At 72.1% G+C, this 42,473-nt stretch carries 41 protein-coding genes; 17 read left to right on the top strand and 24 right to left on the bottom strand.

What is annotated here, in order from left to right; translation table 11 throughout:
• From DMB66_RS27555 to rimP, 4 genes are all read right to left on the bottom strand, one after another.
• Positions 1–1,861 (bottom strand): translation initiation factor IF-2 N-terminal domain-containing protein (locus DMB66_RS27555; RefSeq protein ID WP_125807024.1); only part of this gene is annotated, 1,861 nt, incomplete at its 3' end.
• A gap of 91 nt (positions 1,862–1,952) precedes the next feature.
• Complete coding sequence (locus DMB66_RS27550) at positions 1,953–2,354, bottom strand: YlxR family protein (RefSeq protein WP_125807015.1); 402 nt, start codon at positions 2,352–2,354, stop codon at positions 1,953–1,955.
• Complete coding sequence (gene nusA, locus DMB66_RS27545) at positions 2,332–3,351, bottom strand: transcription termination factor NusA (RefSeq protein ID WP_125807014.1); 1,020 nt, start codon at positions 3,349–3,351, stop codon at positions 2,332–2,334. Before nusA ends, DMB66_RS27550 begins: the two co-directional genes overlap by 23 nt.
• A complete protein-coding gene (gene rimP / locus DMB66_RS27540; protein ID WP_125807013.1) occupies positions 3,348–4,019 on the bottom strand; it encodes a ribosome maturation factor RimP in 672 nt (223 codons plus the stop codon). Before rimP ends, nusA begins: the two co-directional genes overlap by 4 nt.
• 377 nt (positions 4,020–4,396) lie before the next feature.
• On the opposite strand from rimP, the gene DMB66_RS27535 reads away from it, so the two are divergent.
• From DMB66_RS27535 to DMB66_RS27525, 3 genes are all read left to right on the top strand, one after another.
• The gene (locus tag DMB66_RS27535; protein WP_199752651.1) at positions 4,397–4,852 is read left to right on the top strand and encodes a hypothetical protein; all 456 of its coding nucleotides are present in this window, start codon (positions 4,397–4,399) and stop codon (positions 4,850–4,852) included.
• A 40-nt stretch (positions 4,853–4,892) separates the two neighbouring features.
• On the top strand, positions 4,893–5,315 hold the full coding sequence (locus DMB66_RS27530) for a DUF4439 domain-containing protein (RefSeq protein WP_125807012.1): 423 nt from the start codon (positions 4,893–4,895) through the stop codon (positions 5,313–5,315).
• 63 nt (positions 5,316–5,378) lie between these two features.
• The gene (locus DMB66_RS27525; RefSeq protein ID WP_125807011.1) at positions 5,379–6,107 is read left to right on the top strand and encodes a nucleotidyltransferase domain-containing protein; all 729 of its coding nucleotides are present in this window, start codon (positions 5,379–5,381) and stop codon (positions 6,105–6,107) included.
• 19 nt (positions 6,108–6,126) lie between these two features.
• On the opposite strand, the gene DMB66_RS27520 is transcribed toward DMB66_RS27525, so the two are convergent.
• Positions 6,127–6,819 (bottom strand): VIT1/CCC1 transporter family protein, encoded by a 693-nt coding sequence (locus DMB66_RS27520; RefSeq protein ID WP_255440945.1) that lies wholly within the window; start codon positions 6,817–6,819, stop codon positions 6,127–6,129.
• Positions 6,816–7,673 (bottom strand): type I methionyl aminopeptidase, encoded by an 858-nt coding sequence (gene map / locus DMB66_RS27515; RefSeq protein WP_125807010.1) that lies wholly within the window; start codon positions 7,671–7,673, stop codon positions 6,816–6,818. Before map ends, DMB66_RS27520 begins: the two co-directional genes overlap by 4 nt.
• Positions 7,674–7,743: 70 nt before the next feature.
• Between map and DMB66_RS27510 the strand changes: the two genes are divergently transcribed.
• Entirely contained in the window at positions 7,744–8,067 is a 324-nt protein-coding gene (locus DMB66_RS27510; protein ID WP_125807009.1) for an STAS domain-containing protein, read from the top strand.
• Between the two features lie 3 nt (positions 8,068–8,070).
• Here DMB66_RS27510 and DMB66_RS27505 read toward each other — a convergent pair whose 3' ends face one another.
• Complete coding sequence (locus DMB66_RS27505) at positions 8,071–11,712, bottom strand: SpoIIE family protein phosphatase (protein ID WP_125807008.1); 3,642 nt, start codon at positions 11,710–11,712, stop codon at positions 8,071–8,073.
• A gap of 89 nt (positions 11,713–11,801) precedes the next feature.
• Here DMB66_RS27505 and DMB66_RS27500 point away from each other — a divergent pair, with 89 nt between their 5' ends.
• Entirely contained in the window at positions 11,802–12,374 is a 573-nt protein-coding gene (locus DMB66_RS27500) for an HD domain-containing protein (RefSeq protein ID WP_125807007.1), read from the top strand.
• 6 nt (positions 12,375–12,380) lie between these two features.
• Here the strand turns inward: DMB66_RS27500 and DMB66_RS27495 are convergent, their stop codons facing one another.
• From DMB66_RS27495 to DMB66_RS27470, 6 genes are all read right to left on the bottom strand, one after another.
• Entirely contained in the window at positions 12,381–13,130 is a 750-nt protein-coding gene (locus tag DMB66_RS27495) for a gamma-glutamyl-gamma-aminobutyrate hydrolase family protein (RefSeq protein ID WP_125807006.1), read from the bottom strand.
• 57 nt (positions 13,131–13,187) lie between these two features.
• Entirely contained in the window at positions 13,188–13,874 is a 687-nt protein-coding gene (locus DMB66_RS27490) for a gamma-glutamyl-gamma-aminobutyrate hydrolase family protein (protein ID WP_125807005.1), read from the bottom strand.
• Positions 13,875–14,126: 252 nt separating this feature from the next.
• A complete protein-coding gene (locus tag DMB66_RS27485) occupies positions 14,127–14,936 on the bottom strand; it encodes a 3-oxoacyl-ACP reductase (RefSeq protein WP_199752650.1) in 810 nt (269 codons plus the stop codon).
• Positions 14,902–16,248 (bottom strand): aldehyde dehydrogenase, encoded by a 1,347-nt coding sequence (locus tag DMB66_RS27480; protein WP_370319298.1) that lies wholly within the window; start codon positions 16,246–16,248, stop codon positions 14,902–14,904. Before DMB66_RS27480 ends, DMB66_RS27485 begins: the two co-directional genes overlap by 35 nt.
• Positions 16,249–16,291: 43 nt before the next feature.
• Positions 16,292–17,638 (bottom strand): glutamine synthetase family protein, encoded by a 1,347-nt coding sequence (locus DMB66_RS27475; RefSeq protein ID WP_125807002.1) that lies wholly within the window; start codon positions 17,636–17,638, stop codon positions 16,292–16,294.
• A gap of 57 nt (positions 17,639–17,695) precedes the next feature.
• Positions 17,696–19,222, bottom strand: coding sequence for an amino acid permease (locus DMB66_RS27470; protein ID WP_125807001.1), 1,527 nt, complete (start codon positions 19,220–19,222; stop codon positions 17,696–17,698).
• A 682-nt stretch (positions 19,223–19,904) separates the two neighbouring features.
• Here DMB66_RS27470 and DMB66_RS27465 point away from each other — a divergent pair.
• Positions 19,905–20,303 (top strand): MerR family transcriptional regulator, encoded by a 399-nt coding sequence (locus tag DMB66_RS27465; RefSeq protein WP_125807000.1) that lies wholly within the window; start codon positions 19,905–19,907, stop codon positions 20,301–20,303.
• On the opposite strand, the gene DMB66_RS27460 is transcribed toward DMB66_RS27465, so the two are convergent.
• Positions 20,261–21,109: an SDR family NAD(P)-dependent oxidoreductase gene (locus DMB66_RS27460; RefSeq protein WP_199752649.1), complete on the bottom strand. Its 849-nt coding sequence runs from the start codon at positions 21,107–21,109 to the stop codon at positions 20,261–20,263. The genes DMB66_RS27465 and DMB66_RS27460 overlap by 43 nt on opposite strands.
• 46 nt (positions 21,110–21,155) lie before the next feature.
• Between DMB66_RS27460 and DMB66_RS27455 the strand changes: the two genes are divergently transcribed.
• From DMB66_RS27455 to DMB66_RS27430, 6 genes are all read left to right on the top strand, one after another.
• Positions 21,156–21,818, top strand: coding sequence for a DUF998 domain-containing protein (locus tag DMB66_RS27455; protein ID WP_158647382.1), 663 nt, complete (start codon positions 21,156–21,158; stop codon positions 21,816–21,818).
• Positions 21,815–23,080: a sensor histidine kinase gene (locus DMB66_RS27450; protein WP_125806998.1), complete on the top strand. Its 1,266-nt coding sequence runs from the start codon at positions 21,815–21,817 to the stop codon at positions 23,078–23,080. The genes DMB66_RS27455 and DMB66_RS27450 overlap by 4 nt, the downstream gene beginning before the upstream one ends.
• Positions 23,077–23,733: a response regulator transcription factor gene (locus DMB66_RS27445; RefSeq protein WP_125806997.1), complete on the top strand. Its 657-nt coding sequence runs from the start codon at positions 23,077–23,079 to the stop codon at positions 23,731–23,733. The genes DMB66_RS27450 and DMB66_RS27445 overlap by 4 nt, the downstream gene beginning before the upstream one ends.
• A gap of 79 nt (positions 23,734–23,812) precedes the next feature.
• Entirely contained in the window at positions 23,813–24,706 is an 894-nt protein-coding gene (locus DMB66_RS27440) for an ABC transporter ATP-binding protein (RefSeq protein ID WP_125806996.1), read from the top strand.
• Entirely contained in the window at positions 24,703–25,770 is a 1,068-nt protein-coding gene (locus DMB66_RS27435; RefSeq protein ID WP_125806995.1) for an ABC transporter permease, read from the top strand. The genes DMB66_RS27440 and DMB66_RS27435 overlap by 4 nt, the downstream gene beginning before the upstream one ends.
• A gap of 77 nt (positions 25,771–25,847) precedes the next feature.
• Positions 25,848–26,813, top strand: a complete 966-nt coding sequence (locus tag DMB66_RS27430) for an LLM class F420-dependent oxidoreductase (RefSeq protein WP_125807020.1) — start codon at positions 25,848–25,850, stop codon at positions 26,811–26,813.
• Here the strand turns inward: DMB66_RS27430 and DMB66_RS27425 are convergent.
• From DMB66_RS27425 to DMB66_RS27415, 3 genes are read right to left on the bottom strand one after another with little or no spacing between them, the layout of a single operon-like run.
• Positions 26,810–27,100, bottom strand: coding sequence for a hypothetical protein (locus tag DMB66_RS27425; RefSeq protein ID WP_125806994.1), 291 nt, complete (start codon positions 27,098–27,100; stop codon positions 26,810–26,812). The two genes, DMB66_RS27430 and DMB66_RS27425, sit on opposite strands and share 4 nt — an antisense overlap.
• Positions 27,100–27,405, bottom strand: a complete 306-nt coding sequence (locus tag DMB66_RS27420; protein ID WP_125806993.1) for an AbrB/MazE/SpoVT family DNA-binding domain-containing protein — start codon at positions 27,403–27,405, stop codon at positions 27,100–27,102. Before DMB66_RS27420 ends, DMB66_RS27425 begins: the two co-directional genes overlap by 1 nt.
• Positions 27,406–27,450: 45 nt before the next feature.
• A complete protein-coding gene (locus DMB66_RS27415; protein ID WP_125806992.1) occupies positions 27,451–28,290 on the bottom strand; it encodes a DUF4081 domain-containing GNAT family N-acetyltransferase in 840 nt (279 codons plus the stop codon).
• Between the two features lie 124 nt (positions 28,291–28,414).
• On the opposite strand from DMB66_RS27415, the gene DMB66_RS27410 reads away from it, so the two are divergent.
• Positions 28,415–29,035 carry a PadR family transcriptional regulator gene (locus DMB66_RS27410; protein ID WP_233624870.1) on the top strand — a complete coding sequence of 207 codons (621 nt, stop codon included), beginning with the start codon at positions 28,415–28,417 and terminating at the stop codon, positions 29,033–29,035.
• 328 nt (positions 29,036–29,363) lie between these two features.
• On the opposite strand, the gene DMB66_RS27405 is transcribed toward DMB66_RS27410, so the two are convergent.
• Positions 29,364–30,002, bottom strand: a complete 639-nt coding sequence (locus DMB66_RS27405; protein WP_125806991.1) for a class I SAM-dependent methyltransferase — start codon at positions 30,000–30,002, stop codon at positions 29,364–29,366.
• Positions 30,003–30,128: 126 nt separating this feature from the next.
• Between DMB66_RS27405 and DMB66_RS27400 the strand changes: the two genes are divergently transcribed.
• Positions 30,129–31,034 carry an AraC family transcriptional regulator gene (locus DMB66_RS27400; protein WP_125806990.1) on the top strand — a complete coding sequence of 302 codons (906 nt, stop codon included), beginning with the start codon at positions 30,129–30,131 and terminating at the stop codon, positions 31,032–31,034.
• On the opposite strand, the gene ispG is transcribed toward DMB66_RS27400, so the two are convergent.
• The 4 genes from ispG to DMB66_RS27380 are packed head-to-tail and all read right to left on the bottom strand — an operon-like array spanning position 31,021 to position 35,243.
• Positions 31,021–32,193, bottom strand: coding sequence for a flavodoxin-dependent (E)-4-hydroxy-3-methylbut-2-enyl-diphosphate synthase (gene ispG / locus DMB66_RS27395; RefSeq protein WP_125806989.1), 1,173 nt, complete (start codon positions 32,191–32,193; stop codon positions 31,021–31,023). The genes DMB66_RS27400 and ispG overlap by 14 nt on opposite strands.
• A 10-nt stretch (positions 32,194–32,203) precedes the next feature.
• A complete protein-coding gene (locus DMB66_RS27390; RefSeq protein ID WP_125806988.1) occupies positions 32,204–33,460 on the bottom strand; it encodes an RIP metalloprotease in 1,257 nt (418 codons plus the stop codon).
• Complete coding sequence (dxr, locus tag DMB66_RS27385) at positions 33,460–34,671, bottom strand: 1-deoxy-D-xylulose-5-phosphate reductoisomerase (protein WP_125807018.1); 1,212 nt, start codon at positions 34,669–34,671, stop codon at positions 33,460–33,462. Before dxr ends, DMB66_RS27390 begins: the two co-directional genes overlap by 1 nt.
• A gap of 14 nt (positions 34,672–34,685) precedes the next feature.
• Positions 34,686–35,243 (bottom strand): YcxB family protein, encoded by a 558-nt coding sequence (locus DMB66_RS27380; RefSeq protein ID WP_125806987.1) that lies wholly within the window; start codon positions 35,241–35,243, stop codon positions 34,686–34,688.
• Between the two features lie 54 nt (positions 35,244–35,297).
• On the opposite strand from DMB66_RS27380, the gene DMB66_RS27375 reads away from it, so the two are divergent.
• Positions 35,298–36,224: a YhjD/YihY/BrkB family envelope integrity protein gene (locus DMB66_RS27375; RefSeq protein ID WP_125806986.1), complete on the top strand. Its 927-nt coding sequence runs from the start codon at positions 35,298–35,300 to the stop codon at positions 36,222–36,224.
• Here the strand turns inward: DMB66_RS27375 and DMB66_RS27370 are convergent.
• Positions 36,221–38,374 (bottom strand): MMPL family transporter, encoded by a 2,154-nt coding sequence (locus tag DMB66_RS27370; RefSeq protein WP_233624869.1) that lies wholly within the window; start codon positions 38,372–38,374, stop codon positions 36,221–36,223. The two genes, DMB66_RS27375 and DMB66_RS27370, sit on opposite strands and share 4 nt — an antisense overlap.
• Positions 38,375–38,468: 94 nt before the next feature.
• On the opposite strand from DMB66_RS27370, the gene DMB66_RS27365 reads away from it, so the two are divergent.
• Together DMB66_RS27365 and DMB66_RS27360 are read left to right on the top strand one after the other, a co-directional pair.
• Positions 38,469–39,176 (top strand): TetR/AcrR family transcriptional regulator, encoded by a 708-nt coding sequence (locus DMB66_RS27365; RefSeq protein WP_125806985.1) that lies wholly within the window; start codon positions 38,469–38,471, stop codon positions 39,174–39,176.
• Positions 39,177–39,187: 11 nt separating this feature from the next.
• Entirely contained in the window at positions 39,188–40,774 is a 1,587-nt protein-coding gene (locus tag DMB66_RS27360) for an NAD(P)/FAD-dependent oxidoreductase (protein WP_125806984.1), read from the top strand.
• Here DMB66_RS27360 and DMB66_RS27355 read toward each other — a convergent pair.
• The gene (locus DMB66_RS27355) at positions 40,771–42,312 is read right to left on the bottom strand and encodes a Rieske 2Fe-2S domain-containing protein (protein WP_125807016.1); all 1,542 of its coding nucleotides are present in this window, start codon (positions 42,310–42,312) and stop codon (positions 40,771–40,773) included. The genes DMB66_RS27360 and DMB66_RS27355 overlap by 4 nt on opposite strands.
• Positions 42,313–42,473 lie beyond the last annotated feature (161 nt).

Raw genomic sequence — 42,473 nt, 5'->3', positions numbered from 1 at the left:
CTTCTGCCGCCTTGGCGTGGTTCAACGCCTCGACCGTCTGCGGCATGACGCCGTCGTCGGCCGCGACCACGAGGATCACGATGTCCGTCACCTGGGCACCACGGGCACGCATGGCGGTGAACGCCTCGTGGCCCGGAGTGTCGATGAAGGTGATCGCGCGCTCTTCGCCCTGGTGCGGGACGACGACCTGGTAGGCGCCGATGTGCTGGGTGATGCCACCCGCCTCGCCGGCGACCACGTTGGTCTTGCGGATCGCGTCCAGCAGCTTCGTCTTACCGTGGTCGACGTGACCCATGACGGTCACGACCGGCGGCCGGGTGACGAGCCTGTCCTCGGCGATCTCGGCGTCGAGGTCGATGTTGAACCGCGACAGCAGCTCGCGATCCTCGTCCTCGGGGCTGACGATCTGCACGTCGAAGCCGAGGTGCTCGCCGAGCAGCAGCAGCGTCTCGTCGGAGCACGACTGCGTCGCCGTCACCATCTCGCCCAGGTTGAACATCTCCTGGACCAGCGAGCCGGGGTTGGCGTTGATCTTGTCGGCGAAGTCGGAGAGCGACGCACCACGCGACAGCCGGACCTCCTGGCCCGAGCCGCGGGGCGCACCCGACGACATCTGCGGAGCCGACAGGTTGTCGAACTCCTGACGCCGCTGCTTCTTCGACTTGCGGCCACGCGTGGGCCGGCCACCGGGACGCCCGAAGGCACCCGCGGCACCGCCGCCACGACCGCGACCGCCACCACCCGGACGACCGGGGGCACCGCCGACGGGACCGCCGCCACCGGGGCGGAAACCGCCACCGGCACCAGCACCGCCGCCGCCACCGGGACCACCGCGGTAGCCACCGCCACCGCCGGCACCGGCACCGCCACCGCGGTAACCGCCACCACCGGCACCGGCACCGCCGCCGGGACGGAAACCGCCACCCGCGCCGCCACCGGGACCGCCGGGACGACCAGCGCCGCCGCCACCGGGGCGACCAGCGCCGCCGCCGGGACCGCCGCGACCGCCGCCGGGACCGGCGGGGCGCTGCGCGGGCATGGACGCGGGGCTGGGCCGCGGCGGCATCGAGGCAGGGCTCGGCCGCGGGGGCATGCCCGGCTGGTTGGGCCGGGGCATCGCCGACGGGTTCGGCCGCTGGCCGCCGCCGGAGACGCCGAACGGGTTGTTACCGGGACCGCGGGGCGCCGGGCGCGGCGAGCCGCCCGGGCCGGGACGGCCGGTAGAGGGCGCGCCCGGGGCTCCGGGACGCGTTGCGGCGGGTGAGCCGGGACGCGGCGGCACCGTGCCGGGGCCCGGGGGCCGCGGCCGGGTGGTGCCGTCGGCCGGAGGCTGCTGCGCCCGGCGCTCGGCGTCCCGGGTGCGGGCCGCCTGGGCCGCCTTGACGGAGGCCTCCTGCTCGGCCTTCAGCGCCGAGGCGCGTGCCTCGGCGGCCGCCACCTCGATGTCGTGGGCACTCGCCGGCTTGGCGACCGGACCGGGCACTGGGCCCGGACGGCCGGGAACCGGCGGCTTGGGCCGGACCATCGAGCCGGGCGACGGCGCCGAGGACGTGGGTGCGCCGGCAGGCGCTCCCACGGTCGGCGCGGCGGGCCGGCGCGGTGGCTGTGGCCGCATGGCCGATGGGTTGACCCGGGGGGCGCTGGGCGCGCTCGGGGCGTTCGACGCGGCGGGCGCGGGCGCCGCCGGAGCAGCACCGCCCGGGGCGTCGAGGGCACCACGAAGTCGCCGGGCCACCGGGGCCTCGACCGTGCTGGACGCGGATTTGACGAACTCGCCCATCTCTTTGAGCTTGGCGAGAACGGTCTTGCTGTCGACCCCGAGCTCTTTGGCGAGCTCGTGAACGCGGGCCTTGCCTGGCACTGCACTCCTCATCTCGAGGTCGTACGAGCAGCGCCCGCCGACCTCACTCGTGCACTAGAAGCCTGGTCATTTCAGGGACTTCATCGTGTGCTCATCTGGGTCGTCCTACCTTGCTGGACATGGATGGGGCATCTACCGCTCCATCATCGGTTGTTCCACGCGGCACGGAGATCGCGCGGATGTGCTCGGCAAGCAAGCCGGTGTCAGCAACACCGGTGAGTCGCAGCGCACGCCCGAAGGCGCGACGCCGCTCCGCCTGCGCGAAGCAAGCCGGATCAGGATGCACATGTGCACCCCGGCCCGGCAGCCGGCGGCCCGGATCGGGCTGAAGCCGGAGTTGACCTCCCGCTTCGACCGCGACGAACCGCAGTAAATCGGAGGCCGGCACGCGTGAGCGACACCCAACACAGGTGCGTGTCGGACCGGCCACCCGAAAGTCTACCCCGCGTGCCTCGTGCTCGCGTATCCGGTCAGCTTCCGGTCTCGGCGGCATCGCGCTCAGAGGCCGGATCCGGCTGCTCGTTGTCCGGACGGATGTCGATGCGCCAGCCGGTCAGCCGGGCGGCGAGCCGCGCGTTCTGCCCCTCGCGGCCGATCGCCAGCGAGAGCTGGAAGTCCGGCACGGTGACCCGGGCCGTCCTGGTGGCCAGGTCGACCACGTCCACCCGCAGGGCCTTGGCCGGGGAGAGCGCGTTGCCGACGAACCTCGCCGGGTCGTCCGAGTAGTCGATGATGTCGATCTTCTCGCCGTGCAACTCGCTCATGACGGCCCGGACCCGCTGGCCCATCGGGCCGATGCAGGCACCCTTGGCGTTGACCCCGGCCACCCGCGAGTGCACCGCGATCTTGGAACGGTGACCCGCCTCACGGGCGATGGCGGCGATCTCCACCGTGCCGTCGGCGATCTCCGGCACCTCGAGCGCGAACAGCTTCTTCACCAGCGCCGGGTGGGTGCGCGACAGGGTGATCTGCGGACCGCGGAAGCCCTTGGCCACGTGCACCACGACGCAGCGGATCCGGGACCCGTGGTCGTACGTCTCCCCCGGCACCTGCTCGGACTGCGGCAGGACCGCCTCCAGCTTGCCCAGGTCGACGATCACGATGCCCTTCTCGGCGCGCGCCGCGTCGGCCTGCACGATGCCGGTGACCAGGTCACCGTCGCGGCCCGCATACTCGCCGAAGTGCACCTCGTCGGTGGCCTCGCGCAGCCGCTGCAGGATGACCTGCTTGGCGGTCATCGCCGCGATCCGGCCGAAGTCGTGCGGGGTGTCGTCCCATTCCCGGACGACCCGCCCGTCGGCGTCGAGCTCCTGGGCGAAGACCTGGGCCGCGCCGTTCTTGCGGTCGATGTCCACCCGGGCGTGCCCCTCGGCCCCGTCCGTGTGCCGGTACGCGGTCAGCAGCGCCGTCTCGATCGCCGCGAGGATCGTGTCGAACGGGATCTCCCGCTCGCGCTCCAGGGCGCGCAGCGCCGCGAGGTCGATGTTCATTTGTCCTCGCCCTCCCCATCCTCGTCGTCTTCATCTTCTTCATCGTCGTCATCCGGGTCGCCCTCGTCGGGCTCATCGGGGAAGACGGCCTCATCCAGCCGCTTGAACTCGATCTGGACCTTGCCCGGTCCCAGCTCAGCGTAGGGAAGCCGACTGCTCTTGCCGTCCACGTCGAACTCGATGCCGGTCTCGTCCGCCGCCGTGACCCGGCCGGTCAGCGACCGGCCCGCGACGGTGACGGCGACCAGCCGGCTGACGTTGCGCCGCCAGTGCCGGGGCAGGGTCAGCGGCCGGTCCACGCCGGGCGACCCGACCTCAAGCTGATATTCACCCGCCAGCACCTCGCCCTGCGCCTCCTCGGCCGCGTCGAGGGCCTGCGAGATCTCCCGGGAGACGACGGCGACGTCGTCGAGGCTGATGCCCCCGTCGGCGTCGACCAGCACCCGGAGCACGTGCCGCCGGCCCGCTCGGGACAGGTGCACGTCCTCCAGGTCGAAACCCGCGGCGACCACGACCGGCTCGATCACCGCGCGCACTCGGGACTTGGCGGCCACCAGGTCGATGCGCGGAGCGGTGGGCTGACGCGTCTCTTCTGCGGCCTGCGGGCTCCGGCCCCCGCCGGAGCGGCGGTTCGCCGGGCGGGCGCCGCCGCGACCACGCTGCGTCATCGGGCCCAACCCTTCTGCTCGAATGCGGCGCGTAGCAGGTGCTCTGCGCGCCGGTCGCCGGCAACACCGGCATGCCACCGGGGCTGAAAATCCCCGGCGGCTGGTGCAGAGCGTAACGCGCCGGCGGCGTGGGCCGGCCGCCGCCGCTCCGATTCCCAGCCAGGTGCAGGTCAGCGACGCCCGGCCGGGAACGGGTCCACCCTGTCGATCTTGCCAGCGCCGGACGGGGTCCGGGGTTCCGCGTCGCCGGCGGACTTCAGGGCCGGCGCCGGCCGGTCCATCGGTCGTTCGGGCGGGGCGGTCGCCCGGGCCGGGCGGAGGTGCAGGCAGGCATGCGCGGCGGGGCAGATCTGGCCCGGATAGTGTTGACTTACGGCGTGAAAAGACGCCACCTGATCGGCGTGGCCGCCGGTGGGACGCTGAGCGCGACGGCACTGGCGGGCTGCGGGCTCTTCGACAGCGAGCCCGGGCCACCGCCACCACCCGACGCCCTGCAGCCCGTGCTCGACGAGGCCGTGGCGCTGGCGGCGGCATATGACCGGGCCGTGCTGGCCGAGCCCGGCCTGGCCAAGCGGCTGACCCCGCTCGCCGACGACCACCGGACGCACGTGGCCGAGCTGTCCCGGGTGATCGGCAAGACGGTCCCGTCCGGCGCGCCCGCCTCCAGCGCGCCGAGCGGCGACGCGGCCGTGTCGGTGGCGACGCTGCGCAAGGCGGAGCAGGCGGCGCAGCAGACGGCGGCGGCGGCCTGCCGAGCAGCGCCGGCCGAGCGGGCCGGGCTGACCGGATCGATCGCCGCGGCCCGCGCCGCCCACGCGGAGGCCCTCCGTTGAGCAGGCCGGCGACGAACGCCGCGCCGAGAGCGGTGACGGCGTGAGCGCGCAGCTCGCGGCCGCGCTGGCCGCGGAGGAGGCGGCGATCTACGCGTACGGGGTGCTCGGGGTGAAGCTGACCGGCGGCGGTAGCCGCAGCGAGGCCCGCGCCGCCGAGGCCGCCCACCGCGCTCGCCGGGACGTGCTGGTCAGCCGGTTGTCCGCGCTCAAGGCGAGCACCGCGCCGGCGCCGGCGGGCTACGCGCTGCCGTTCGAGGTGACCGACCGGGCGAGCGCGCTGAAGCTGGCCATCCACGTCGAGGACGGGGTCGCGCAGGCCTGGCGCGCGGTCCTGCCGGCGACCACAGGGGCGGACCGGGCCACCGGGCTGAACGCGCTGACCGACGCGGCGGTGCGGGCGACCCGCTGGCGCCGGCTCGGCGAGGTGACGCCGACGACAATGGCCTGGCCCGGGCGCGCCTGACACCCATCCGACCACCCACCACCACCCTTGACCGGACTGAAGCCTCTTCCCGGGTCGGAGTCCATGCCCGACACTGACGCTGTGTCGCAGGACGAGTACGACCTGGCCAATCCTCGCTGGCACCTGTCCGTCCGGCTGCGCGACGTGATCCTGCGGCGCTGGTCGGCCGAGGTGCGCGCGATCGGCGTGCACGGCTCGCTGGCACATGGCGACGACACCGACAGCAGCGATCTCAACCTGCACGTCGTCACGTACCGCCCGGGTGCCGGACCCCGCGCCACCCTGCGCCGGGTCGACGGCATCCTGGTCGACCTCAGCGTCGGCACCGCCGACGACGGCCTGCGCCGGGCCCGGGAGCTGACCCCGCGCTGGCCGCTGGAGGCCGACCGCTACCTGAGCAGCCGCGACCTGTTCGACCCCGGCGGCTGGTTCGCCGGCCAGCGCGACGCCCACCTGGGCAAGCTCGCCGAGACCCGGCCGGGCGAGTTCAGCGGGCTGGCCCGGCGCAACTGGTGCGTGGCCTCGGCGGCGCACGCCCGCGCGGTCCGGCTGGCCGAGTGGTACGAGACCGATGCGGCGCTCGTCCTGCTCGCCGAGGCCAGGCTGCACGCCGCGATGGTGACCGGGCTGCTCAGCCGCACGTACTTCCGCAACCGGGCCGACGCCGTGAAGCGCACCGGCCTGGCCGGGGCGGACATGACCGAGCTGGGCTCGGTGCTCAAGTCGCAGGCCGACGAGCTCACCGCCCGGGGCCGCCCGGTCGACGGCCCGCTGGGCGCCTTCTTCGACTGAGGTCACCGCCGGCCGGGGGTCAGGAGACGCCGACGCCGATCAGCGCGCCGACGACGTAGGTGGCGCCCGCCGCCGCGGCGCCGAGCAGGAGCTGCCACAGCCCGCTGCGCCACCACGGGCGCCCGGTGAAGCGGGCGATGAGCGCACCGGCCGCGAACAGCCCGGCACCGCCGACGACGAGCGCCGCGAGCAGGCTGTCGAAGCCCAGCAGGTAGGTCAGCAGCGGCACGACCGCCCCGGCCGCGAAGCACACGAACGACGACAGCGCCGCCGTCCACGGGCTCGGCAGTTCGTCCGGGACGACGCCGAGCTCCTCCTGGGCGTGCACCCGCAGCGCCTGCTCCGGGTTGGCCTTGAGCACGTCGGCCACCTGCCGGGCGAGCGGGCCGGGCAGCCCGCGGGCGGTCCACATCGCGACCAGTTCGTCGGCCTCGCCCTCCGGGTTGAGCCGCAGTTCGCGCAGCTCCTTGTGCAGTTCGGCGCCGACCTGGTCGTTCTGGGTGCGCACGCTGGTGTATTCGCCGAGGCCCATGGAGATCGCCCCGGCGACCAGGCCTGCCACGCCGGTCAGGATCAGGGTGTGCCGGCTGCCGCCGCCCCCGCCGACGCCGGCGATCAGGGCGATGTTGGTGACCAGGCCGTCCATCGCACCGAAGGTCGCCGCGCGCAGCCAGCCGCCCGAGACGTCCGCGTGGTGCTCGGTGAGCGTCACGGCAGGGTCAGGATCTCGTGCCCATCCTCGGTGACCACGAGAGTGTGCTCGAACTGGGCGGTCCACCTGCGGTCCTTGGTGACGACCGTCCAGCCGTCACTCCACATCTCGTATTCGTGGGTGCCCAGGGTGATCATCGGCTCGATGGTGAAGGTCATGCCGGGCTCCATCACCGTGTCGAGCCGCGGGTTGTCGTAGTGCGGGATGTAGAGCCCGCTGTGGAACGTCTCGCCGATGCCGTGGCCGGTGAAGTCGCGCACCACGCCGTAGCCGAAGCGGCGGGCGTACGCCTCGATGACCCGGCCGATCGCGTTGATCGGGCGGCCCGGCGCGACCGCGCGGATGCCGCGCATCATCGCCTCGTGGGTGCGCTCGACCAGCAGCCGGGCCTCGTCGCTGACCTCACCGACGCAGAACGTCGCGTCGGTGTCGCCGTGCACGCCGTCGAGGTACGCGGTCACGTCGACGTTGACGATGTCGCCGTCGGCGAGCACGGTCGTGTCGGGGATGCCGTGGCAGATGACCTCGTTGAGCGACGTGCAGCAGGACTTGGGGAAGCCCTTGTAACCCAGCGTCGACGGGTAGGCCCCGTGGTCGATCAGGAACTCGTGCACCACCCGGTCGATCTCGTCGGTGGTGACACCCGGCTTGCAGTGCTCCCCGGCGAGCTGGGTGGCCTGCCCGGCGAGCCGCCCGGCGACGCGCATCTTCTCGATGGTCTCGGGGGTCTGCACGTGCGACCCGCGCCACTCCTTCGGGCGCTTCTTGCCCACGTATTCGGGACGGGTGATCTGCGGCGGCACCGCCCGCCAGGGTGAGAGCTTTCCCGGAACGAGCGGGGCACGAACGGTCATAGGGCCAGCTTATCGCCGCACCGGGCGGCCGGTTGTTGCCGCCTCTGACCGCCTGTGTAATCGTGTCAACGTGGATCAAGAGAACGCCGGAACGGACTTCTCGGCCAGTTCCTCGGTGACGGAGGGCCACGCCACCGTGGTCGTTCGCGGCGAGGTCGACATGTCCACCGCCGACGCGATGGTGCGGGCGGCCACCGGTGACGGCGTGCGCAGCGCCACCATCGACCTGCGCGGGGTCACGTTCTTCGACTCCGCCGCCATCCACGCCCTGATCCGGCTCGCCGAGCGCTTCCCGGACGGCCTGGCGGTGATCCCGTCGCCGCAGGTCCACCGGGTGCTCGACATCTCGGGCCTGAGCACCCAGCCCTGGCTCGTGCCGGGCGAGCCCGGCTGACGATCAGGAGCGGCTGAGCGGACGGCGCAGCGTCACCTCCGTGCCTGATTCCGTCCGCGCCACCGAGAGCTCCGACAGGGCACCGATGAGCGCCAGCCCGCGCCCGCGGAAGCCGGCCGCGCCGGCCGGGCGCCAGCTTCCCGTGTCCCGGACGGTCGCCCGCACCGCGTCGTCGTCCAGCGACACCTCGATCGTGATCACCGGTTCGGCCGGCGCCACCGGGTGCTCGATCGCGTTCGCGGCGGCCTCGGAGACCGCCACGGTCAGGTCGAAGATGTCGCTGTCGGGCACGGCGTGCGCCGTCAGGAAGTCCTCCAGGCGGCGGCGCAGCACGCTCAGCCGGGCCGGGTCGGCGGGCAGCCGCAGCACGAACTCGCGCGGCTCGGTGGCCTGCAGCGCGAGCAGCGCGATGTCGTCGCGGCGGGTCTGCTGGGCGGCCTTGGCGAGCAGGACGTCCAGCAGGTCCTCGACGTGCTCGGTCGGCTTGGCCAGGTCCGCGCGGACCTCGGCCAGGCCCTGGTCGATGCCCTTCCGGCGGTCCTCGACCAGCCCGTCGGTGTAGAGCAGCAGCCGGTGGCCGGGCTCCAGGGTCGCGGCCCGCGTCGGGTAGGTCACGTCGCCGAGCGCGCCGATCGGCGGGCCGAGCGCGCTGGAGTGGAGCAGCCGGCCCTCCTCGCCGGGCGCCGCGACCATCGGGGACGGATGCCCGGCCGACGAGTAGTGCAGCTCCCGGGTGCGCGGGTCGAAGCGGACACAGACCACGGTGGCGAACTGGCGTCGGCCCAGGTTGTCCACCAGCCGGTTCAGCCGGGACAGCGCCTCGCCGCAGTCGAACCCCTCGAGGATGTACGCCCGCAGCGCGTTCCGCAGCTGCCCCATCCCGGCGGCGGCCTGCACCCCCTTGCCGACCACGTCGCCGATGACCAGGAAGAGCTGCTGTCCGGGGGCGAGGATGACGTCGTACCAGTCCCCGCCGACCTCGGCCTCGCTGCTGCCCGGCAGATAGCGGCTCGCCACGATCGCGCCGGGCACCCGGGGCAGCGACTGCGGCAGCAGGCTGTGCTGCAGCGTGCTGGCGATGCGGTGCTCCGCCTCGTAGAGCCGGGCGTTGCCGAGCCGCAGGCCGACCAGGCGGGCCAGCTGGGTGAGCAGCACCGGCTCGGGCGGACCGTCCGCACCCGACCAGACGCTCAGCTCGCCGAGGGTGGCACCGGAGGTGTCCGGCAGCGGCAGGACGGAGTCCGGGACGGCCGAGCCACCCGCGCCACCGTCCACCTCGGCCCGGGCGCCGGACGCGGTCAGCACGACCCGGCCGGCCGAGGTCATCGCCTGCACGTGCCGGGCGGCGACGTCGAGCACCTCGGCGGTGGTGCTGACCGTGTTGACCGCCGCGGCCGCGTCCACCAGCCCACGCAGCCGGCTGATGATCTGCCGCCGGTTCTGGCCCAGTTCGAGGTTGGCACGGACCCGGGCGGTCAGGTCCCGCACCGAGAACGGCTTGACCAGATAGTCGTCGGCGCCGGCGGAGAGACCCTCGACGGACGATTCCTCGCCGGCCCGGGCGGAGAGCACCACGATCGGCACGTCACGGGTGCGCTCGTCCGCCCGCAGCGCCTTGATCAGCCCGAAGCCGTCCAGCCTGGGCATCATCACGTCGGTCAGGACCAGGTCGAACTGCTCGACGAGGGCCAGCTCCAGCGCCTGCCGGCCGTCCGGCACGGTGGTGACGTCGAAGGACGGCCGGAGCAGCCTCGCGACGTGGTCGCGCAGGTCGGCGTTGTCGTCGGCGAACAGCACCCGGCCGCGCCGCGCCGGGTGCACCGCGCCCGGCGCCACCGGGGCCGGCGCGCTGTCGCCGAGCCACCAGTGCGCTTCCTCGACGTAGAGCCGGGACTGGTCCGCGGGCAGGTCGGCCGGGCCGGCGTCGATGATCCGGTCGGCGGGGAGGTGGGCCGTGCCGAGCGGGATGGTCACCGTGAACGTGCTGCCCGCGCCGGGCTCGCTGCGCACGGTCGCCGTGCCCGCGTGCAGCTCGGCCAGCTCGCGGACCAGCGCCAGGCCGATGCCGGTGCCCTCGTGGCTGCGCGACCAGGCCCCGGTCACCCGGTGGAAGCGGTCGAAGAGCAGCCGCTGCTCCTGCTCGGACACGCCGACACCGGTGTCGGTCACCTCCAGCACCGCGACGCCGGGCCGCTGACGAACCCGGACCGTGATCCCGCCGGCCGGGGTGAACTTGACCGCGTTCGAGAGCAGGTTGAAGACGATCTTCTCCCACATCTCGCGGTCCACGTGGACCGGCGCGGACAGCGGCGGCGACTCGATGTCGAGCCGCAGCCCGGCCCGCTCGGCCACGGCACGGAACGTGCTGGCCAGCCGGGCGGTGTAGTCGGCCAGGTCGGTCGGCCGGTAGGCGGCGCGCAGCCGGCCGGACTCCAGCCGGGAGAAGTCCAGCACCGTGTTGACCAGCTTGAGCAGCCGCAGCCCGTTGCGCTGCACAGGCACGAGCCGTTCGCGCTGGTCGGCGGCGAGCCCCGGGCCGGCCAGCAGGTCCTCGAGCGGGCCCAGGATCAGCGTCAGCGGGGTGCGGAACTCGTGGCTCACGTTCGAGAAGAAGTTGGTCTTGGCGGTGTCCAGCGCGGCCAGCTCGGCGGCGCGGCGGCGTTCCTGCTCGTAGGCCCGCAGGTTCGTCACCGCGCGGGAGATCTGCGCGGTGGCCAGGTCCAGGAAGTCCCGGTAGCCGCGGTCCAGCGCGACGAACCTGCTCACCCCGACCACCAGCGCGCCGACGCCGCTGGTGCCGGCGCCGATCGGCAGCACCAGCGCCTCCTCGGCCGCCGACCGGGGCGGCGGCTGGGCCGCGTCGACCACCGGGAGGGTGCCCGCCCGGTCGGAGCGCATGGCCGCGCCGACGGCGGCGCGCGCCCGCGCGCTCAGCGGCCAGCAGGCCGACGGCGGCACCCCGCAGGAGCCGGCCAGGGTCAGCTCACCCCCGCCGGCCGGATCGTCCAGGTAGAGGGCCGCGAACGGCACGTCGGCGTCGTTCTCGCCGAGGACCTGCGCGACCTGGGTGCCGAGCGCGAGCTGGTCGGGCGAGTCGGCCAGGCGGGAGCCGAGGGCGCTGAGCGTACGGAAGCGACGGTCGGCGAACACCCGGCCGGTGGTGTCGCTGACGATGCAGAAGATGCCGCCCACAGTGGCGTCGGCGAGCCGGATCGGGTCGTACGAGATGTCGAAGTACGTCTCCTCGAGGAAGCCGAAGCGCTCGAGCATGAACAGGTAGTCGGCGGCCCAGAACGACTCGTCGCGAGCCTGCACGCCGTCGAAGAGCTCCCGCAGCACCGACCAGGTCTCGGCCCACATCTGCTGGCCGGGCCGGCCCAGGTAGCCGGGATGCTTGCCGCCCATGGTCGGGATATAGGCGTCGTTGTAGAGCGCACAGCACTCCGGGCCCCAGAAGATGATGATCTGTGCCTTGGAGGCGAGCATCCTGGCGACGGCCCCCGCCAGCTCCGGCGGCCAGCCGGCGGGCGGCCCGAGCGGGGTCGCGGCCCAGTCGAGCGCGAGCATGCGCCGGCCCATCTCGCCACCGCGTTCGAAGGCCGTCCGCAACAGGCGCGGCAGCGCCTCGTCCGCGCTGGGCCCCATGCGTCCTCCCGCGGAAGTTTCGGCCGACAAGCTCTGCACGGTAACACCGAGCCCCGCGGCCCTCGGCGACCGCGGCTAACCTTCCCCGGGTGACTTCGCCCGCCCTCGATCGAGCCCTGACCGAATCCTCGCTGCGGCCGCTGCCCGGCCCGGCCGCCGAGTTGCTGCGGGCGCTGGACGCACCGCCGCGGCTCGGTGCGCACCTGCGGGCCGTGCACGACGTCGCCTGGTCGCTGACCGACGTCCTCGGGCGCCACCGGCCGGACCTGGAGTTCGACACCGCCGCGGTGCTCTTCGGCGCGGCGACGCACGACATCGGCAAGGTCGTGCACGTGGCCGAGCTGTCGGGGCCCGGCCGGCGGCACGAGGAGGCGGGCCGGGACCTGCTGCTGCGATACGGGGTGCCGGCGCACCTCGCGCGCTTCGCGGGCAGCCACGGCTCCTGGGACGCCCCGGAGGCCACCCTGGACGACCTGCTGGTGAGCCTCGCGGACAAGGTGTGGAAGGCGGCCCGGATCGACGACCTGGAGGAGCGGGTGTGCCGGCACCTGGGCGGCGCGCCCTGGGAGGCGTTCCTCGTGCTCGACGACGTGCTGCAGGAACTGGCCGCCGGGGCGGACGAGCGGCTGGCCTTCCAGGCGGCACACCCGATCGCGGCCTGACGGCGCTCAGGCTGCCAGCGCGGTCCGGCTCAGGCCGCTTCGACGCGCGGCGGCCTCGGTCAGCGCCGCGAAGACCCGCAGGTCCCCGGTGCGCTCCGGATGCCACTGCACGCCCAGCGCGAACGACCGGCCGCGATCCTCGATGATCTCGATGACCTTGTCCTCGGGGCACCGGCCGGACACCCGGAAACCGCCCGGATCGTCGATCGCCTGGTGATGGAACGAGTTCACGGTGAGCCGGGCGCCGAGCAGGGCCCGCGCCGCCGAGCCGGCGGTCAGCACCACCTCGTGCCGGCCGAACGCCGAGGACTCCACGGCGAGCGGGTCGGTGCCGGGCGCGGCCCGGTGCCGGTCGTGGCCGACCAGGTCGGGCAGGTGCTGGTGCAGGGAGCCGCCGGTGGCCACGGCCATCACCTGCAGGCCGCGGCAGACGCCGAGCACGGGCAGGTCGGCGTCGAGGGCGGCGCGCATGAGCAGCAGCTCGGAGGCGTCCCGGACCGGGTCGGCGTCGGTGGCCGGATGCGCCTCGGCACCCCAGTTGGCCGGGTCGACGTCGCCGCCGCCGGCGAAGACGATCCCGTCGAGCGATTCGAGCACGTCCGTGCCGGGATCGTCGGGGGTGATCAGAACCGCCCGGCCGCCGGTGGCGTGGACGGCTCTGACGTAGGACATCGGCAGCATTCCGACGATCTGCTCGTTGCTGCCGTACTGGACCTGCTGGGCGTACGCGGTCAGTCCGATCAAGGGCCTGCGCATGCTGGGTGCGATCCTCCTTCGTCTTGAACCTGCGTATCGGCGGGTGCGCCGGAAGTCTTAGGTCGCCGCGGCGGCGACCAACGCGCCGAACAGCCGTTTGTCCCGGGTGACCTCCGGATGCCACTGCACGCCGAGGACGAACCGGTGCGCCGGGTCCTCCACGGCCTCGGCGAGGCCGTCGGCGGCCCGGCCGGTGACCGTCAGCGTGCCCGGGTCGTCGATGCCCTGGTGGTGGAAGCAGTGCACCCGGGTGTCGTCGCCCATCAGGGTCGCGACCAGGCTGCCGGGGGTGAACCGGGCCTCGAGCTCGCCGTAGACGGCCGGCGCCGGGCGGTGCCGCTCGTGCCCGAGCACGTCGGGCAGGTGCTGGTGCAGGCTCCCGCCGGCGGCCACGGTGAGCAGTTGCATGCCCCGGCACACGCCGAGCACGGGCAGGTCGCGGGTGAGTGCCGCGCGGGCGAGCAGCATCTCGGCGGCGTCGCGATCCGGCCGGGTGACCGTCTGCGGGCCGGGCGTGGCGCCGTACAGCTCGGGGGCCAGGTCGGCGCCGCCGCTGAGCACCAGCCCGTCGAGGATCCGCAGCACGTCGGTGTCGAGGTCGTCGGGCGGCAGCAGGACCGCCCGGCCGCCGGCCTGGGTGACCGCGGCGACATAGTCGTGCGGCACCAGCGTGGTGGGCAGATCGCGCCAGACGCCCCAGGTTGCGGGCTCCACATACGTGGTGATGCCGATGACGGGTCGCATCTTTACCAAGATATCCACGTCCTGCTTCGGACCGGGTCGACCGATTGGGTGATCCGGTCGCCGTACCGGTCGACCGAGGGAGCCGGAGGAGTTAGTGAGCGGCGCCGGCTCTGGCGAGCCGGCGCCGCGCCCGGGTCCTCTGACCCACCCGTGCGGCGATCGCAGCGTGCGCGGGCGGAGATTCGACCCCTTCACCCCGCGTCAGCAGGGCGTATGAACATCCGTGCCCGCCGTCTGGGCACGTTAAACACACTAAAGAGGCGTCACATAGGCGCCGGTGATACCTCCATCGACGACAAATTGCGACGCGGTCATGAAGGACGCGTCGTCGCTCGCCAGGAACGCCACCGCCGCGGCGATCTCGGCGGGCTCGGCGAACCGGCCCATCGGCACGTGCACCAGCCGCCGGGCGGCCCGCTCCGGGTCCTTGGCGAAGAGGTCCATGAGCAGCGGTGTGGCGACCGGGCCGGGGCAGAGCGCGTTGATCCGGATGCCCTCGCGGGCGAACTGCACACCCAGCTCGCGGGTCATCGCCAGCACGCCGCCCTTGCTGGCCGTGTACGCGATCTGCGAGGTCGCCGCCCCGAGCAGCGCGACGAACGACGCGGTGTTGATGATCGCGCCCTTGCCCTGGCGCTGCATGTGCGGGATCGCGTACTTGCAGCAGAAGAACACGCTCGTGGTGTTCACCCGCAGCACGCGCTCCCACGCCTCGATGCCCGTGACCAGGATCGAGTCGTCGTCGGGCGGGGAGATCCCGGCGTTGTTGAACGCGATGTCGACCCGGCCGTGCCGCTCGGCGACGCCGTCGAACAGCGCCTTGACCGCATCCTCGTCGGTGACGTCGCAGGCGACGAACTCGCCGCCGACCTCGTCGGCGGCCGCCTTGCCGGCGTCCGCCGAGATGTCGACGCAGACGACCTTGGCTCCCTCGGTCGCGAACCGCCGCGCGGTGGCCAACCCGATGCCGCTTCCGGCGCCGGTGATCACGGCGATCCGATCTTGCAAACGCTCCACAGCTGACCTCTCAGGAGTCCGTCGAGATGAACACGTTCTTGACATCGGTGAACGACAGCAGCGCGTCGGGGCCGAGCTCCCGGCCGAGGCCGGACTGCTTCATGCCGCCGAACGGCGTCCAGTAGCGCACCGACGAGTGCGAGTTGACGCTGAGGTTGCCGGACTCCACACCGCGCGAGACCCGCAACGCCCGGCCCAGGTCGCGGGTCCAGATGGAGCCGGAGAGCCCGTACTCGGTGTCGTTGGCGAGCCGGACCGCCTCGTCCTCGTCGCGGAACGGCAGCACCGACAGCACCGGCCCGAAGACCTCCTCGCGCCAGTGCGGGTCGCCCGTCGACCCGGCGAGCAGCACGGTGGGCGGGAACCACCAGCCATCGCCGGCGGGCGCGGCACCGGCGAACGCCACGTCGGCGCCCGCCGTGTAGGACGCCACCTTGGCCCGGTGCTCGGCGGAGATCAGCGGGCCCATCTCGGCGGTCTCCAGCGCGGGGTCCTGGACCCGGTAGGCCTTGACCGCCGGCTCCAGCAGGGACAGGAAGCGGTCGTACACCGAATCCTGGACCAGCAGCCGGGAGCGGGAGCAGCAGTCCTGGCCGGCGTTGTCGAAGACGCCGCCGGGCGCCGCCGCGGCGGCGCGTTCCAGGTCGGCGTCCGCGAAGACGATGTTGGCGCTCTTGCCGCCGAGCTCGAGGGTCACCCGCTTCACCTGGTCGGCGCAGCCCGCCATGATCGATTTGCCGACCCCGGTGGAGCCGGTGAAGCAGACCTTGCGGACCGCCGGGTGGGCGACGAACCGCTGCCCGACCACGCTGCCCTTGCCCGGCAGCACGGTGAAGACGCCCTCCGGCAGGCCGGCCGCCAGCGCCAGCTCGCCGAGCCGGATCGCGGTCAGCGGGGTCAGCTCGGCCGGCTTCAGCACGACCGTGTTGCCGGCCGCGAGCGCCGGGACGAAGCCCCAGCCGGCGATCGGCATCGGGAAGTTCCACGGCACGATGATGCCGACCACGCCGAGCGGCTCGTGGAACGTGACGTCGAGGCCGCCGGCGACCGGGATCTGCCGCCCGGAGAGCCGCTCGGGCGCGCCCGCGTAGTAGTCGAGCACGTCCCTGACGTTGCCCGCCTCCCAGCGCGCGTTGCCGATCGTGTGCCCGGAGTTGCGCACCTCCAGGGCGGCGAGCTCCTCGATGTGGTCGTCGACGAGCGCGGCGAAGCGCCGCAGCAGCCGCGCCCGGTCCCCGGGCGCCACCCGGCGCCACGACTCGAAGGCCTGCTGCGCCCGCTCGATCGCGGCGTCGGTCTCGGCCTGTCCAAGCGACGGTACGGAGGTCAGCAACGCCCCGGTGGACGGGTTGATCAAATCAGTCACAACAGAATCCTGACACCCCTCCGAAGGTTCATCCCTACAGCCGTTCGAATCCGCGGCGAAGTTCCCAGTCGGTGACCGCGGAGTCGAACGCGGCCAGCTCGACCTTGCCCATGTTGGCGTAGTGCTCGACCACGTCGGCGCCGAACGCGCCGGCCGCGACCGGGCTGCGCTCCCACAGCTCCAGCGCGCTGCGCAGGCTCCCCGGCACCCGGGGCGCGGTGGCGTCCTCGTAGGCGTTGCCCCGGAACTCCGGCTCGAGCTCCAGCTCGTTCTCCAGCCCGTGCAGCGCGCCCGCCACCAGCGCCGCGATGGCGAGGTACGGGTTCACGTCGCCGCCGGGCACCCTGTTCTCCACGCGCATCCCCTGGCCGTGCCCGGCCATCCGCAGCGAGCAGGTGCGGTTGTCGACGCCCCAGCGCAACGCGGTCGGCGCGAACGAGCCGGGCTGGTAGCGCTTGTAGGAGTTGATGTTCGGCGCGAAGAGCAGGCTGAACTCGCGCATGGTGGCGAGCAGGCCGGCCGTCACCCGCTGCCCGGTCACGCTCAGGTGGGCCGGGCCGTCCCCGAGCATCGCCGAGCGGCCGTCCGCGTCGCGCAGCGAGAAGTGGATGTGGCAGGAATTGCCCTCGCGCTCGTTCGGCTTGGCCATGAAGGTCAGCGCCATGCCCTCCTGGGCGGCGATCTCCTTCGCGCCGTTCTTGTAGATCACGTGGTTGTCGGCGCACTTCAGCGCCTCGGCGTAGCGGAAGGCGATCTCGTGCTGGCCGAGGTTGCACTCGCCCTTGGCGCTCTCCGGGATCAGGCCGGCGCCGTACATGTCGTTGCGGATGCGGCGCAGCAGCGGCTCGACCCGGGCGGTGCCGAGCAACGAGTAGTCGACGTTGTACTGGTTGGCGGGCACCAGATCGCGGTAACCCTTGTCGAACGCCTGCTCGTAGGTGTCCCGGTAGAGGACGAACTCCAGCTCGGTGCCCGCGTACGCGGTCAGGCCGTGCTCGGCGAGCCGGTCGAGCTGGCGGCGCAGGATCTGCCGGGGCGAGGCGTAGACGGGCTCGCCCTCGGTGGTCTCCAGGTCGGCGAGGACCATGGCCGTGCCGGGCTGCCACGGTACGGGGCGCAGGGTGGCGAAGTCGGGACGCATCACGAAGTCGCCGTAGCCGCTGTTCCACGACGACATGGCGTAGCCGTCCACGGTGTTCATGTCGACGTCGACCGCGAGCAGGTAGTTGCAGCCCTCGCTGGCGCCGGAGACGACCTCGTCCATGAAGAAGCGGCCGTGCAGCCGTTTGCCCTGCAGCCGGCCCTGCATGTCGGTGAGCGCGAGCAGGACGGTGTCGATGCTGCCGTTCGTGACGGCGACGTCCAGGTCTTCGAGGTCCATCCGGTTCCCTCCGGGAATGTGGGGGCCGGGCGTGCGCCCGGCCCCGCCTCTAATAGATCACTCCCCGGTCGGCATCGTCTGCTCTCCGTGCGCGGCTTTCTCGATCAGGTTCTGCTTCGGCCCCGTGAACCACTTTCGGGCGCTCGCGAACCACCACAGGGTGGCCCCGCCGACGACCACCAGGACGGCGAAGATCGTGTAGTTGAAGTTCGCCGCGGTGATCGGGCCGGCCACCGGCAGGACGAACAACACGCAGATGAGCGCCACCCAGACGATCGCGATCCAGCCGACCGCCGCGCTCCACTTGCCGAGGTGCCACGGCCCCGGGCGGAAGTCCGGGTTGAGCCGGCGCAGCAGCACCGGGCCCACGTAGGCGATGTAGAGACCGATGACCGCGATCGAGGTCGCCGCCGCGTACGCGGTGGTGTTCCACAGCGAGGGCAGGACCAGCAGGGTGGAGATGGACACGCAGAGCCAGATGGAGTTGGTCGGCGTACCCGTCCGCACGTTGACCTTCTTCCACAGCCGGGAGCCGGGCAGCGCGCCGTCGCGGGCGAACGCGTACGACATCCGGGAGTTGGCCGTCACCGACGCCATGCCGCAGAAGAACTGCGCGACCACGCAGATGAACAGCAGGAACGTGCCCAGGTTGTGGCCGACGGCGTCGATGAAGATCTGCGCCGGCGGCAGCCCGAGCGCGGTGGTCCGTTGCGCGTCGTAGTCCTGGATCGACCAGGTGATCGCCACCAGCAGCACGAAGCCGGCGATGACCGAGACCACGACCGACAGCACGATGCCGCGCGGCGCGGCCCGGGCGGCGTCGTGGGTCTCCTCGGCCACGTGCGCCGAGGCGTCGTAGCCGGTGTACGTGTACTGCGCCATCAACAGGCCGATGAGCACGGCGTAGACGGCCGCGCCGCCGAAGGTGAAGCCGGTCTCGTTGTGCACCTCGGTGAACACTTCGGAGATGGGCTTGTGCTGGTCCGGCACGACGGCCAGCACCACCACGATGACCGCGACGCCGATCAGGTGCCACCAGGCGCTGACGTCGGAGAGCACCCGGACCAGGCTGACCCCGAAGGTGTTCAGCAGGCCGTGCGCGACGATCAGGACCAGGAAGATCAGGAACGTCCGGCCCTTGGTGACCTCCATGTCGAAGGTCAGGCTCAGGAACGCCGAGGTGGTGATCGCCGCGCCGAAGTCGATCGCCGCGGTGACGGCCACCTCGCCGAGGAAGTTGAACCAGCCGATGAACCAGGCCCACGCGGCCTTGTTGCGTTTGGCGAGCGCGGCGGCCCACCAGTAGAGGGCGCCGGCGGTCGGATAGGCCGAGCAGACCTCGGCCATCGCGAGGGCGACGAAGGTGACCATGATGCCGACGAAGAGCCAGCCGAGCGTGATGGCCAGCGGGCCACCGGCGTTCATGGCGATCCCGTACGACGTGATGGCGCCGGCCAGGATGGAGATGATCGAGAAGGAGACCGCGAAGTTCGAGAAGCCGGACAGTCGGCGGTGCAGTTCCTGCTGATAGCCGAGCTGGGCGAGACGTTCTTCGTCGGTACTGGGTGCAGGGCTTTCGCTCATTGCCACTCCCTGGTGCCGAGGGGCAGTTGTGACCTGGGTCACCGCTGTTCGGTGATGATCTACCAGCGGTGTTACGGCCGTCAATGAGCCACGTTAATTGCGTTGCCCGACGCGAGAAGCAACCCGCACACTCGTAGACATGTCAGGGCAACCGAACGCTTCACGCGCGGCCCTGCCGGTGTTCTGACGCCGCTCCGCGGCGCGCGAGCCCTCGGCAGGTCTCGCGAACACCCGGGGGCAGCCGCCGGCTCCCCCACCCCCGCGGCGGCGCGGGGCGCGGTCACCTCTCTCTCGACACAGCATCGCGCTGTGCCACGCGCCCGTCCCGCGCCGCCGCCCCATTCGCCCGAAAAATCTACAGCGGCGAGTCTAGAAATATGCCCGTGGCAGGCATAGCATCATTGAGTCGGCCACGCACAGCCGGCAAGCAATGGCAAGCAACTGGCGAGACTCTGAGTTGGTAAGGAGGACGAGATACCGCAGCAAAGCGAACTCGCAAAGTCCCCGACCCGACAAGAGGTGATCGCAGCCGATGCCCATCACTCACGCCGTCCGCTAGCGGCACGCAGGCGGATTGGCCGCGCCGACGACGGTCGGCTACAGAATTGAACAGCCAAGGCCCCGGTAACCCGCCGGGGCCTTGGACTGTGTCCACCCTCCGATCTTGCGCACGGAAGAAAGCATGAGCACCGCGTTCGACGACGCCGACTTCCCGGCGTACACGATGGGCCGCGCCGCCGACATGATCGGCGTGACACCGGCCTTCCTCCGCAGCCTGGGTTCGGCCGGCCTGCTCGAGCCCGAACGCTCGCACGGCGGCCACCGCCGCTACTCCCGCCACCAGCTCAAACTCGCCGGCCGGGTCCGGCAGCTGCTGGACGAGGGCATGCTGCTCAGCGCGGCCTGCCGGATCGTGATGCTGGAAGACAGGCTGGCGGCGGCACACCGGCGCATCGTCGAGCTGGGCGGCACGCTCACCGCGGACGACGACGCCGACGTGCCGACCTCGACCCACCCGGACATCGCCACCACCCGCTACTACCCGTCGCCGCGGGCCGGCCGCTCCCCCTCGGCGCCGTAGACGGCGGTCAGGCTGGCCTCCCAGAGCAGCCGGGCCCGGTCCGGATCGACGGACCGGCCGGTGGCGCCGAACGGCCGCCGCCACGCGAAGTAGCCGCCCGGCACCGCGGCCGCCGGATCGTCCGCCAGCCACAGCAGCGTGTCCGCGCCCCGCTCCGGACCCCGGAAGACCAGCTTGCCCAGGGAGAAGAGCGGGCTCCGCCGGCCGAAGCCGCTGCGGATCAGCCCCGGAAAGAAGCAGGTCGGCACGATCCCGGACGGGGCCCAGCGCCGGGCCGCCTCGACGGTGAACAGGAGGTTGGCCTGCTTGCTGGCCCCGTACGCGGCCCACCGGCTGAGTTGCCGCCTCCCGGGACGCCGCACGTCCAGGGTGCCCCACGCCTCGGCCGCGGAGCCGGTCGTGACGATCCGGGCCGGCGCGGCCGCCCGCAGCCGGTCCAGCAGCAGGTGAGCGAGCAGGAATCCGCCGAAGTGATTGATCTGGACGCTGGGGTCGAACCCGTCGGCGGTCAGCCGGCGGGCCGGCGCGAGCTGCCCGGCGTTGTTGACCAGCACGTCGATCCGTTCGTGCGCCGCCGCGAGCCCGGCACCGGCCGCGCGCACCTCGTCGAGCACCGCGAAGTCGGCCCGGTACGCCGCCGGCGTGCGCCCGCCGGCCTCCCGCACGACCCCGACCGCGTGCCGCAGCCGCCCGGGATCGCGGCCGAGCAGCACCACCTCGGCGCCGCCGCGCGCGAAGGCGGCGGCCGCGGCCAGCCCGATGCCCGAACTGCCGCCCGTGACGACCACCGTGCGCCGCTGTCCCATCCGCCCATTGGATCAGCCGGTGATCCGCCCGGCTACCGTGATCGCGATGCCCTCGCTCCCCGTCCGCCGCCGCCTGGTCGCCGCCCTGGCCGGCGCGGCGGTCCTGGTGGGCGCGCTGACGATGCTGGCCGGGCTGGTCGCCGTGCCCGGTCCGTGGACGGCGGGCTACGTCAGCGAGGCCGGCACGACCGGCATGCCGCTGGCCGGCGGCTACCGCTGGGGACTGATCGGGCTCGCCCTGGGCGTGGCGCTGCTGGGCCGGGCCCTGCGGCGCGACTCGCGGCCGGTGGCGGTGCTGCTGGGCGCCGCGGCCGCGCTGGCCGCCTGCTCGGGTGCGGTGCCGTGCACCGGCGGCTGCCCGCTCCCGCCGTACGAGCCGACCACCGTCGCCGACGTGACCCACACCGTGGCCAGCGTGGTCGGCATGGTCCTGCTGGCCGGGGCGATGGCGCTGGTGGCGTTCTCCGCGTCGTTCGATGCCGTCTCCCGGCGCCTGGCGGCCGCCGCCCTGGTGTTCATCGTGCCGCTCGGCGGCGCCCTCGGGCTGATCATGCTTTTCGTCGGCCGGGGTGCGCTGGGCGCCACGCTGGAGCGCGTGCTGCTGGTGGTGGCGGTCAGCTGGCTGATCGGCACGTCCGTGGCGACCGCCGCGGCCGGCCGGGCCCGCCGCGAGCCGAGACCCGGCCGCCGTGCGATGGTCGACGGATGACGCCCCCGACCGTCGACGACGCGCCGCGCCCCGCGCCGACCTTCCGCCAGCGCCGCATCGACCTCGGCATCGCCCTGGCCATCGCCACGATCGCGGTCCTGAACGTCTTCCTGGCCCGCAGCGCCGGCCTGTTCGCCTCGGACAGCGCGCCGTCGGTGATCGAGCAGCTCGGCTGGTCGCTGGCCGTGATGCTGCCGCTCATCTGGCGGCGCAGCCGGCCGGAGGTCGTGGCGGTGCTGGTCTCGATCTTCTTCATCGGCGGTCAGGTCCGCGGCGCGCAGGAGCAGCAACTGGCCACCGGTGCCGTCTTCGTCGCGATCTACACGCTCGGCGCCTGGGGCCGGGACCGGCGCCGGAGCCGCCGGCTGCGGCTGGCCATCATCGCCGGCATGTTCGCCTGGCTGGCCGTCGCCTTCATCCTTTCGCACGACGAGATCACGACGGACGGCACGTCCGGCGAGCTGCCCCCGCTGCTGGCCGCCGTGCTGAACGCCATCATCGTCAACGTGGCCTTCTTCGGCTTCGCCTACGCCCTGGGCGAGGCGGCGCGGCGGCAGTGGCAGCTGGAGGTGCGCACCGCGGAGCTGCGGGCGGCGCAGGCGGTGGCGGGTGAGCGCGCGGTCATCGGCGAACGGGTCCGGATCGCCCGGGAGCTGCACGACGTCGTCGCGCACCACGTGTCGGTGATGGGCATCCAGGCCTCGGCCTGCCGCCGGGTCATGGACAAGGACCCCGACCGGGCCCGCACCGCGCTGACGGCCGTCGAGGACAGTGCCCGGACCGCGGTGGACGAGCTGCGGCGCATGCTGGGCGCGCTCCGCGACACCGGCGGCGCCGGCGACGAGCCGCCGACCGGGGCCGACCTGGACCGGGTCGACGACCTGATCGCCCGCGCCCGCGAAGCGGGCCTCACCGCGACCTGCGACGTGTACGGCGACCCGGTGCCGCTGCCCGGCTCGGTGTCGCAGGCCGCGTACCGGATCGTCCAGGAAGCCGTGACGAACACCTTGAAGCACGCCCACGCGACCACTCTGGACGTCCGGATCCGCTACCTGGCCGGCGAGCTCGAGCTCGACGTGGCCGACGACGGCCGGGGCGCCGTGCCGGGTGCCGGCGGCGGGCTGGGGCTGATCGGCATGCGCGAGCGGGTCGCGGTGCACGACGGTGTCCTGGAGACCGGGGCGCGCTCCGGCGGCGGCTTCCGCGTCCGCGCCCGGCTGCCCCTCTCGCGGGAGCTGACCGGCGCCGGGGAGCAGCGATGATCCGGGTGCTGCTGGCCGACGACCACCGGCTCGTGCGGACCGGCTTCCGGGTGATCCTGGAGAGCGAGGACGACATCGAGGTGGTCGGCGAGGCCGCCGACGGCGCGCAGGCCGTCGACCTGGCCGCCCGGCTGCGGCCCGACGTGATCCTGATGGACGTCGAGATGCCCGGCCTGGACGGGCTGGAAGCCACCCGGCGGGTCACCGCGCAGGGCGGCCCCTCGGTGCTGATCCTGACCACCTTCGACCGCGACGACTACCTCTTCGCCGCGCTGCAGGCCGGGGCGAGCGGCTTCCTGCTCAAGAACGGCACCCCGGAGGCCCTGACCGAGGCGGTCCGGGTGCTGGCGGCCGGGGACGCGCTGCTGGCGCCCGCGATCACCCGGCGGGTCATCGAGACCTTCACCAACCCGGCGCTGCGGCGACCCGGCGCCGGGGCCCGGCTCGCCGAGCTGACCCCGCGCGAGCACGAGGTGCTGCTGCTGATGGCGAGCGGTGCCACCAACGCCGAGATCGCCGGGCGGCTGCGGCTGGGCGAGACGACCGTGAAGACGCACGTGAGCCGGGTGCTGATGAAGCTCGGCGCGCGGGACCGCACGCAGGCCGTCGTGCTCGCGTACGAGCTCGGGGTGGTCCGGCCGGGATCCGCCTGAGATCCTCCGGAAGGAGGACCCCCGACGGTCATCCTCGGGCCGGACTCGCCGGCGCCGTCGGCGCCCTAGCGTTGGCACCATGACCAACGTGCTGAAAGTCGAGGCCGTCAGTCGCAGCTTCGGGGACCGGCGAGTGCTCGAAGACGTCACCTTCTCGGTGGAGGCCGGGCGGATGACCGGCTTCGTCGGTGCCAACGGCGCCGGCAAGACGACCACGATGCGCATCATGCTCGGGGTGCTCGCGGCGGACGCGGGCGAAGTGACCTGGCAGGGCGAGCCGCTGACCCGGGAGCTGCGCCACCGCTTCGGATACATGCCCGAGGAGCGCGGCCTCTATCCGAAGATGACCGTCACCGACCAGATCGTCTACCTGGCCCGACTGCACGGGCTGAGCACCGAGGCCGCCCGCCGCAACACCGCCGCCCTGCTGGAGCGGCTGGGGCTGAGCGACCGGGGCGGCGAGCACGTGGAGAAGCTCTCGCTCGGCAACCAGCAGCGCGTGCAGATCGCCGCCGCGCTGGTGCACGACCCCGAGGTGCTGGTGCTGGACGAGCCCTTCTCCGGGCTCGACCCGCTCGCCGTCGACGTGGTCGTGGGCGTGCTGCGCGAGCGCGCGTCCGCGGGCGCCCCGGTGCTGTTCTCCAGCCACCAGCTCGACGTGGTGGAGCGGCTCTGCGACGATCTGGTGATCATCACGGCCGGCCGGATCCGGGCCTCCGGCAGCCGGGCCGAGCTGCGCGCCGGCTATGCGCAGCCACGCTTCGCCATCCAGGTGGAGACCGACGCGGGCTGGCTGCGCGACCAGCCCGGGGTGACGCTGGTCGACCTCGACGGCGCCCGCGCCGTGTTCGACCTGGCCCACGGCACCGACGACCAGGAGGTGCTGCGTGCCGCGCTGGCCCGCGGCCCGGTCCGCTCCTTCGGCCCGGTCACCCCGTCGCTCGCCGAGATCTTCCGAGAGGTGAACCAGTGAGCACCTTCGCCGCCGCCCAGCTCGTCGCCGCCCGCGAGATCAAGGTCAAGCTCCGGGACAAGACCTTCCTGATCAGCACGGCGTTCTTCCTGCTGATCGCCGTGGCCTCCACGGTGCTGCCGCCCATCCTGGAAGGTGGCCCGACCGAGGTCGCGACGGCCGACCGTACGGTCGCCGCGGCGCTGCGGCAGGCCGGCCTGGAGGTGCGCGCGGTCGCCGCGGACGCCGAGGCGGAACGGCTCGTGCGCGACGGGGACGTGGAGGCGGCCGTGGTCGCCGGCCCGACCGTGCTCGGTCTGGACGAGGCGCCGGGCGAGGTGGTCGAGGCCCTCAGCACGGCGCCGCCGGTGCGGTTGCTCGACCCGGACGCCACCGATCCGTTCGTGGCCTTCGTCGTGCCGTTCGCCCTGGCCTTCCTGTTCTTCATGACCTCGTTCACGTTCGGGCTGCAGATCGCGATGAGCGTGACCGAGGAGAAGCAGACCCGGATCGTCGAGATCCTCGTCGCCAGCGTGCCCGTCCGGGCCCTGCTGGCCGGCAAGGTCGCGGCGATGACGCTGCTGGCGTTCGGGCAGATCGCGCTGGTCGCGGTCGTCGCGTTCGTCGGCATGCGGATCGCCGGAGTGAGCGCGGACGTGACCGCCCTGGTGGGGCCGACCATCGCCTGGTTCCTGGTGTTCTTCCTGATCGGCTTCGTCATGCTGGCGACGCTGTGGGCGGGAGTGGGCGCCCTCGCCGCGCGGCAGGAGGACATCAACGGTGCTTCCGCGCCCCTGCAGCTCGCGGTGATGGGGCCGTTCCTAGCCGTGCTCTTCCTGCAGGAGAACGCCGCGGCGATGACGGTGCTGTCCTACGTCCCGTTCTCGGCGCCGATCGCGATGCCGGTGCGGCTGTTCACCGGCGACGCGGCGGGCTGGGAGCCGGTGCTCTCCCTGATCGTGCTCGCGGCCTCGACGCTGGTGTTCCTCGCCGTCGGCGCCCGCGTCTACGAGGGATCGCTGCTGCGCACCAACGGGCGGACGTCCTTAGCGACCGCCTGGCGCAGCAGGTCCACGGTCGGCTGAGCCAAGCGGTGGAAGCGACCGTGGTGGACCTCACCTCGATCACAGGGCAGGATCGGGACATGCCGACGCGATGGGGAATGACCGTACCGCTGGGCGGGGTTCCGCTGGCCGAGCACGCCGCGGTGTTCGCGGCCCTGACCGACGCGGGTTTCACCGACCTGTGGTCCTCCGAGGTGGCCGGCACCGACGCCTTCACCCCGCTGACGCTCGCCGCCGCCTGGCAGCCGCGGGCCCGGCTCGGGACGGCGATCACCCCGGTCTTCACCCGGGGGCCGGCGCTGCTGGCGATGACCGCCGCCGCGCTGGCCGAGGTCGCACCGGGCCGGTTCCAGCTCGGCATCGGCGCGTCGTCACCGGTCGTCGTCGGCGACTGGAACGCCGCCGATTTCACCAAACCGTTCGCCCGCAGCCGCGACATGCTGCAGTTCCTGCGCGCGGCGCTGGCCGGCGAGGTGGTCGACCGCGAGTTCGAGACCTTCCGGGTGCGCCGCTTCCGCCTCGAACGCCCGCCCGCGACCCCACCGGCGATCCTGCTCGCCGCCCTGCGCCCGGGCATGCTCCGGCTGGCCGCCGCGGCCGCCGACGGCGTGATCCTGAACTGGCTCGCGACCACCGACGTGCCCCGGGCGCTGGCCGAGGCCAAGTCCGACCGCCCGGACTTCGACGTGGTCGCGCGCATCTTCGTGTGCCCGACCGAGGACGCGGCCTACGCGCGCACGGTCGGGCGCCGGATGATCGCCGCCTACCTGACGGTGCCGGCGTACGCGGAATTCCACCGCTGGCTGGGCCGGGAGCCCGCGCTCGGCGCGATGTGGGCGGCGTGGGCGGCCGGCGACCGCCGGGGCGCGCTCGCGGCGATCCCGGACGAGGTGGTGGACGAGCTGGTCGTGCACGGGTCACCGGAGCAGTGCCGCGAGCACGTGGCGCGCTATGCGGAGGCCGGCGTCGACGTGCCGGTGATGGCCCTGGTGCCCACGCCGGAGCTGGAGAAGGGCGGCGCGGCCGCCCTCGCCGACCTGCTCCCGAGGCTGGGCCAGCCCTAAGGCCGATCGAAGATGTCGTGAGTGCCGATGCGTCGCCACACGATGTGTTGTTCCCCGGATTGGACTTCATCGCCGTACTGAAACGTCGCTCGTCCGTCGGGCGCCCAGGTCATCTCCCAGATGTCCTCGTGCCCTGACATCTTCTTGACTCGCAGGCTCTTGCGGAACTTGGCGGCGCGTAGGTCAGCCACGAACTTCGCCACGGCCTTCCTGAATGCCTTCCGCTGCGCCGGCGTCAGACTCTTGAGGTCCTGTCGGAAGGTCTGCAACTGATCCCAGGTGGGCATCAGTCCTCGCTCAGGGAGTCCAAGAAGGCGTCGTCGCTGTGATGGCGCACATGCCGGCCCGCGGCCAGGTCTGCGTCAGCCTCGGCCTCCTTGGCCTGCCACTCCGCCGTATAGAACCATGCCTGATCGCGAGGTATCAGGGCCGCGGGCGTGAGCACGATTTGCCCCTCTCTGACGGTGACAAGGAGGTTGTCGCCCGGTTCGAGGTGTAGCTGTTCGCGTATCGCAAGCGGGATCGTCAATACGCCCTTGCTACGGAGCGATGCTGATAGCGGGCGGCCCGCGGCGTCCACTGCAGTCGACATGCAGCAAGTATGCCAGGAAGAAAGTCTGCCTGACACCCCGCCGGCTCAGAACAGCACGGTGGCGAAGCTGCCGTTCGGCACGAAGCCGCAGCGCGCGTAGACCCGGCGGGCGGGCGCGTTGTAGTCGTTGACGTACAGGCTGACGGTGGGCGCGACGCGGCGCAGCGCGTCGCGCAGCACCGCCGCCATGGCGCTCGCGGCCATCCCGCGCCCCCGGAATTCCGGGTCCACCCACACTCCCTGCACCTGCGTGGTGCGCCGGGTGACGATCGCCAGCTCGGCCTTGAAGACGACCCGGTCACCGATGAAGCGCGCGTAGGCCCGCTTCGAGCGCACCAGCTCGGCGATCCGCCGCTTGTAGCCGCGCCCGCCGTCGTCGAGCAACGGCGAGACCCCGACCTCCTCGGTGTACATCGCCACCGCGGCCGGGAAGAGCTGGTCGATCTCGCCGGGCTGCACCAGGCGCACCTCGGGGTCGGGCTCGATCGCCGCCTCCCGGTCGGCGACCAGCAGCGGCTGATGCGGCCGCACGTCGCGGGCCGGGCCCCAGTGCCCACCCAGGCGCTCCCACAGGTCGAGCACCGCGTCGGCACGGCCGATGATCGACGAACAGATGCGCGGCTCGGCGCCGAGCAGGTCGGCGTAGGCGGTCACCGCGGCGGGCGTCGTGCACACCGGCACGAGATGCGCCCCGGACCAGCAGAGCGACTCGATGCGGCGGCCGGTGCCGTAGCCGTAGATCCGGCCGTCGGAACGCCACCAGTTGAGCCCATGCGCCGCCACCCGCTCGGCGATCTGAGCGCCGGCGTAGGGGTCTAGGTCGAGGATCCGCTCGACCGTCGCCCGCTCGGACTCGCCGAGCTGACGAATGGGCACCGTCAACACAGATACCAGATTGCCAGATGGCGGCCCGGATACACCCACGCCGTTCGCTCGGATCGGAGAAACCCTTGCGGCGGACATGTTGTCGATATATCGTCTAACTATCGACAACAGATCGGAGAAGATCATGCGACACCACCACATGCGCGAGGGTCACGTGCACCCGGGCAGCCTGCGCGAGGGTCTGATGCGCGGCTTCGGCTTCCCACCCGGATTCCCGTTCGGCCAGGGCGGCCCCGGCGGCTTCGGCGGCGGTTTCGGCCCCGGAGGTCCCGGCGGCCCCTGGCGCGGCCAGCGCCGCGGCGGCCGCGGCAGCCGGCCCAACGTGCGCCCGGCCCTGCTGGCGCTGCTGCTCGAGCGGCCCATGCACGGTTACGAGATGATCCAGGAGCTGGAGAGCCGCACCGGCGGCATCTGGCGCCCGAGCCCCGGCTCGGTCTACCCGACCCTGCAACTGCTGGAGGACGAGGGCCTCATCGAGGCCGAGGCCACCGGCGGCCGCAAGCGCTTCACCCTGACCGAGGCCGGCCGCGCGGAGGCCACCACGGCGGCGGAAAACCCGCCGTGGGCGCAGTTCAGCAACGACACCATGTCGCAGGTCCAGGACTTCCGCGACGCGGCGGTCGGCATCATGGACGCCCTGCGCCAGGTCGGCTTCAACGGCACGCCGGAGCAGCGCGACAAGGCCCTGGAAGTGCTCAACGAGACCAAGCGCAAGCTCTACGCGATCCTCGCCGACGCGGAGTGACATCTCGGCGCGAAACGGAGGCGCACCCTTCAGCGGTGCGCCTCCGCTGATTTTCCGCTACGGCGCGGGCGGCCCACAACCGCAACACCGTCGCCCGCCCGCACACCCGCGAGCCAGGCGACAGCGCCGGCCGGTCAGCCACCGCCGGGCTATGTGCCGCGGGTTGCTCACTTTGCTCTGCTTCCCCATGAGAAACACCGGCAGCTCTGCTTCCCCATGAGAAACACCGGCAGCTCTGCTTCCCTATGAGAAACACCGGCAGCTCTGCTTCCCCATGAGAAACACCGGCAGCTCTGCTTCCCTATGAGAAACACCGGCTGGGCTACGGCTACTTTTCGGCGCGGTAGAAGGCGTAGCCGCCGAAGCGGGCCTGCTCGCGGCCGTTCTCCGCGACGCCGGTCAGGCCGGCTTCGGTCAGTGCGGCGAGCACCAGTTCCGGACGGTTCCGAGCCAGCCGGGGATGGCCGTGCGTCTTCCGGCCGGACGGTGTGCCGTCGACGTCCACCACGTGCAACTGCCCGCCGGGACGGAGCACCCGCCGGACCTCCCGCAGCGCCCGCAGCCGCTCGGCTTCGTCGAGGTGGTGCAGCATGAAGGCCGACAGCACCCGGTCGAAGCCGTCGTCGGGCAGCGGCAGCTCACCGGCGAAGGCCTGCTCGAGCCGGATCGGCAAGCTCCGCCGGGCGGCCTTGCGCCGGGATCGGCGCAGCGCGGCGGGGTCCGGGTCGATGCCCACCGCCTCGACGTCCAGCCGGCGTCGCCCGAGGGCCGTCAGCAGGTTGCCGGTCCCACAGCCGATCTCCAGCACCCGCTGGCCCCGCCGCAGGTCCGCGCGGTCGAGCAGCCGCTCGTGGATCCGGCCGACTCCCGCCAGCCGGGTGAACGGGTCGTAGAGGGGCAGCAGCCAACGCTTGCCCATAGCCGGGATGTACTGCCGCTGATGGTGGTCCTGCGCATGTCCGGTCATGTCGCGCTCCTGTCGGATCCGACGAACTTCGGTCGTACCCTGAGCCTTGTGCGGCAGCCGGACGCGGACAATGGTGGATCCGTGGCCCCGATAGGACAATCTTCGGTTAGACCGGCGGGAAAGCAGGTGCCCGTCGTCGGCTTCGGCCACCGGCCGGGCGTCGCCCCGGTCGCGGTCGCCCACCTGCCCGAGGACAACCCGGCCGGCGACCCGCCCGCGATCGGTGCGCACGCCCACGACTTCCTGGTGCTGTTCTACGCACACCGAGCCGCCGGGACGCTGGTGCTCGACGGGCGGACCTGGCAGGTGACCGACGGCGACCTGTTCGTCATCGCCCCGGGGCAGGTCGTGTCCTTCGCCGGTCCGCACGAGACGGTGGCCGCGGACGGGTGGGTGGTCTGGTTCCCGGCCGACGTGGTCCGGCCCGGCACGCCCGGGGTCTACTCGTCGTGGCGGTCGCACCCGCTGCTGTTCCCGTTCGCGCGGGGCATCGACCGGGCGCAGCGGCTGCGCATCCCCGCCGCCGAGCGGGCCGGCTGGGTCGAGCGCTTCACCACGCTCGACGCCGAACTACGGGCCCGGAGCGACGGCTTCCACGAGGCCGCCCTCGCCCACCTGACCCTGTTGCTGGTCGCCGCGGCCCGGTTGTCGACCGACGTCGCCGATCAACTGCGCGCCTCCGACGAGCCGCTGCTCGCGGCCGTCTTCGACGTCATCGAGCGGCGTTACCAGGAGCCCATCTCGCTGGCCGACGTCGCCGCCGAGGTCGCCCTCACCGCCGGCCACCTCACCACCGTGGTGCGCCGCAAGACCGGCCGGACGGTGCAGCAGTGGCTGGCCCAGCGGCGCATGCGGCAGGCCCGGCTGCTGCTGACCGAGACCGATCTGACGGTGGCGGCGATCAGCCGCCGGGTGGGCTACCCCGACGCCAGCTACTTCATCAAACGCTTCCGCGCCGACCACCAGGTGACCCCGGCACAGTGGCGCGGGGGTCACCTGACCGCTCGTACCGGAAGGATCAGTGGACCGTGACGGTCGGGCCCGGGAGGAGCTCGCGGAGCTCGTCCGGGAGCTCCGCACCCATCTGGTCGGCCAGCCGCAGGGCCTCCTCGACCAGGGTCTCCACGATGATCGATTCCGGGACCGTCTTGATGACCTGGCCCTTCACGAAGATCTGGCCCTTGCCGTTGCCCGACGCGACACCCAGGTCGGCCTCGCGGGCCTCGCCGGGGCCGTTCACGACGCAGCCCATGACCGCCACCCGCAGCGGCACCGGGAAGCCCTCGAGCGCCGCCGTAACCTGCTCGGCCAGCGTGTAGACGTCCACCTGCGCGCGCCCGCAGGACGGGCAGGAAACGATCTCCAGGCCGCGCTCGCGCAGGCCGAGTGATTCCAGGATGCCCTGGCCGACCTTGATCTCCTCGACCGGCGGCGCCGACAGCGAGACCCGGATGGTGTCGCCGATGCCCTCGGCCAGCAGCGCGCCGAACGCGACCGCGCTCTTGATCGTGCCCTGGAACGCCGGGCCCGCCTCGGTGACGCCGAGATGCAGCGGATAGTCGCACTGCTCGGCGAGCTGCCGGTAGGCGCGGATCATCACGACCGGGTCGTTGTGCTTGACCGAGATCTTGATGTCGCGGAAGCCGTGCTCCTCGAAGAGCGAGCACTCCCACAGCGCCGACTCGACCAGCGCCTCGGCCGTCGCCTTGCCGTACTTCTGCATGATCCGCTTGTCGAGCGAGCCCGCGTTGACGCCGATCCGGATCGGGACGTTCGCGTCGCCCGCGGCCTTGGCGATCTCCTTGACCTTGTCGTCGAACTGGCGGATGTTGCCCGGGTTGACCCGGACCGCCGCGCAGCCGGCGTCGATCGCCGCGAAGACGTACCTGGGCTGGAAGTGGATGTCGGCGATCACCGGGATCTGCGACTTCTTCGCGATCGCCGGCAGCGCCTCGACGTCGTCCTGCGACGGCACGGCGACCCGGACGATCTGGCAGCCCGAGGCCGTGAGCTCCGCGATCTGCTGCAGGGTGGCGTTGACGTCGGAAGTCAGCGTCGTCGTCATCGACTGCACGCTCACCGGCGCGCCACCGCCGACCGGCACGTTGCCGACCATGATCTGGCGGCTGTGCCGGCGGGGGGCCAGCGGCGGCGGCGGTACGGCCGGCATACCGAGACTGACAGCGGTCATGTGCGCACTCTCACTTAGAGAAGATGGTGATCGGGTTGATCACGTCGGCCGTGGCGGTCAGCAGCGTGAACGCGCCACCGATCAGGATGACGGCATAGGTCAACGGCATCAGCTTGAAGTAGTCCACGCGGCCGGGATCGGGCTTGTGCAGCTTGCCGTAGATCCAGGTGCGGACCCGCTCGTACCAGGCGATGGCGATGTGGCCGCCGTCCAGCGGCAGCAGCGGGAGCAGGTTGAAGATGCCGATGAAGACGTTCAGCGAGATGAAGATCAGCAGGAACACCTCGGGCACGCCGCGCTCGATCGCCTCGCCGCCCAGCCGGCTCGCGCCGATGACGCTGATCGGGGTGTTCGGGTCGCGTTCGGAGCCGGTGATCGAGTTCCACAGCGCCGGGATCTTCTCCGGGATGCGCTTCATCGCCACGAACGAGCCCTCGACCAGGCTCCAGTCGTATCGCAGGCTGGCGCCGATGGCGTCGACCGGGCCGTAGGTGACCGTGCCGGGGATGTCGATGCTCTGGCTGATGCCCACCACCGAGACCTCGGTGACGGTGCCCTTCGGGTCGTCCAGCGGCGGGCGCTGCGCGGCGATCAGGTTGACCGTGGTGCTGCCGGGCTGCCCGGCGCGGGTGTATTCGAAGGTCGTCGCCCCCGGCTTGGTGGCCCGGATCACGTTGGTGAGCTGCCCGTAGCTGGTGATCGGGACCTCGCCGACCTTGGTGATGATGTCACCGGTCTTCAGCCCCGCGGCTGCCGACGGCGCCGCCACGTCGGTGCCGGTGCCGATCTTGCACTGCTGCTCGGTCAGCACGACCTGCACGCAGTCGGCCACGGTGATCTGGGCCGGGAGCGCGACCTGCTGCTGCACCGTCTGCGGCACGTCGGGGTTGGGCAGCCCGACGAAGACCGCGGCGCACCAGGCGGCGACGATGGCCAGCGCGAAGTGGGTGAGCGAGCCGGCCGACATCACGACCGTGCGCTTCCACACCGGGAAGCGCCACATGGCCCGCGGCTGGTCGGCTTCCGAGACGTCGTCGTCCTGCGGGGTCATCCCGACGATCTTGCAGAAGCCGCCGAGCGGGATGGCCTTGAGGCCGTACTCGGTCTCGCCGCGGCGGAACGAGAAGATCGTCGGACCGAAGCCGACGAAGTACTGGGTGACCTTCATCCCGTACCGCTTGGCCGTGATCATGTGGCCGAGCTCGTGCAGGCTCACCGAGATCAAGATAGCCAGCGCGAAGGCCGCCGTCCCCAACCAGTACAGCATCAGGCTCCTTCAGCCGCCGTAGCGATCATCCGTTGTGCCTGGGCCCGCGCCCAGGCTTCCGCGGTCAGCACGTCATCGACGGTACCCGGCTCGTCGAAATCGGGTGCCGCCGCGAGCACCGCCTCGAGGGTGTCGACGATGCCCAGAAAAGGTAGCCGACCGGACACGAACGCGGCCACACACTCCTCGTTCGCGGCGTTGTAGATGGCCGGGCGACAGTGTCCCGCCTCACCGGCCGCCTTGGCCAGCCGGACCGCCGGGAATGCCTCATCGTCCAGCGGGCGCAGCTCCCAGTTGTGCGCCAGCGTCCAGTCGACGGCCGCCGCGGCGCCGGCCACCCGCTCGGGCCAGGCCAGCGCGAGCGCGATCGGCAGCCGCATGTCGGGCGGGCTGGCCTGGGCCAGCGTGGAACCGTCCAGGAACTCGACCAGCGAGTGCAACACCGACTGCGGATGCACCATGACCTCGATGGCGTCGTACGGCACGTCGAACAGCTCGTGCGCCTCGATCACCTCGAGACCCTTGTTGACCATGGTCGCCGAGTTGATCGTGACGACCGGGCCCATGTCCCACGTCGGGTGCTTGAGCGCCTCGGAAGGCGTGACGTTCGTCAACTCGGTGCGCCGCCGGTCGCGGAACGCTCCCCCGCTCGCGGTCAGGATCAGCCGCCGTACCTCCGCGGCCGTGCCGCCGCGCAGGCACTGGGCCAGCGCGGAGTGCTCCGAGTCGACCGGCACGATCTGCCCCGGCCGCGTCACCGCGGCCTTGACCAGCGGGCCGCCGGCGACGAGCGACTCCTTGTTGGCGAGCGCGAGCGTACGCCCGCAGCGCAGCGCCGCCAGCGTCGGCGGCAGCCCGAGACTGCCCACGACCCCGTTGAGCACCACGTCGCAGGGCCACTGGGCGAGTTCGGTCATCGCCTGCGGCCCGGCGACGATCTTCGGCAGCTTGAAGTCGCCGGTGGCCCACCCGCGCTTCTGCGCCTCGGCGTAGAACGCGAGCTGCAGATCCTGCACGACGCTGGAACGCGCCACGCCGACCACGTCGACCGCCAGCTCGAGCGCCTGGGCGGCGAGCACCGCCACGTTGCCGCCGCCGGCGCCGAGGGCGACCACCCGGAACCTGTCCGGGTCGCGGCGAACGATGTCGATGGCCTGAGTGCCGATGGATCCGGTCGAGCCGAGCAGTACCAACTCCCGCATGCCGTCCATCTTCCTCTGCCGCGTCACGGCGTCGGCGGGCGTACCCCGAGGGTTTTGGGCTCGGCCGCCGCGGGCCGCGCGACGGGCGGCAGGACGGCCGCGGCCCGCCGGCCGACGTTCTCGCTCAACAGGGCCCGCAGCTGGGCGTGCTGGTCGTCGGTCAGGCCGCCGACCGGCACGGTGACGAAGCCACCACCGACCAGCCCGAGGATGACCTGACCGGGCAGCTCCGCCGTGCTGCGGATCGCCGCCCAGCTCAGCTCGCTGCGCATCAGCTCGGTGCTGAACCCGGCGCCGTCCGGCCCGAAGCAGTACGTCGTCGGCCGCCCCACCCGCTGGACGCCCAGCCGGGTCGCCTGCCGCGCAGCCAGCTCGACGATGCCCACACCGACGAACAGTCCCAGCGCCAGGCCCAGGAACAGGGAACCGAGGCCGGCGTCCAGGACCAGCCAGCAGAACAGGCCGGCGACCCCCGCCAGCAGGCCCGCGGCGCGCAAGATGGCGAACCGCTCCCGGCTGAGGTGACGGACGGCGGCCGCGAGCAGGCGCTTGTCCGGCTCGGCCACGAAGGACAATGGCATATCAGCTCCCATGATCGTGCGGATCGTAGCGCCACCGTGGGTATGGGTGGGGGCATGGGATCCCGGGCGGCGGACGTGCGCCGCACCTTGTCGGCGCCGTTCCGGCCACTGCGCGGGCAGGACCTGGCCCTGCACGCCGCCGCGGTGACCTTCTACGCCGGGATCGCCGTCGTGCCGGTGGCGCTGCTGGCGATCTGGATCGCCGGTCTGGCCGCCGGCGCCGACCGGGTCCGTCAACTCACCGCCCACACGATCGACGCCCTGCCGGCGGCGATCGGTGCGCCCCGGGCGATCTCCGCGCTGATCGAGGCGGGCCTGCACCTGACGCCGGTGCTGGCGCTGGCCAGCCTGCTGCCCGCCACCCTGTACGGCGAAGGCCTGCGCCGCGCATTCGTCTCACTGGACGAGCCGAGCGAGCCGGGCGATCCGGGCAAGGCCGGCGAGCCGAGCAAGGCGGGCGAGCCGAGCAAGGCAGGCAAGGCGGGCAAGGCGGGCGAGGCGATGGTCGGCTGGCGCGGCCGGATCCTCTGGCTGCCGCTGCTGGCCGCCTCCCCGGCGCTGCTGCTGGCGCTGTTCCTGGCGCTGCCGGTGACCAGCGGCCTCTGGGTCCGCGGCGGCTGGTACGCGGTCGCCGGCGTGGTGCTGTCGTTCCTCGCCGCCTGGCTGGTGCTGACCCCCGTGGTGATCTGGGTCTACCGCGGCGTCGCCCCGGGCCGCCCGGAGTGGCTCGCGACGGCGCTGGTCGGCTCGTTCACGGCCGCGAACCTCTCCGGCTTCCTGCACGGTTTTGTGCTCTTCTGCTCGCTACCACTGGATCTCGGTGTGCCGTTCGGCGGTTTCACCGAGGTCGGCGGCACTGTCGCCGTCGGGCTCTGGCTCTACCTCTTCCACGTCATCCTGCTCGCGGGCTTCGCCGCCAGCCGGAGCGCCAGCGCCTTCCAGCTCGCCAGACGGGCCGCGAAGCCGGCTCCGTCCCGCTAGACGGGCACGGGCTGGCGGTCCGGCTCCGGCGCAGCGGGCTCCGTCTCGCGGAGCCCGTAGCGGGCGTAGAAGCGGGCCAGCGGGCCCGGCGCCCACCAGTTCCAGCGGCCCAGCAGCCGCATCGTCGCGGGCACCAGCAGCGCCCGGACCAGCGTCGCGTCCACGATGATCGCCACGATCATGCCGACGCCGATGGTCTTGATGACGGTCACCCCGCCGGTGGCGAAGCCGGCCACCACCGTGATCAGCAGCACCGCGGCGGCCGTGATGATGCCGCCGGTGCGCTGCAGCCCGGCCGCCACCGCCGCGGTGTTGTCTCCGCTCGCGTCCCATTCCTCGCGCACCCGGGACAGCAGGAAGACCTCGTAGTCGGTGGCCAGGCCGAACAGCACGGCGAGCACCAGGATCATGTTGCTCGGCTCGATGAAACCGGTGGAGGAGAAGCGCAGCAGGCCCTCCAGGTTGCCGTCCTGGAAGATCCAGACGACCACGCCGAAGGACGCGCCGATCGAGACCAGGTTCATCAGCACCGCCTTGATCGGCAACAGCACCGAGCCGAAGGCCAGGAAGAGCAGCAGCATGGTCGCCACCGCCATGATCAGCGCCATCCAGGGCAGCCGGTCGGCCAGGCTCTCCAGCAGGTCCGCCTCGACCGCGGGCCGCCCGCCGACGAGCACCTCGGCGCCGGCGGGCGGGGGCAGCTCCCGGATCCGCGAGACGATGTCGCGGGACTCCGCGCCGGACAGCGTGCCCGGGTAGGTCACCGTGATCAGCGACGAGGCACCGCGCTCGGCGGTGACCGCGGCGGCGGTGACGTCCGGCAGCCGGCCGATCCGCGCGGCCAGCTCGGCGCCCGGCGCGCCGGTCACCAGGACGGTGATCGGTTGCTCGCCGCCACCCGGGAAGCCGCCGGCCAGCCGCTCGCCGACGACCCGGGCCGGGGTGTCGGCGGGCAGCACCCGCTCGTCGAAGCCGCCGAACTCGACCCGCAGGAACGGCGCCGCGAAGGCGGTCAGGACGACGAGCACGCCGACGACGTACAGCACCGGGCGGCGCATGACGCTGTGCGCGATCCGGGCCCAGCCGGCGCCGGGACGGGCGCGCTGCGGCAGCGGCAGGCGCAGCTTGTCGATGCGGTGGCCGAGCAGGGACAGGACCGCGGGCAGGACGGTCAGGGCGGCCAGCATCGCGATCAGCACGGCGGCGATGCCGCCGATGGCCATGCCGCCCAGGAACGGCTGCGGGAAGATCAGCAGGCTGGACAGCGCGAGCACGATCGTCAGGCCCGAGACCACGACGGTACGGCCGGCGGTCGCCACGGTGGTGCGGATGGCGGCGGCCACGTCCCGGCCGTTCGCCAGCTCCTCGCGGAAGCGGCTCACCACGAACAAGGAGTAGTCCACGGCCATGCCCAGGCCGAGCAGCGTGATGACGTTGATCGCGAAGACCGAGATGTCGGTGACGTAGGTCAGCGCCCGCACCGCGACCAGCGCCCCGAGAATGGCGATGCCGCCGATGAGCAGCGGGGACAGCGCGGCGATCAGCCCGCGGAAGATCAGCACGAGCAGCACGAACAGGATCGGCAGCGAGAAGATCTCGGCCCGGGTGATGTCCCGCTCGGTCTGCGTGTTCGCCTGGTCGGTGAAGGCGACCAGGCCGCCGACCTCGGTGGTCAGCGCGGGCGCGGCGAGGGCCGGCTCGACCCGGTGGTACGCGGCCACCTTGCCGTCCTCGTCGGCGGCCGTGAGGTAGACGGCCGCGTAGGTGGCCCGCTTGTCGATGCTGACCAGCGCGGGTGCCGCGTTCTCGTCGGTGTAGGCGGCGACCTGGGCGACGTCGGCCTCGGCCCGGATCCTCCCGACGGCGCCGGCGACCGCGGCCCGGAAGGCCGGGTCCGTCACCGTGAGCGTGTCGCTGGACCAGAGCACGACCAGGTCGGGCTCCCGCTGGCCGAGCTGCGCGGCGATGCCCGTGGCCGCCTTTCTCGACGGGCTGTTCGGGTCGTCGTAACCGCCGCCGGTCAGCGCGCCGAAGACCCCCGCGCCCCAGGTCGCCCCGGCCACCACCAGTGCGAACCCGGCGACGAGCACCCACCGGCGCCACCGGACGACCGCGCTGCCCCACCAGCCGAACATATGTCTGCCTCCCACGCGGCCCGTTACAGTCGCCTCAAGATCTTGGACAACTCAGTGAACGCCGTTTACCCTCGCAAACAGCGTTAACCCACGTCAACGGAGCCAAGCTATGACGACGACCACGTCCAGCCGCCGCGAACGGCTGCGCGCGGAGACCGTCACCGAGATCAAGGACGCCGCCCGCCGCCTGCTGGTCGCCGGCGGCCCGACCGCCATCTCCTTACGGGCCATCGCCCGCGACCTCGGCATGACCGCCCCCGCCCTGTACCGGTACTTCACCAGCCTGGACGCCCTGATCCTGACGATCGTCACCGACCTGTTCGAGGACCTGCGGGCCACCGTCGCGGACGCCGCCACCGACTACGGCGACGAGCCGCCGCTGGTCCGGGTCGGCCACATGGCGCGCGCCTTCCGCCGCTGGTCCCTCGACCGGCCCGCCGAGTTCGCGCTGATGTTCGGCAGCCCGGTGCCCGGGGTCACCCCGTTCGCCGAGCAGTGCGGGCCGCTCAACGACGCCGGCGCGCGCTTCGGGGAGACCTTCTTCACGGTCCTGGGTGAGCACTACGCGAGCCACCCGTTCGGCGGGGAGGCGCCGGATCTGCCCGAGCCGGCCCTGCGCGAGCTGTTCAAGCCATACCTGGACACCTTCGGTGACCGGTTTCCGCTGCCCGTGATCTACCTCTTCGTGGCCGCCTGGACCCGCCTGTACGGCATCGTGGCGATGGAGGTGTTCGGTCACCTGAGGTGGGCCATGACGGACGTGGAGCCACTCTTCGAGGTCGAACTGGCGCGGACCGTCAGCCGATTGGCGCGCTAGGCTCCGCTGCCATGAGCTCTCTGCCCGAACGCGCGGACGTGGTGATCATCGGGGCCGGCCACAACGGCCTGGTCTCCGCGGTGCTGCTGGCCCGCGCCGGACTCGACGTGGTGGTGCTCGAAGCCGCCGACGTGCTCGGCGGCGCCACCCGCACCGAGCGGCCGTTCGCCAAGGTGCCCGGCCTGGGCCAGTCCACCGGCTCGTACCTGCTCGGCCTGATGCCGCCGGAGCTGCTGCGCACGCTCGATGTGGACATCCCCGTGCTGCGCCGCGACCCGCACTACTTCCTGCCCACGCCGGGCGGGCCGGGCGCGCCGTACCTGCTCTTCGGCACGGACCGCGAGGCGACCCGGGCGCAGATGCAGCGGTTCTTCTCGCCCCGCGACGTGGCCGCCGACGAGGCGATGCAGGTCGAGATCGCGGCGCTGCGCGCCGACCTGGCGCCGGCCTGGCTGCGGGAGCCCGGCACGGTCGAGGAGGTCGCCGACCGGCACATCCGGCCGCAGCTGCAGAGCACGTTCATCGACCTGGTCCGCGGCTCGGTCGCCGACTACCTGGCCCGGTTCGGCTTCAAGAGCGAACTGCTGATGAGCATGTACGCGGTCACGGACGGCCTGTCCGGGCTGAACGCGGGCCCCGACGACCCGGGCACCGGCCACAACTTCCTGGTACACAACATGTGCCGGCTGCCGGGCTCGGACGGCACGTGGATGATCGCGGCGGGCGGAATGGGCACGGTGTCCCGCACGTTCGCCGAGGCGGCGCGCGCGGCCGGTGCGTCGCTCTTCACCAACACCCCGGTAACGGCGGTGACGGTCTCCCAGGGTGCCGCCACGGGCGTGGTGCTGGCGGATGGACGGGCGATCTCGTCCCGGGTGGTGCTCGGCTCGTGTGACCCGTACCGGTTGATGAGCCTGGTCCCGGAGGGTGCGCTGCCCACGGCCCTGACCGACCGGATGGAAGCGGTTCGTCGTCCCGGGACGACGCTGAAGGTGAACCTGGCCCTGCGCGACCTGCCCCGGTTCTCGTGCCTGCCACCGGAGAGCCCGTCACCGTTCGGCTCGACGATCCACCTGCTGCCGGGCTCGGCGGGCCTGGACGGCCCGGATTCATCGATGGCGGCGCTGCGCGCCATGTGGGCGGAGGTGCAGGCCGGCCGGCTGCCGGCGGAACCGACGATCGAGTGGTACGTGCACACGACCGTCGACCCGTCGCTGCGAGACGAGGCGGGGCATCACTCGTCGGCCCTGTTCGTGCAGTCGGTGCCGTACGAGCTGGCGACGTCGTCGTGGGACGCGGAGCTGCCCGGCTACGTCGACCGCCTGCTCGCCATCGTCGACAGGTACGCGCCCGGCACCTCGGAGCTGGTGGCGGACACGATGTCGCTGACCCCGCCGGGCATCGAGAAGCACTTCGGCATCACCGGCGGCCACATCCATCACGTGGACAACACGGTGGCCTTCAACGAGCGCATGCCGTACGCGACGGGGCTGGACGGCCTCTACGCGGGCTCGGCGGGCGCCCACCCGGCGGGCAGCGTGATCGGCGCGGCGGGCCACAACGCGGCCAAGCGCATCCTCGCCGACCTGGCCTTCTAGGACTCCGTCCGCGCGGCGCGGATCTTGTGGCCGGCGCTGGTCAGGCACTTGCCGCTGGGCAGGTCGAACTTCCAGCCGTGCAGCTGGCAGGTCAGCACGTTGCCGTCAACGATGCCGAAGCGGCTCAGATCCGCCTTCAGGTGCGGGCAGCGACGCTGCACCGTCCATTCGCCCAGCTCCGTGTCCTCCGCGTCGACCGACTTCTCGTGCTCGTCGTACCAGCCCTCGGCGTACTGCAGGCGTTCCTCGGAGAGGCACTTGAAGAAGGCGTAGACGAACTCGTTGTACTGCCCGATCCGCGCCGCGGAGAAGCGGCAGGACAAGAAGAGCGAATTCACCCAGTCGCCCTCGTCGATGAAGATCAGGTGCTCGATCAGCTCGCGCTGGGTCTTGAAGCGGTAACGGACCTTCTCGTCGCCGTACGGCCGGACCTGCTTGCCCGGGAAGTCGACCACGATCGACTCGACCGAATCGCCGGAGTAGGACAGCAGGTCGAAGCGGACCGGGCCGCCGACGCCCTGGGCCAGGTAGATCGACTCCTCGAGGAGCGGCTCGATGCGCTTCTTCAGCTCGCCCAGCACGTCGATCTCCGGGTGCCGCCAGGACGCCTTCTCCGCCGCGATGATCGGCGCCTTACGCTCACGCATCTCCTCGAGATGCGCCTTCTTGCTGGCGAAGAACTCATCCACGTCCGTCGGGTGCGTGGTCTCGATGCTCTCCGCGTCCAGCGTCGTGACGCTGCCCGGCAGCAGAACCACAGCGTTGGTACCGCCCACCTTCGCGTACTCGCTCAGGAACACCGACTGGTCGGGGAAAATGTTTCCCTCGTCACCGTGGATGTCGTTGAACTGCCACAACTCGTCATCCAGGAAACACGGCGGGCCCGCGATCGGGAAGACATGGTCGGCCTTCAGATCATCGATATAGCGCCAGGTGCGGTCGAACTGACGGTCACGCTTCTGCTTACCGAACGCCGTCTTCGCCGCCTGCGGCAACTCATAGACCATCGGATACCAGATCGCCCCGGAAAACTGCAGCATGTGCGCGTGCACGTGACCCAACTCGGTGAACCTCGACAGGTCCGTCGGACGGGCATCGTTCTGATTGAGCACCCGGACACCGTCATGCTCCACCCACAACGACGAGTCACCGATCGGACCGTCGGTAGGGCTGATCAACGCCTGGATCATCACCTTCAGGCCGCCGTCGAGCTCGTGCACCTCGTCGCTCTTGGTCTTGAAGAAGCTGGTGAAGCCGAGCGCACGCAACTCGTCCTCAAGCTGACTGGTCGGATACTCCGGCAGCAACACCGTCGCCTTCTTACTGACGAAACGCTTCAGGTGCGCCGCGTCGAAGTGGTCGCGGTGCAGGTGGGAGACGTACAGGTAGTCGACGTCGCCGAGACTCTCCCAGTCGAGCAGGGAGTTGTCGGGGAACGGGAACCACGACGCGAAATACGCCGGGTTGACCCACGGGTCGCACAGAATGCTTCCCGCGCCCGTGTCGATCCGCATGCTCGCGTGGCCAGTGCCCGTGATCCGCACCGTTCAGCTCCCTCGGTCCCGCAGATGTCCGACGGCATCGAAGGTACCGGGTCCGGGTTGGTGGGCCGCGCGCGGAGGCGCCATGCGAAACTGATCGGGTTGTCATCACCATCGTCGCAGGAGGACCGAGTCGTGGCAGAAGAGCCGGTTTACGC

It is taken from the genome of Actinoplanes sp. ATCC 53533, assembly GCF_003947245.1.
Note: the sequence above shows the minus strand (reverse complement) of the source record. Positions and strands in the feature narration are given on the sequence as shown.

What these genes read in the sequence shown, in the direction of transcription:
- DMB66_RS27490 (WP_125807005.1), bottom strand. Translation starts at nt 13,874, where the DNA reads ATGCGACCCGTCATCGGCATCACCACGTATGTGGAGCCCGCAACCTGG.
- DMB66_RS27410 (WP_233624870.1), top strand. Translation starts at nt 28,415, where the DNA reads ATGCGACACCACCACATGCGCGAGGGTCACGTGCACCCGGGCAGCCTG.
- DMB66_RS27420 (WP_125806993.1), bottom strand. Translation starts at nt 27,405, where the DNA reads ATGTCGACTGCAGTGGACGCCGCGGGCCGCCCGCTATCAGCATCGCTC.
- DMB66_RS27495 (WP_125807006.1), bottom strand. Translation starts at nt 13,130, where the DNA reads ATGCGCAGGCCCTTGATCGGACTGACCGCGTACGCCCAGCAGGTCCAG.
- DMB66_RS27440 (WP_125806996.1), top strand. Translation starts at nt 23,813, where the DNA reads ATGACCAACGTGCTGAAAGTCGAGGCCGTCAGTCGCAGCTTCGGGGAC.
- DMB66_RS27505 (WP_125807008.1), bottom strand. Translation starts at nt 11,712, where the DNA reads ATGGGGCCCAGCGCGGACGAGGCGCTGCCGCGCCTGTTGCGGACGGCC.
- DMB66_RS27425 (WP_125806994.1), bottom strand. Translation starts at nt 27,100, where the DNA reads ATGCCCACCTGGGATCAGTTGCAGACCTTCCGACAGGACCTCAAGAGT.
- ispG (WP_125806989.1), bottom strand. Translation starts at nt 32,193, where the DNA reads ATGACCGCTGTCAGTCTCGGTATGCCGGCCGTACCGCCGCCGCCGCTG.
- DMB66_RS27550 (WP_125807015.1), bottom strand. Translation starts at nt 2,354, where the DNA reads ATGCCGCCGAGACCGGAAGCTGACCGGATACGCGAGCACGAGGCACGC.
- DMB66_RS27465 (WP_125807000.1), top strand. Translation starts at nt 19,905, where the DNA reads ATGAGCACCGCGTTCGACGACGCCGACTTCCCGGCGTACACGATGGGC.
- DMB66_RS27445 (WP_125806997.1), top strand. Translation starts at nt 23,077, where the DNA reads ATGATCCGGGTGCTGCTGGCCGACGACCACCGGCTCGTGCGGACCGGC.
- DMB66_RS27485 (WP_199752650.1), bottom strand. Translation starts at nt 14,936, where the DNA reads ATGTCAAGAACGTGTTCATCTCGACGGACTCCTGAGAGGTCAGCTGTG.
- map (WP_125807010.1), bottom strand. Translation starts at nt 7,673, where the DNA reads ATGACCGTTCGTGCCCCGCTCGTTCCGGGAAAGCTCTCACCCTGGCGG.
- nusA (WP_125807014.1), bottom strand. Translation starts at nt 3,351, where the DNA reads ATGAACATCGACCTCGCGGCGCTGCGCGCCCTGGAGCGCGAGCGGGAG.
- DMB66_RS27470 (WP_125807001.1), bottom strand. Translation starts at nt 19,222, where the DNA reads ATGAGCGAAAGCCCTGCACCCAGTACCGACGAAGAACGTCTCGCCCAG.
- DMB66_RS27390 (WP_125806988.1), bottom strand. Translation starts at nt 33,460, where the DNA reads ATGCTGTACTGGTTGGGGACGGCGGCCTTCGCGCTGGCTATCTTGATC.
- DMB66_RS27450 (WP_125806998.1), top strand. Translation starts at nt 21,815, where the DNA reads ATGACGCCCCCGACCGTCGACGACGCGCCGCGCCCCGCGCCGACCTTC.
- DMB66_RS27525 (WP_125807011.1), top strand. Translation starts at nt 5,379, where the DNA reads ATGCCCGACACTGACGCTGTGTCGCAGGACGAGTACGACCTGGCCAAT.
- DMB66_RS27380 (WP_125806987.1), bottom strand. Translation starts at nt 35,243, where the DNA reads ATGCCATTGTCCTTCGTGGCCGAGCCGGACAAGCGCCTGCTCGCGGCC.
- DMB66_RS27455 (WP_158647382.1), top strand. Translation starts at nt 21,156, where the DNA reads ATGCCCTCGCTCCCCGTCCGCCGCCGCCTGGTCGCCGCCCTGGCCGGC.
- DMB66_RS27365 (WP_125806985.1), top strand. Translation starts at nt 38,469, where the DNA reads ATGACGACGACCACGTCCAGCCGCCGCGAACGGCTGCGCGCGGAGACC.
- dxr (WP_125807018.1), bottom strand. Translation starts at nt 34,671, where the DNA reads ATGGACGGCATGCGGGAGTTGGTACTGCTCGGCTCGACCGGATCCATC.
- DMB66_RS27460 (WP_199752649.1), bottom strand. Translation starts at nt 21,109, where the DNA reads ATGGGACAGCGGCGCACGGTGGTCGTCACGGGCGGCAGTTCGGGCATC.
- DMB66_RS27360 (WP_125806984.1), top strand. Translation starts at nt 39,188, where the DNA reads ATGAGCTCTCTGCCCGAACGCGCGGACGTGGTGATCATCGGGGCCGGC.
- rimP (WP_125807013.1), bottom strand. Translation starts at nt 4,019, where the DNA reads ATGACGCAGCGTGGTCGCGGCGGCGCCCGCCCGGCGAACCGCCGCTCC.
- DMB66_RS27375 (WP_125806986.1), top strand. Translation starts at nt 35,298, where the DNA reads ATGGGATCCCGGGCGGCGGACGTGCGCCGCACCTTGTCGGCGCCGTTC.
- DMB66_RS27430 (WP_125807020.1), top strand. Translation starts at nt 25,848, where the DNA reads ATGACCGTACCGCTGGGCGGGGTTCCGCTGGCCGAGCACGCCGCGGTG.
- DMB66_RS27405 (WP_125806991.1), bottom strand. Translation starts at nt 30,002, where the DNA reads ATGACCGGACATGCGCAGGACCACCATCAGCGGCAGTACATCCCGGCT.
- DMB66_RS27475 (WP_125807002.1), bottom strand. Translation starts at nt 17,638, where the DNA reads ATGGACCTCGAAGACCTGGACGTCGCCGTCACGAACGGCAGCATCGAC.